At 60.1% G+C, this 57,671-nt stretch carries 50 protein-coding genes and 3 pseudogenes (1 of these 53 running past the window's edge); 24 read left to right on the top strand and 29 right to left on the bottom strand.

Annotated features, from left to right (window positions below):
* The 4 genes in view from FHW37_RS32175 to coxB are tightly spaced (at most 26 nt apart) and all read right to left on the bottom strand, a layout consistent with a single transcriptional unit that may run on beyond the window.
* Positions 1–149, bottom strand: partial view of a cytochrome c oxidase assembly protein gene (locus FHW37_RS32175; protein WP_246691044.1) — the start only. 466 nt of this gene lie to the left of the window's left edge; the window shows 149 of its 615 coding nt (coding positions 1–149); it begins with the start codon at positions 147–149; the stop codon falls past the left edge of the window.
* 26 nt (positions 150–175) lie between these two features.
* On the bottom strand, positions 176–559 hold the full coding sequence (locus tag FHW37_RS32170) for a hypothetical protein (protein ID WP_145643641.1): 384 nt from the start codon (positions 557–559) through the stop codon (positions 176–178).
* Positions 556–3,069 (bottom strand): cytochrome c oxidase subunit I, encoded by a 2,514-nt coding sequence (ctaD, locus tag FHW37_RS32165; protein WP_145643640.1) that lies wholly within the window; start codon positions 3,067–3,069, stop codon positions 556–558. Before ctaD ends, FHW37_RS32170 begins: the two co-directional genes overlap by 4 nt.
* The gene (gene coxB, locus FHW37_RS32160; protein ID WP_281407296.1) at positions 3,066–3,941 is read right to left on the bottom strand and encodes a cytochrome c oxidase subunit II; all 876 of its coding nucleotides are present in this window, start codon (positions 3,939–3,941) and stop codon (positions 3,066–3,068) included. Before coxB ends, ctaD begins: the two co-directional genes overlap by 4 nt.
* Positions 3,942–4,338: 397 nt before the next feature.
* Here coxB and FHW37_RS32155 point away from each other — a divergent pair, with 397 nt between their 5' ends.
* Together FHW37_RS32155 and FHW37_RS32150 are read left to right on the top strand one after the other, a co-directional pair.
* A complete protein-coding gene (locus FHW37_RS32155; RefSeq protein ID WP_145643638.1) occupies positions 4,339–5,511 on the top strand; it encodes an acetate/propionate family kinase in 1,173 nt (390 codons plus the stop codon).
* A 25-nt stretch (positions 5,512–5,536) separates the two neighbouring features.
* A complete protein-coding gene (locus FHW37_RS32150; RefSeq protein WP_145643637.1) occupies positions 5,537–7,912 on the top strand; it encodes a phosphoketolase family protein in 2,376 nt (791 codons plus the stop codon).
* A gap of 102 nt (positions 7,913–8,014) precedes the next feature.
* Here FHW37_RS32150 and FHW37_RS32145 read toward each other — a convergent pair whose 3' ends face one another.
* Positions 8,015–9,121, bottom strand: coding sequence for a Fic family protein (locus FHW37_RS32145; RefSeq protein WP_145643636.1), 1,107 nt, complete (start codon positions 9,119–9,121; stop codon positions 8,015–8,017).
* A 143-nt stretch (positions 9,122–9,264) separates the two neighbouring features.
* On the opposite strand from FHW37_RS32145, the pseudogene FHW37_RS34370 reads away from it, so the two are divergent.
* The 6 genes and pseudogenes from FHW37_RS34370 (at position 9,265) to FHW37_RS32120 (ending at position 17,773) form a co-directional block, all read left to right on the top strand.
* Positions 9,265–9,522: pseudogene (locus tag FHW37_RS34370) on the top strand (hypothetical protein).
* A 255-nt stretch (positions 9,523–9,777) separates the two neighbouring features.
* Positions 9,778–10,188: a response regulator gene (locus tag FHW37_RS32135; protein WP_210249360.1), complete on the top strand. Its 411-nt coding sequence runs from the start codon at positions 9,778–9,780 to the stop codon at positions 10,186–10,188.
* 336 nt (positions 10,189–10,524) lie between these two features.
* Positions 10,525–10,701, top strand: coding sequence for a hypothetical protein (locus FHW37_RS33870; protein WP_186458513.1), 177 nt, complete (start codon positions 10,525–10,527; stop codon positions 10,699–10,701).
* Between the two features lie 190 nt (positions 10,702–10,891).
* Entirely contained in the window at positions 10,892–11,860 is a 969-nt protein-coding gene (locus tag FHW37_RS32130; RefSeq protein WP_145643634.1) for a DUF3991 and TOPRIM domain-containing protein, read from the top strand.
* Between the two features lie 117 nt (positions 11,861–11,977).
* Entirely contained in the window at positions 11,978–12,580 is a 603-nt protein-coding gene (locus tag FHW37_RS32125) for a DUF1419 domain-containing protein (RefSeq protein ID WP_145643633.1), read from the top strand.
* 90 nt (positions 12,581–12,670) lie between these two features.
* Positions 12,671–17,773 (top strand): annotated as a pseudogene (locus FHW37_RS32120) (DEAD/DEAH box helicase family protein).
* Between the two features lie 158 nt (positions 17,774–17,931).
* Here the strand turns inward: FHW37_RS32120 and FHW37_RS32115 are convergent.
* Positions 17,932–18,192 (bottom strand): hypothetical protein, encoded by a 261-nt coding sequence (locus FHW37_RS32115; RefSeq protein WP_145643632.1) that lies wholly within the window; start codon positions 18,190–18,192, stop codon positions 17,932–17,934.
* Positions 18,193–18,484: 292 nt separating this feature from the next.
* Between FHW37_RS32115 and FHW37_RS32110 the strand changes: the two genes are divergently transcribed.
* Positions 18,485–18,802 (top strand): hypothetical protein, encoded by a 318-nt coding sequence (locus FHW37_RS32110; RefSeq protein ID WP_145643631.1) that lies wholly within the window; start codon positions 18,485–18,487, stop codon positions 18,800–18,802.
* 33 nt (positions 18,803–18,835) lie between these two features.
* Here the strand turns inward: FHW37_RS32110 and FHW37_RS32105 are convergent, their stop codons facing one another.
* Positions 18,836–20,305 carry a sensor domain-containing diguanylate cyclase gene (locus FHW37_RS32105; RefSeq protein ID WP_145643630.1) on the bottom strand — a complete coding sequence of 490 codons (1,470 nt, stop codon included), beginning with the start codon at positions 20,303–20,305 and terminating at the stop codon, positions 18,836–18,838.
* Positions 20,306–20,671: 366 nt separating this feature from the next.
* On the opposite strand from FHW37_RS32105, the gene FHW37_RS32100 reads away from it, so the two are divergent.
* From FHW37_RS32100 to FHW37_RS32075, 5 genes are all read left to right on the top strand, one after another.
* On the top strand, positions 20,672–22,441 hold the full coding sequence (locus FHW37_RS32100; protein ID WP_145643629.1) for a ParB N-terminal domain-containing protein: 1,770 nt from the start codon (positions 20,672–20,674) through the stop codon (positions 22,439–22,441).
* The gene (locus FHW37_RS32095) at positions 22,438–23,331 is read left to right on the top strand and encodes a DUF7007 domain-containing protein (protein ID WP_145643628.1); all 894 of its coding nucleotides are present in this window, start codon (positions 22,438–22,440) and stop codon (positions 23,329–23,331) included. Before FHW37_RS32100 ends, FHW37_RS32095 begins: the two co-directional genes overlap by 4 nt.
* A 681-nt stretch (positions 23,332–24,012) precedes the next feature.
* Positions 24,013–24,600, top strand: coding sequence for a hypothetical protein (locus tag FHW37_RS32090; protein ID WP_145643627.1), 588 nt, complete (start codon positions 24,013–24,015; stop codon positions 24,598–24,600).
* Between the two features lie 557 nt (positions 24,601–25,157).
* Positions 25,158–26,084 carry an ArdC family protein gene (locus FHW37_RS32085; RefSeq protein WP_145643646.1) on the top strand — a complete coding sequence of 309 codons (927 nt, stop codon included), beginning with the start codon at positions 25,158–25,160 and terminating at the stop codon, positions 26,082–26,084.
* Positions 26,085–26,736: 652 nt separating this feature from the next.
* Positions 26,737–27,045, top strand: coding sequence for a DUF736 domain-containing protein (locus FHW37_RS32075; RefSeq protein WP_145643626.1), 309 nt, complete (start codon positions 26,737–26,739; stop codon positions 27,043–27,045).
* A 65-nt stretch (positions 27,046–27,110) separates the two neighbouring features.
* On the opposite strand, the gene FHW37_RS32070 is transcribed toward FHW37_RS32075, so the two are convergent.
* Together FHW37_RS32070 and FHW37_RS32065 are read right to left on the bottom strand one after the other, a co-directional pair.
* On the bottom strand, positions 27,111–27,686 hold the full coding sequence (locus tag FHW37_RS32070) for a hypothetical protein (protein WP_145643625.1): 576 nt from the start codon (positions 27,684–27,686) through the stop codon (positions 27,111–27,113).
* A 160-nt stretch (positions 27,687–27,846) separates the two neighbouring features.
* On the bottom strand, positions 27,847–28,263 hold the full coding sequence (locus FHW37_RS32065) for a hypothetical protein (protein ID WP_145643624.1): 417 nt from the start codon (positions 28,261–28,263) through the stop codon (positions 27,847–27,849).
* 465 nt (positions 28,264–28,728) lie between these two features.
* Here FHW37_RS32065 and FHW37_RS32055 point away from each other — a divergent pair, with 465 nt between their 5' ends.
* On the top strand, positions 28,729–29,040 hold the full coding sequence (locus FHW37_RS32055) for a DUF736 domain-containing protein (RefSeq protein WP_145643623.1): 312 nt from the start codon (positions 28,729–28,731) through the stop codon (positions 29,038–29,040).
* A 319-nt stretch (positions 29,041–29,359) separates the two neighbouring features.
* On the top strand, positions 29,360–29,530 hold the full coding sequence (locus FHW37_RS33865) for a hypothetical protein (protein WP_186458512.1): 171 nt from the start codon (positions 29,360–29,362) through the stop codon (positions 29,528–29,530).
* A gap of 213 nt (positions 29,531–29,743) precedes the next feature.
* On the opposite strand, the gene FHW37_RS32045 is transcribed toward FHW37_RS33865, so the two are convergent.
* The 4 genes from FHW37_RS32045 to traC all read right to left on the bottom strand — a co-directional run bounded on the left by FHW37_RS32045 (position 29,744) and on the right by traC (position 32,627).
* Positions 29,744–30,022 carry a WGR domain-containing protein gene (locus FHW37_RS32045; RefSeq protein WP_145643622.1) on the bottom strand — a complete coding sequence of 93 codons (279 nt, stop codon included), beginning with the start codon at positions 30,020–30,022 and terminating at the stop codon, positions 29,744–29,746.
* A 200-nt stretch (positions 30,023–30,222) separates the two neighbouring features.
* Positions 30,223–32,148 (bottom strand): Ti-type conjugative transfer system protein TraG, encoded by a 1,926-nt coding sequence (gene traG, locus FHW37_RS32040; protein WP_145643621.1) that lies wholly within the window; start codon positions 32,146–32,148, stop codon positions 30,223–30,225.
* Positions 32,138–32,350 (bottom strand): type IV conjugative transfer system coupling protein TraD, encoded by a 213-nt coding sequence (gene traD / locus FHW37_RS32035; protein ID WP_145643620.1) that lies wholly within the window; start codon positions 32,348–32,350, stop codon positions 32,138–32,140. Before traD ends, traG begins: the two co-directional genes overlap by 11 nt.
* Before the next feature lie 4 nt (positions 32,351–32,354).
* Complete coding sequence (gene traC / locus FHW37_RS32030) at positions 32,355–32,627, bottom strand: conjugal transfer protein TraC (protein ID WP_145643619.1); 273 nt, start codon at positions 32,625–32,627, stop codon at positions 32,355–32,357.
* A gap of 250 nt (positions 32,628–32,877) precedes the next feature.
* On the opposite strand from traC, the pseudogene traA reads away from it, so the two are divergent.
* The 4 genes and pseudogenes from traA to FHW37_RS32010 all read left to right on the top strand — a co-directional run bounded on the left by traA (position 32,878) and on the right by FHW37_RS32010 (position 38,553).
* Positions 32,878–36,199, top strand: a pseudogene (gene traA / locus FHW37_RS32025) (Ti-type conjugative transfer relaxase TraA).
* Positions 36,196–36,762 carry a conjugative transfer signal peptidase TraF gene (gene traF, locus FHW37_RS32020; RefSeq protein WP_145643618.1) on the top strand — a complete coding sequence of 189 codons (567 nt, stop codon included), beginning with the start codon at positions 36,196–36,198 and terminating at the stop codon, positions 36,760–36,762. The pseudogene traA and the gene traF overlap by 4 nt, the downstream one beginning before the upstream one ends.
* Positions 36,752–37,918: a conjugal transfer protein TraB gene (locus tag FHW37_RS32015; protein ID WP_145643617.1), complete on the top strand. Its 1,167-nt coding sequence runs from the start codon at positions 36,752–36,754 to the stop codon at positions 37,916–37,918. The genes traF and FHW37_RS32015 overlap by 11 nt, the downstream gene beginning before the upstream one ends.
* Positions 37,919–37,932: 14 nt before the next feature.
* Complete coding sequence (locus FHW37_RS32010; protein WP_145643616.1) at positions 37,933–38,553, top strand: TraH family protein; 621 nt, start codon at positions 37,933–37,935, stop codon at positions 38,551–38,553.
* An 80-nt stretch (positions 38,554–38,633) separates the two neighbouring features.
* Here FHW37_RS32010 and FHW37_RS32005 read toward each other — a convergent pair whose 3' ends face one another.
* Positions 38,634–39,053: a hypothetical protein gene (locus tag FHW37_RS32005; RefSeq protein WP_145643615.1), complete on the bottom strand. Its 420-nt coding sequence runs from the start codon at positions 39,051–39,053 to the stop codon at positions 38,634–38,636.
* A gap of 243 nt (positions 39,054–39,296) precedes the next feature.
* Between FHW37_RS32005 and FHW37_RS32000 the strand changes: the two genes are divergently transcribed.
* Positions 39,297–40,205 (top strand): nucleotidyltransferase and HEPN domain-containing protein, encoded by a 909-nt coding sequence (locus FHW37_RS32000; protein WP_145643614.1) that lies wholly within the window; start codon positions 39,297–39,299, stop codon positions 40,203–40,205.
* Between the two features lie 106 nt (positions 40,206–40,311).
* On the opposite strand, the gene FHW37_RS31995 is transcribed toward FHW37_RS32000, so the two are convergent.
* The 4 genes from FHW37_RS31995 to FHW37_RS31980 all read right to left on the bottom strand — a co-directional run bounded on the left by FHW37_RS31995 (position 40,312) and on the right by FHW37_RS31980 (position 43,253).
* Positions 40,312–41,250: a hypothetical protein gene (locus FHW37_RS31995; RefSeq protein WP_145643613.1), complete on the bottom strand. Its 939-nt coding sequence runs from the start codon at positions 41,248–41,250 to the stop codon at positions 40,312–40,314.
* 275 nt (positions 41,251–41,525) lie between these two features.
* Positions 41,526–41,957: a type II toxin-antitoxin system VapC family toxin gene (locus tag FHW37_RS31990; protein WP_145643612.1), complete on the bottom strand. Its 432-nt coding sequence runs from the start codon at positions 41,955–41,957 to the stop codon at positions 41,526–41,528.
* The gene (locus FHW37_RS31985) at positions 41,954–42,208 is read right to left on the bottom strand and encodes a type II toxin-antitoxin system Phd/YefM family antitoxin (protein WP_145643611.1); all 255 of its coding nucleotides are present in this window, start codon (positions 42,206–42,208) and stop codon (positions 41,954–41,956) included. The genes FHW37_RS31990 and FHW37_RS31985 overlap by 4 nt, the downstream gene beginning before the upstream one ends.
* 73 nt (positions 42,209–42,281) lie before the next feature.
* Positions 42,282–43,253 carry a 3'-5' exonuclease gene (locus FHW37_RS31980; RefSeq protein WP_145643610.1) on the bottom strand — a complete coding sequence of 324 codons (972 nt, stop codon included), beginning with the start codon at positions 43,251–43,253 and terminating at the stop codon, positions 42,282–42,284.
* A 566-nt stretch (positions 43,254–43,819) separates the two neighbouring features.
* Here FHW37_RS31980 and traR point away from each other — a divergent pair.
* On the top strand, positions 43,820–44,524 hold the full coding sequence (traR, locus tag FHW37_RS31975; protein WP_145643645.1) for an autoinducer-binding transcriptional regulator TraR: 705 nt from the start codon (positions 43,820–43,822) through the stop codon (positions 44,522–44,524).
* Between the two features lie 12 nt (positions 44,525–44,536).
* Here traR and FHW37_RS31970 read toward each other — a convergent pair whose 3' ends face one another.
* Positions 44,537–44,836, bottom strand: coding sequence for a transcriptional repressor TraM (locus FHW37_RS31970; protein WP_145643609.1), 300 nt, complete (start codon positions 44,834–44,836; stop codon positions 44,537–44,539).
* A gap of 476 nt (positions 44,837–45,312) precedes the next feature.
* Entirely contained in the window at positions 45,313–46,017 is a 705-nt protein-coding gene (locus FHW37_RS31965) for an autoinducer binding domain-containing protein (protein ID WP_186458511.1), read from the bottom strand.
* Positions 46,018–46,334: 317 nt separating this feature from the next.
* On the opposite strand from FHW37_RS31965, the gene FHW37_RS31960 reads away from it, so the two are divergent.
* On the top strand, positions 46,335–47,042 hold the full coding sequence (locus FHW37_RS31960) for a GntR family transcriptional regulator (protein WP_145643607.1): 708 nt from the start codon (positions 46,335–46,337) through the stop codon (positions 47,040–47,042).
* A 274-nt stretch (positions 47,043–47,316) separates the two neighbouring features.
* Positions 47,317–48,708, top strand: coding sequence for an MmgE/PrpD family protein (locus FHW37_RS31955; protein WP_145643606.1), 1,392 nt, complete (start codon positions 47,317–47,319; stop codon positions 48,706–48,708).
* A gap of 10 nt (positions 48,709–48,718) precedes the next feature.
* Here the strand turns inward: FHW37_RS31955 and FHW37_RS31950 are convergent, their stop codons facing one another.
* From FHW37_RS31950 to FHW37_RS33975, 9 genes are all read right to left on the bottom strand, one after another.
* Positions 48,719–49,501, bottom strand: a complete 783-nt coding sequence (locus tag FHW37_RS31950) for an SDR family oxidoreductase (RefSeq protein WP_145643605.1) — start codon at positions 49,499–49,501, stop codon at positions 48,719–48,721.
* 54 nt (positions 49,502–49,555) lie between these two features.
* On the bottom strand, positions 49,556–50,101 hold the full coding sequence (locus tag FHW37_RS31945) for a GNAT family N-acetyltransferase (protein WP_186458510.1): 546 nt from the start codon (positions 50,099–50,101) through the stop codon (positions 49,556–49,558).
* The gene (locus FHW37_RS31940; protein ID WP_186458509.1) at positions 50,098–51,339 is read right to left on the bottom strand and encodes an MFS transporter; all 1,242 of its coding nucleotides are present in this window, start codon (positions 51,337–51,339) and stop codon (positions 50,098–50,100) included. The genes FHW37_RS31945 and FHW37_RS31940 overlap by 4 nt, the downstream gene beginning before the upstream one ends.
* 97 nt (positions 51,340–51,436) lie before the next feature.
* Positions 51,437–52,681 carry an aminotransferase class I/II-fold pyridoxal phosphate-dependent enzyme gene (locus FHW37_RS31935; protein ID WP_145643602.1) on the bottom strand — a complete coding sequence of 415 codons (1,245 nt, stop codon included), beginning with the start codon at positions 52,679–52,681 and terminating at the stop codon, positions 51,437–51,439.
* 382 nt (positions 52,682–53,063) lie between these two features.
* Entirely contained in the window at positions 53,064–54,533 is a 1,470-nt protein-coding gene (locus FHW37_RS31930; RefSeq protein ID WP_186458508.1) for an amidase, read from the bottom strand.
* 142 nt (positions 54,534–54,675) lie between these two features.
* The gene (locus FHW37_RS31925; protein WP_145643600.1) at positions 54,676–55,728 is read right to left on the bottom strand and encodes an ABC transporter substrate-binding protein; all 1,053 of its coding nucleotides are present in this window, start codon (positions 55,726–55,728) and stop codon (positions 54,676–54,678) included.
* A gap of 45 nt (positions 55,729–55,773) precedes the next feature.
* Positions 55,774–56,583, bottom strand: coding sequence for an ABC transporter permease (locus tag FHW37_RS31920; RefSeq protein WP_186458507.1), 810 nt, complete (start codon positions 56,581–56,583; stop codon positions 55,774–55,776).
* An 11-nt stretch (positions 56,584–56,594) separates the two neighbouring features.
* Positions 56,595–57,485 carry an ABC transporter permease gene (locus FHW37_RS31915; RefSeq protein ID WP_145643598.1) on the bottom strand — a complete coding sequence of 297 codons (891 nt, stop codon included), beginning with the start codon at positions 57,483–57,485 and terminating at the stop codon, positions 56,595–56,597.
* The coding region (locus tag FHW37_RS33975; RefSeq protein ID WP_210249359.1) for a hypothetical protein at positions 57,482–57,671 on the bottom strand (190 nt) is incomplete at its 5' end. The genes FHW37_RS33975 and FHW37_RS31915, both read right to left, overlap by 4 nt.

Here is a 57,671-nt window from a genome sequence, read left to right as displayed (position 1 = left end):
GCTGTAAAATCCAGCTGCGTTCCCGACAGGCCGAGCGCGATCAGCGGCGCGGCGCCTGCAACAACCCCCATATGCACGACCATGTGTACGGAGAAGGATCCGCGATCGGCAAATAGCAGGATGCCAAACCAGAGAACGGCAAGCATCATCACGCCGAGTATCGGAAAGGGTCGGTTCATGGCTGACACTCGGCAATGAAGATCAACGGGATCGCCGCATAAACCACGGCCATGAAGCTCAGGCCTGAAAGAAGCAGGGTCGCGAAGCCCTGAAACAGCGCTCTGGAATCCTTGGTCGGCTCGTCATGTGGCGGATCGTCCGCTCCGAACCCCCACTGCCGCCAGGCAAGCCAGGCCGCCAACACGATCATCGCCAGAGCGGCCAGCGTCACCACGAACAGCGCGATGCGCATTGTGTCGAAATCGAAAGAAGCCGGCAGCCGCTTGGCGCAGAAAATAGCAACCGCCGCGTAGCAGATGACGAAATGCAGCGCCCAGACAACCGGCGCGGTAAACAGCGTCCACAGGGTTTCGATTTCCCGCGGGATGAAGCTCTTCATGACGCCACCATCGGGAACAGGCCGATCACGGCGAAGGTGACGATGGCGGTAAAGGCCATAAAGTGCCAGTAGAGCGTGACGTTGCGGATATCCTGATCATATTCGCCCGTCATCCGTCCGGTGAGGCTGCGGGCGAGGCAATAGAGTTGCATGATGGCACCGACGGCTCCATGCACCACGGTCCAGATCGCCGCGATCCAGACGATCGCCGGATAGACATGCTGCGTTGGATCCAGGCCATAGACATAAGGTCCCGCAAGACCCGCGCATGATGCGGCGAGGGTGACGAGAATTGCGGCGACGAGCGCGATACGGCAGCCGGTCGGGCCTTTCTCGTTGAGTGCGCGGGCCGCGATCGTCAGCGCCCACGCAAAGAGATAGAGCCCCATTGCCACCATCGGCCAGAAAAGCCCCGGCCCGGCCGCAGTGACGAAATCGCTGTGAATTGTCCAGTAGAAGAAATAGCCGAACATCAGACTGGCAAAGGCGGTGCCATCGCCGACCATGGTGATGAACATTGCCCACCAGCCGACGGATGCCGGGCCGGAAACGTATATCGGGAGCTTCAATCCGAGCCCGACATCCTCTTCTCGGTGTTCCGGGATCTGCGCCGTGCCCGTCCACAGCCAGTAGATGACGGCGGCAAGAGTCATGACGGCGCAGACGAGCGTCGCAATCCACCAGTGGAAGGTGAGCGCGATGAATACGCCGCCAAGCGCCATCGCAGCGATGATCGTGACATAGGACACGCCACCGACCCGCAGGCACTGGATCGGTTCCGCGTCGAGCACCGATGTCACCAGCGTCTCGCGCCTGCCGGATTTCGCATCCGGCAGATAGTAGCGCCCCGCCTCGATATCCGCCTGCAGGTTCTTCTGCTCCCATAGTGGATAGCGGCTTGTGATGATCGGGACCGAACGCATACCCCAATCCTCCGACGGATCGTTGGTCCATTCGAGCGTGCCGGAATTCCATGGATTGAGATTGCGCTCCAATCGCTTCGGCTTGGGCCAAAAGATGTCGACGACGAAGGTGGCGACGCCGGCCGCAAAAATGAAGGCGCCGACGGTCGAGACGAGGTTAAACCAGTCCCAGCCAAAATCCTCCGGATAGGTATAGACGCGTCGCGGCATGCCGCGAAGCCCGGCGAAGTGCATCGGGAAAAAGGCGGTATTGAACCCGACGAACATCAGCCAGAAGGCAATCTTGCCCCAGGCATCCGACAGCCTCTTACCGGTCACGAAGGGGAAATAATAATAGATACCGGCAACGATCGGGAAGAACATGCCGCCGATCAGCACGTAATGCAGGTGCGCGACGACGAAATAAGTGTCATGCGCCTGCCAGTCAAAGGGCACGAGCGCTACCATGACGCCGGTGAGACCGCCAATAGTGAAGATCGCAAGCCCGCCTGCCCCGAACAGCATTGGCACGGAAAAGATTACCCGTCCCGCCAGCATGGTGGCGATGAAGACAAAGATCTGGACCCCGGTCGGGATCGCCACCGCTTCGGAGGCAGCCGAGAAGAAGGCAAGCGAGATCTGCGGCAACCCGGTCGTGAACATATGGTGCACCCACAGTCCGAAGCTGAGAAACCCGGTACCGACCGCCGCCAGCACGATCCACGAATAACCGACGATCGGCCGCTGCGAAAATGTCGGGACGATCATCGCCATCAGTGCAATCGCCGGCAGGAAGATGATGTAGACTTCCGGGTGGCCGAAGATCCAGAACAGATGCTGCCAGAGCAGAGGATCCCCGCCCTTCGAAGCATCGAAGAACGGCCAGCCGAACATCCGCTCCATCTCGAACAGGATGTCGCCGGCGATCAGCGGCGGGAAGGCAAACAGGATCATGCCGGCAACGATCAGCAGATACCACGCGAACATCGGCATCATGTTGATGCGCATGCCGGGGGCTCGGCATTTCATGATCCCGACGATGATCTCCACGGCGGCTGCGATTGACGCGACCTCGATGAAAGAAAGGCCGAGCAGCCAGATATCCGCCCCGATGCCGGAATAGTCCTTGTCGGTGGCAAGCGGCGGATACATGAACCAGCCGGCATTCGGCGCCGCGTTGAAGAAGATCGATCCGCAGACGAAGACGCCGCCCAGCAGAAAACTCCAGAAGCCGAAGGCGGAAAGCCTTGGGAACGGTAGTTCGCGCGCTCCGAGCATCGACGGCAGCAAAAAGATCGCCACCGCCTCGAAGATCGGTACGGCAAACAGGAACATCATCACCGTGCCATGCAGAGTGAAGGCCTGATTATAGAGTTCGGGCGAAATCAGGTCATTGTTGGGCGTGGCCAGCTGGGCGCGCATCAAGAGCCCGAGCAGGCCGGCGAACAGCATGAAGGTAAAAGCCGTGACGCCGTACCAGAGTCCGATTTCGCTGTTGTTGACCGATGTCCAGTAGCGCCATCCACCGGGCGTTGCCCAGACCTTGCGGAGCCGCTCTTCCTGCGCCGCGCGTTCTTCCGCCGAGAATTCCGGGAGTTCCACCGTCATTGTAGCCCCTTCAGATAGCCCGCGATGCGGTCGGTCTCTGCAACCGGGAGCATGGCATAATGGGGCATCAGCGCACCCGGCTTGACCTTGGCCGGCTCGCGGATGAAGCGGGCGATGTTGTCGGCAGTATTGCCAAGTGAGCCTGCCCCCACCGATCCACGCGTGCCGAAAGCCGTAAGATCAGGACCGATAACGCCATGCGCATCGGTGCCCGCAATCGTGTGACAGGCGGAACAGCCGTTTTTCATGAACAGCGCATGGCCTTCCGCATCCTGTCCGCCGGTCGACTGTCGCGTCGCCAGCCACGCGTCATAGGCCGGCGGATCCATCGCCTCGACGGTGAACGCCATCATCGTATGCGACGTACCGCAGAATTCGGCGCAGACGCCGCGATAGGTGCCGGGCTTTTCCGCCAGCAGCGACAGGCGGTTGGTGCGGCCGGGGATCATATCCATCTTGCCGCCCAAAACCGGGATCCAGAAAGAATGGATGACATCGGCCGTCGTCAGCGAGAAGGTCACACGCTCGCCGACGGGAAGCCGGATCTCGTTGGCGGTTTCGAACAGCGCCGCGCCATCCTGATCGAGATAGCGCACCCGCCACCAGAACTGCTCGCCCGTTACCTCGATACGGCGCAGGCCCGGATCATCCGTGCCGAACCAGGGTCGCACATTCGGCATCAGCCAAACGGCATAGGACAGAAGCGCCGCCAGCACGACGGCCGGAAACAGCGCGCCACCCCAGAGAATGACTTTTCCAGCGACCTGTTCGGAATACGTCCGCCTTTTTCGCGCCGCGTAAAACAGGAGGCCGACGACACCCGCCCAGATCAACGCCGCGCCGATGAGCATAATGAAGAACAGCGTCGCCACATCTGCTGCCTCGCGCCCCGCCGGATCAAGCGCGGACTGTGTGCCTGAACAGGCCGTCAGCAGTAAAGAAAGGGGCAAAGAAAACAGAATGCGCGTACTGGTAAGCGGCCTGCTAATAACCGCTAGATTTTGCCCGTGAGGCCGTTCCCACCATGGCACGCCTGTCAGATGGTGCCCTGTCATTCAGACGCATATCCCCCGTTTCGCGGACAGAATGCTCCACCACAGGTTTTGTTCCTGTCAAAGCATGTCAATTCCGCGTTATATTACGCGTATAAATTGTATCCAACGGTAAGAAGGAGACGCATCGGCGTAACTGTCATTGCCAGACCGAGGTATTCTTGCAAAGCTCTGCTCCTCCTCTAACTCCCGTTGCACGCGAAAACCGGGGCCAGCCATGTCCGAAGCCATCCTGCTGACATTCAACGCCGGCTCCTCGTCGCTCAAGCTCGGCCTGTTTTTCCGCCGAGACGGGCAGGCTCGCGCCCTGGGTTGCGGCAAGATCGACTTTGGAAACGGATCTCATGGACTCCGCTTGACGATCGGAGATCAACAACACGAAGCCGATATTCAAGCCAATCATGAGACCGAATTTCCCAGCTTGATCGCGCAAACGCTGGATTATCTGACGTCCCACCTCTCCGGCGATCTGGTGGCGGCCGCCCATCGCGTCGTGCATGGTGGCTTGGAGTTTCAAGCGCCCGTGCTGCTCGATGCAGGCACGATAGAGCGGATTGAAGGATTGGTCCCGCTCGCGCCGCTGCATCAGCCGCAAGCCTTGAAGGCGATCCATGCGCTGTCCGAGCTGCGCCCGCAGCTTGCGCAGACGGCGTCCTTCGATACGGCATTCCACACGACACAAGCCGACCTCGTGCGGCGCCTCGCAATCCCCCGGCACCTGCATAATGAAGGTATTCGCCGATACGGGTTTCACGGCCTATCCTATACGTTCATTGCCGGCAAGCTGCGCAAGATCGCGCCGGACGTCGCCGGCGGCAAAGTGGTCGCTGCGCATCTCGGCAGCGGCGCCAGCCTCTGCGCCATGAGCGCGGGCAAGAGCATCGACACCAGCATGGGCTTTTCGGCGCTCGACGGTATCCCGATGGCGGCCCGCCCGGGCTGGATTGATCCGGGCGCCTTGATCCACCTGATGCGCAACGGCATGGCCGACCCAGACCGGCTGGAGCGTTTCCTGTATCACGATTGCGGCCTGCTCGGCGTCTCGGGCATCAGCGGCGATACGCGCGACCTGCTGGAAAGCCAGGCCCCGGAAGCGGCCGAGGCGGTCGATCTCTTCTGCCTGCGTATCGCCGGTGAGACGGGCCGGCTGGCGGCGACGCTCGGCGGCTTGGAAGCATTCGTCTTCACCGGCGGCGTCGGGGAAAACCAGCCGCAAATTCGCGCACGCGTCGCGGGTCGCCTCGCCTGGCTCGGCGCTGAACTGGAGGCGACACTGAACGAGCGAAACGAAACCGTCATCAGCACGCCATCGAGCCGGATCAAGCTCTTGGTCGTTCCGACCGACGAAGAACAGGTGCTCGCCGACGAGGCCATGGCGATCCTCGCCTGACACGCCCACACATCAGGAGGCCATCATGGACGCTACACGCAGCCGGATTTCCGAAGAAGAGCTTTCGCTGATCGACCGTTACTGGCGCGCGGCGAACTACCTGTCGGTCGGACAGATTTATCTCATGGACAATCCGCTGCTGCGCAAGCCGCTGAGGCCGGAGCACATCAAACCGCGCCTGCTTGGCCATTGGGGCACGACGCCAGGCCTGAATTTCATCTACGCCCATCTGAACCGCATCATCAAGGCGCGCGATGTCGATGTGGTCTACATCTGCGGTCCAGGCCACGGTGGTCCGGGCATGGTCGCCAATACTTACTTGGAAGGCACTTACAGCGAGATCTACCCGGACGTGCCGGAAAACGCGGACGGGATGCGACGACTTTTCAAGCAGTTCTCATTTCCCGGCGGCATTCCAAGTCACGCCGCGCCGGAAACGCCCGGGTCGATCAATGAGGGTGGCGAGCTTGGCTATTCGCTGGTGCATGCCTTCGGCGCCATCTTCGACAATCCGGGGCTGGTCGCAGCCTGCGTCGTCGGCGACGGCGAGGCAGAAACCGGAGCGCTTGCCACCTCCTGGCATTCGATCAAGTTCCTCAATCCGGCGCGCGACGGCGCGGTACTGCCGATACTGCATCTGAATGGCTACAAGATCGCCAACCCGACCTTGCTTGCCCGAAGCTCCGACAACGATCTGCGCCATCTGTTTTCCGGTTACGGCTATGAGCCGATCTTCATCGAAGGCAGCGACCCGCATCTCATGCACCCGCAGATGGCGGCAATCCTCGATGAGGCCTTCGACAAAATTTCTGCTATCCAGGCCGCGGCCCGCGGCCGCTCTGTTCCTTCCGGCGTCCCGCGCTGGCCAATGATTGTGCTGCGCAGCCCCAAGGGCTGGACCGGGCCGAAGGAAGTGGATGGCAAGAAGGTTGAGGGCTTCTGGCGCGCGCATCAGGTGCCGGTCTCCAACTGCCGCACCGACGAAGGCCATCGCGGCATCCTCGAGGACTGGATGCGAAGCTACGATCCGGATGATCTCTTCGACGCGGATGGCCGGCTGAAGCAGGAGCTTCGCGCGCTGGCGCCTGCCGGCGACAGGCGGATGGGTGCAACGCCTTTCGCCAATGGCGGTCGACTGCGCCAAGAACTCGTCGTTCCGCCTATCGCCGATTTCGCCGTCGAGATCGGCGAGCGCGGTTCGCAGCAGATCGGCTCTACCAGCGTGCTCGGAAACTATCTTGCCGAGGTCGTCAAGCTGAACGCCGAGGCAAGCAACTTCCGGATCTTCGGACCAGACGAGACCGACTCCAACCGGCTGGGCGCGGTCTTCGAACAGACCGATCGCGTCTGGATGCAGGGCATCGAGGCCTACGACGTCCATCTCGCCCATGATGGCCGGGTGATGGAGGTCCTGTCGGAGCATCTCTGCCAGGGCTGGCTGGAAGGCTATTTGCTGACCGGCCGGCACGGACTGCTCTCCTGCTACGAGGCCTTTATCCATATCGTCGATTCGATGTTCAATCAGCATGCCAAATGGCTGAAGGTGAGCCGGGAGCTAGAATGGCGCCAGTCGATTTCCTCGCTCAACTACCTCCTGACCTCGCATGTGTGGCGGCAGGACCATAACGGCTTTTCGCATCAGGATCCGGGCTTCGTCGATCTCGTCGCCAACAAGAAGGCCGATATCGTCCGCATCTACCTGCCGCCCGATGCCAATAGCTTGCTATGGGTCGGCGATCATTGCCTGAAGACCTATGATCGCATCAACGTCATCGTCGCCGGCAAGCAGCCGGAATCGCAATATTTGTCGATCGAGGAAGCGGTCGCCCATTGCGAGGCCGGCATTGGCATCTGGGACTGGGCAAGTTTCGAGGATGACACGATCGCGCCTGACCTCGTGATGGCCTGCGCCGGCGACGTGCCGACCATGGAGACACTGGCGGCCGTCATGATCCTGCATGAGGCGATCCCGAGCCTCAAGATCAGAACCGTCAACATCGTTGATCTCTTGGCACTGCAGGACCCCGACCAGCATCCGCATGGGTTGGACGATGCCGAGTTCGATCGCATCTTCACGCCCGACAAGCCCGTGATCTTCGCGTATCACGGCTATCCCTATCTCATTCACAGGTTGACCTACCGCCGCAGCAACCACGACAACATCCATGTCCGCGGCTTCATCGAGGAGGGCACGACGACCACTCCTTTCGACATGACGGTGATCAACGAACTCGACCGCTATCATTTGGCGCTGGAAGCGATTGCCCGCGTCAAGGGACTGGCCGAACAGGAGCCCGACCTCATCGAGCGGTTACGATCGAAGCTGGACGAGCATGCCGCCTATGTTCGCGAACATGGCGAGGACCTACCAGGCGTGCGCGACTGGCGCTGGATGCGATAGGGCTGCTGCGCGTCTAGATGATAAGCTTAAGGTCTTGAAAGGATCTGAACAGACGTTTACCTAAATATTGACTTTGATGAAGTTCATCAGAAAGGCATCAATTTATCTATACAATGACAGCGAGTAGCGGGTATGCCGTCGTTCACCAGTACGCGTGAGTGCACCGATCTCCACGAGCTGCTGAAGGTCGCGTGTCGCTGTCGCGCGGGATGTGTGTGTGATCGAGATGTAGTTTTCTGCACTGAGGCCGCCCTTGAAGCCAGCTGTGCCTTCCTTGAAGATGCGGGCGACCACCTTTTCCTGCCGCTCGTTCATCCGGTCTCGAAACCGGTCGTAGAATTTCGCTTTCTGAATGAAGAAATCCACGCGCTCAAGCGTTGCTCGTTGAGCTTCCAGGATTGTCTCTGAAAAGAAAAAGATCCAGTCGGTGATATCAAGCGTGCGCTGGTGGCGCTCAAGCTCGGAATAGTAGGCCTTCCGGTTCTTCTCGATCATGAAGGCGAGTGAAATGAGGCTTGGTTGCCCTATGTTTTGCGCCAGGGACTTCTCGGCGAGCGCACGCCCAATTCGCCCGTTACCATCCTCAAATGGATGAATGCTTTCAAAATAAAGATGACCGACTGCCGCGCGCGTTAGAGCTGGAAGCGACGTTTGGCCATCAGGCCCGGATTGATTGAACCATGTGATGAAGGTCTCCATCTCAGCTTTAACCTGGCAAGATGGGGGAGCCTCGAAATGGACTATAGGCTTATCCAAGCGACCTGACACGATCTGCATGGCGTCTTCATGCTTGCGATAATCACCGATCGTCTCAATGTATCGATTTCCGGCCATCAGCATTGAATGCCAATGGAACAATCCTTCAGGATCCAGGGGCGCATGCCAGCTTCGATAGGCATCCGCCATCATCTCCGCGATCCCGCGCTCCTGGTGGCGGATCTGCCCATCGTCAGTGCTGAGCCCGAACTGCCGGCGGAGTGATGACTGGACACTTACGCGGTCCAGAAATTCCCCCTCGATCTCTGAGGTCTTAACCGCTTCGTCGCTTAGCAACTCAATGCGAAGTTGGTTGCTGTCATCCTCGTTGAAATGCCGAACGGCACCAATGACCTCGCCGGCGGATTGCAGGAATTTCTGCTCCAACGGTATCACGCTTGCCGCGTCATACCTGAAATTTGGCCAATCGACATTCTGCCAGTTCCATTTCATGAGCTATAGCCAGCCTTTCTATAGCTCATGATTATTGCCAGGAATGAGCTATTACAAGCCTATCTATCGCTCAGAACCACCGTGTGTAGTTATCGATCCAAGCAGCGGCGGTCAAAAGACCGCCGACCTATCTTGAACATATTTTGTTAAAGCTCGCCTCGTACTTCCGCTCTCCACATCGGCACTCGCGTGACCGTGGTGACTTCGGGCATTGGGCCATCGAGGTGGCCAAGCCGATTGTGGCCGATTAGGGTTTCGAACTTACCCGAGCGGCCCGCGATGGCACTTAGGATGATGTGTGTGCGGCGGGAAATGCGCTCGGCCAGGCCATTACCAACGCAATGATGGAGGTCTTCCGCGGCTTGATGGAAGATGTTTCCGACGATCAGGCGGTAACCTGAAACGGGACGCCTCCGTCGGACGCAGTCGGTCCCGGCTTCCGCTGAGCGGCGCTATGCTAAGCCTCCTGCGGCTGCGCTCTCTCCGCCGGCTGCGTGTCGAGAATTCCCGAAACCCCGGCCGAGTGGCCGTCGCTATGCTGGTTTCTCCGATGCTCTTCACCGTTTTCCTCAAGATCCCGGCGCGGCGCCGGTTGATCCGAATGGATTATTCTGTCCGAGGCGCCGTTTTCCCGGGGAAATTGCAGGGAAGCATCAATGGGTAGTCGGATCATGATAGTAGACGATCAGTTGCTTCTATCCATGTCGTTAGAGGACGCCGCTACCTCTCTCGCACATGACGTGGTCGGCGTTGCAGCAAGCTGTGAGGAAGCCGAAAGCATCGAGGTCCCCGTAGATATCGGTCTTGTGGACGTCAATTTGCTTGATGGAGCGACCAGGCCAGAAATCGGTCGCCTTCTGGCCTCGCGCGGATGTCCCGCTCTTTTCCTGACGGCCAATCCGGAGATGGTCGTTGATGGCGTCGAGGGTACGCCCGGCATACTGTCCAAACCGGTCCAAGGTGACGCGCTGGCTGGCGTGATCGAATTTGCCGTCACGCATACAAAGGGGATCTCTGGTGATGCGCCAGGGTCCCTGCGGCATTTTCAACCCGCCTCCGTTCAATAGACGTCAGGCCCGGCGAGACGTCTGCTGATCTCAGCATTTCCACCACTGTGAAGACCATTCGGGACTATGCCGAATCCCTGCCATGGGGGCGGCCGAAGGGCCGGTTTCGATCTAAGTTCGGCTGCGGCTGACCGACACCATTCGGAAGCACGCCAATCCCGCTCTCATGCGATGGCGCCCTGGCCCAAGTCCGGATCTTCCACAATCAACCCGCAAGGGGGCCGCTAGCAAGCTGCGGCCGCTCGGGCTGGACCCTCACGGTGATCGCGCCCGTACCTGGGCCTTTCGATGAGCCATCGAGCGGGAATTGGCCCGCTCCCGAATGAAGCCTCGCCTATGTCGCACGATCTTTCCCTCGCCCAGTCCCATGCCTTCCACCTCTGCAACGATCTGATGGTTCCGGTCACCCTCTTCAAATCCGGAGGCGAATTCGGCGTCCTTCCGTCCGACGAACTCGATGACAAAGACGATCTGGAGATCGTGCACGAATTCTTCCCCTGGCCGGCTCATTGAGCCGGCATTTGCCGTTCCGGGTGCCGCTGGCGTCCTGTCGGCGGCAAGGGAAGCTTCGCCGCGGGCGGTGCAGATTTGCACCTTGCCTCCCGCGCCCTTGCCCCCTCTGTTCTTCGCGGCGGCCGGAAGTTGTCCCGCCGATGATGCGGGGAGTTAAATTGAGGGACGATCGCAGGCGATCGGAAAAATCATGAAAAGAGAAGAAATCGAGAAACTGCGCGAGACGGTGAGTTGTACTGGCGTCCTCGAACAGGCCGGATTCGCGGTCGACACGAAGGAAAGCACGCGCCGGGCGGTAAAATTCCGTAGAGGCGCGGAAATCATCATCGTAACCCATGACGGTCGTGGCTGGTTCGACCCGTTGAGCGACGACAAAGGCGACGTTTTTGCCCTCGTCTGCCAGCTTGAGCATCTGGGTTTTTCAGAGGCAGTCGGCCGTGTTGGCGATCTCATCGGATACAAGGCTGCACCCATTCTCTGGAAGAAGCCACCATCCAAGGTCGAGCCCGCAGATATTATGGCGCGATGGCAAGGTCGCCGTCTTCCGGCCACCGGGTCCGGCGCCTGGCGGTATCTTTGCTGGTCGCGTGCCGTCCCGATCTCCATTCTGCGCTTTGCAATTGTTCAAGGGATCGTCCGGGAAGGCCCGTTCGGCAGCATGTGGGCTGCGCACACCGATAGCGCTGGTCTGGTGGTCGGGTGGGAAGAGCGCGGCCCCGACTGGCGCGGTTTCTCGACGGGCGGCAGTAAAGTCCTCTTCCGGCTGGGTGCGCAAGACGCTGTCCGTCTCTGCGTGACGGAGGCCGCTATCGACGCGATGAGCCTCGCTTCGGTCGAAGACCTGCGGGACGACAGCCTTTACCTCAGTACAGGGGGTGGATGGTCGCCCAAAACCGAAGCGGCGCTGGTCGCCCTTCTCGCTCGCCCTGGCGCTGAGCTCGTATGCGCCACCGATGCCAATGACCAGGGCGATGTCTTCGCTCGTCGTCTTCAGGTTCTGGCGGTGCACCTCAATCGCCCTTGGCTGCGCCTGCGGCCGCCGGCTGACGATTGGAATGAGGTTTTGCTGGTGAGGAAAAAGGGGAAGATGAAGGCGGTTGAGGAAGGGCGGCGTGCCGCATCTCCGTCGACCGCATCAAGGGAGGCTGCGCCCGGCTGAAGCCGGCCCTTGACCCGGCCGAGCGGGATGCCGGCGGCCAAGAGGGTGTCATGAGGGACTTAAAGAAAGGTGGTGGAGCTTCCATCGCCAGGTCCCGAAACCTTGAGGGAGCCTCAGATGAACACCCCTGCCCGTACCGCCAAGATCTTCGAAGGCGTCGCAACCCGCCCGCAAATGTTCCAGCTTTTCGATCGCCATAACCAGCGCCCTGATCGATGGCAGATCGATGTTGCGCCGCTTTATAGCGGCGAATGGTTCGAGATTGACGAGACACTTTACGACTACATGCTGAATATCCTGCCGCCATTGTGGATGCGCGGTCCGATCTTCGCGCTGCGCGAATTCCTGACGGGTTCAGTCACCAGCATCTTCTCTGCGCTTCGGATCGATGGAAGGATCCGGTACTTCCACGGCTATTGCGATCTGTCTGATCCCGCCTCAGTCGAGACGACGCGGGTGGCAATACTCGAACGGGAAACGCAGCCCGTTCGCGCCATGACCCGGGAAGAGCGCCTCGAACATATCTGGAGCAGCACCGCCGACGCCTATCGAGGTTATGCCGGCAATCGCTTTCCGCCGGCGATGCAGGGCAAGCGCACCGTCATGCTGTGGAGCGGCACGAATGGCACGATCCTGAAACTGCTGGACGATCTCACCGACAACGAGATCGCCGCCAAACTGCCGGTTCACATGCGGCATCTGCCCGAGACCGCGGCCTGAACGCCGCCAAATCCCCACACCATTTCCAGCGCCGTCGACCCGCTTCTCGCGATGTTCAGCGATAGCGCATATCCGAAAAGGAATATTCCGATGAGCAATGACCCATTCACGTTCGATATGTTCGGCAGATCCGCGCTGTCGTCCGGCCTCGGGCTTGGCGTTACCGCGTTTGGGGGCTTCGAACCCATGGCGGCCAATGATGATGAGCCCGACCCCACACCGCCGCCCCTCGCCCCGGCCTTGCCGGTCGCGGTTACGCCTCCAGGCCGGAATGGCCGGCGCCAGAACTTCTACGTCGACGGCGACCGTGGCCTTGGCGCTTCCTGGAAGGATCGCGCCCGCGCCAACGTCGCAGCGATCCTCGTCGCCGACGGCATTGCCAGGCAGGAGCGGCCGGCAACACCCGAGGAGCAGGCGCGGCTGATCCGCTTCACCGGCTTCGGCGCCGGCGAGTTGGCCAATGGCATGTTCCGCCGGCCGGGCGAAATCGATTTCCGCGACGGCTGGGACGTACTCGGTTCCTCGCTCGAAACAGCAGTCTCGGAGGCCGACTATGCCTCGCTGGCCCGCTGCACCCAGTACGCCCACTTCACGCCCGAATTCATCATCCGAGCGATCTGGTCTGCGATCGAAAAGCTCGGCTGGCGTGGTGGCCGGGTGCTCGAACCCGGTATCGGCACAGGCCTTTTCCCTGCCCTGATACCGGAAATCTATCGCGGCGCCGCCTGTGTCACCGGGATCGAGCTTGATCCAGTCACGGCCCGTATCGTCGCCCTGCTGCAACCAAAGGCCCGGATCATAAATGGCGACTTCGCCCGCACCGATCTGGCGCCGATCTACGATCTCGCGATCGGGAACCCGCCCTTCTCCGATCGCACCGTCCGCTCGGACCGCGCCTACCGGGCGCTCGGCCTTCGCCTGCACGACTATTTCATCGCAAGGTCGATCGACTTGCTGAAGCCCGGTGCGCTCGCCGCCTTCGTCACCTCACACGGGACGATGGACAAGGTCGATACGACGGCGCGGGAGCATATTGCCAAATCCGCCGACCTGATCGCCGCGATACGGCTGCCCGAGGGCAGCTTTTGGCGGGACGCCGGCACGGATGTCGTCGTCGACATTCTCTTCTTCCGCAAGCGCAAGGAAGGAGAACCGAAAGGAGATCAGATGTGGCTCGATGTCGATGACGTCAGGCCGGCCGCCGACGATGAAGGTGCGATCCGTGTCAACAGGTGGTTCGCCCGGCACCCGGATTTCGTGCTCGGCACCCACGCCCTGACCTCGGGGCCGTTCGGCGAGACCTATACTTGCCGTCCCCGCGGCGGAGACGATCTCGAAACTGCTCTCGCCGCTGCTATCGATCTCCTGCCTGTCGATCTCTACGATGGCGAGCCCACGCCCATCGACATCGATCTGGAAGACGAACTCGCGGAGATCGTTGATCTCAGGCCCACGGATAGCCCGATACGCGAAGGCAGTTTTTTCATCGACCGCGCCAAGGGCCTGATGCAGATGCTGGATGGTGTGGCGGTGCCCGTGAATGTCCGGAAAGGACTTACCGGCGACGGGATTTCGGAAAAACACGCCCGGATCATTTCGAAGCTGATCCCGATCCGGGATGCCGTCCGCGAGGTGCTGAAGGCGCAGGAGACCGACCGGCCCTGGCGCGAACTTCAGGTGAGGCTGCGCATCGCCTGGTCGAGTTTTGTCCGCGATTTCGGGCCGGTCAACCACACGACCGTCTCGATCCAGGAAGACGCTGAGACCGGCGAGATCAAGGAGACCCATCGCCAGCCGAACCTTGCCTCGTTCCGGGATGACCCGGATTGCTGGCTGGTGGCGTCGATCGAGGATTACGATCTGGAGACCGACACGGCAAAGCCCGGTCCGATCTTTTCCGAACGCGTGATCGCGCCGCCGGCGGCGCCGACCATCACCTCGCCGGCCGATGCGCTCGCCGTTGTGCTGAACGAACGCGGCCATGTCGATATCGACCATATCGCCGAGCTGCTCCATAGCGATCCCGCTGATGTGGTCGACGAGCTTGCCGAGGCGATCTTCCGTGACCCGGCCGATGGATCGTGGCAGACAGCTGACGGATATCTCTCGGGTGCAGTCCGCACCAAGCTCGCCGCCGCGCAGGCGGCGGCCGACCTTGATCCGGCTTTTGAGCGCAATGTTCGCGCCCTTCAGGATGTACAGCCGGCCGATCTTCGTCCCTCCGACATTACCGCGCGTCTCGGCGCGCCATGGATACCGGCGGCCGTCGTTGTCGCCTTCGTGAAGGAGAAGATGGACGCGGATATCCGCATCCACCATATGCCGGAGCTCGGCTCCTGGACGGTGGAGGCCCGTCAACTCGGCTATAGCGCTGCCGGCACATCCGAATGGGGCACCAGTCGCCGCCATGCCGGCGATCTGCTCGCCGATGCGCTCAACAGCCGGGTCCCGCAGATCTTCGACGTGCTCAAAGACGTCGATGGTGAACGTCGCGTCTTGAACGTCGTCGATACTGAGGCGGCGCGCGACAAGCTGCAGAGGATCAAGCAGTCCTTCCAGGACTGGGTCTGGACCGATCCCGATCGCACCGACCGGCTGGCCCGCGATTACAATGACCGCTTCAACAATATCGCGCCGCGAAAATTCGACGGCTCCCATCTCAAACTTCCCGGCGCCTCTGGCGCCTTTGTTCTTTATGGGCACCAGAAACGTGGCATCTGGCGGATCATCGCCGATGGCTCGACCTATCTCGCCCATGCCGTCGGCGCCGGCAAGACGATGACGATGGCCGCCGCCATCATGGAACAGCGCCGGCTCGGCCTGATCGCCAAGGCGATGCTGGTCGTACCCGGCCATTGCCTCGCACAGGCCGCTCGCGAGTTCCTGGCGCTTTATCCAAACGCCCGCATTCTCGTCGCCGACGAGACCAATTTTACCAAGGACAAGCGTGCTCGCTTCCTCAGTCGTGCGGCGACCGCGACCTGGGATGCAATCATCATCACGCATTCAGCGTTTCGCTTCATCGCCGTGCCGTCTGCCTTCGAACAGGAGATGATCCAGGACGAGTTGCAGCTTTACGAGGACCTGCTGACCAAGGTCGACAGCGAAGATCGCGTCTCGCGCAAGCGCCTCGAGCGGCTCAAGGAAGGATTGCAGGAAAGGCTCGAAGGTCTCGCCACTCGCAAGGACGATCTTCTCACCATTTCGGAGATCGGCGTAGACCAGATCGTCGTCGACGAGGCGCAGGAATTCCGCAAGCTGTCCTTCGCAACAAACATGTCGACGCTGAAGGGCATCGATCCCAACGGTTCGCAGCGCGCGTGGGATCTCTACGTCAAATCCCGTTATATCGAAACGAAGAACCCCGGCCGGGCGCTGGTTCTCGCTTCGGGAACGCCGATCACGAACACACTCGGCGAGATGTTCTCGATCCAGCGGCTGCTCGGCCATGCCGCACTTGCTGAACGCGGGCTGCACGAGTTCGATGCCTGGGCATCCTGCTTCGGAGATACAACGACCGAACTGGAGATCCAGCCGTCCGGAAAATACAAGCCGGTGAGCCGCTTCGCCTCCTTCGTCAACGTGCCAGAGCTGATCGCCATGTTCCGGTCGTTCGCCGATGTCGTTATGCCGGACGATCTCCGGCAATATGTGAAGGTGCCGAACATCTCGACCGGGCGCCGACAGATCCTGGCGGCCAAGCCGACGGCGCTGTTCAAGACTTATCAGCAGATGCTCGACGGCCGGATCAAGGCGATCGAGAAGCGCGAGGGGCCTGCCAAGCCCGGCGACGACATCCTGCTCTCGGTCATCACCGATGGCCGCCATGCGGCGATCGACCTGCGCTTCGTTATGCCGGCAGCCGAGAACGAGGCGGATAACAAGCTCAATCTACTCGTCCGCAACGCCCATCGCATCTAGATGGAAACCGGTGAGCAGATTTATCGCCGCCCCGATGGCAAAGATTTTGATCTGCCGGGTGCCGCCCAGATGATCTTTTCCGATCTCGGCACGGTTAACGTCGAGAAGACCCGCGGCTTCTCGGCCTATCGCTTCATTCGCGATGAACTGATCCGGCTCGGCGTGCCGGCGTCACAGATTGCCTTCATGCAGGATTTTAAGAAGACCGAGGCCAAGCAGCGCCTGTTCGGTGATGTCCGCGCCGGCAAGGTCCGCTTCCTGATCGGCTCGTCCGAGACAATGGGCACCGGCGTCAATGCCCAGCTTCGGCTCAAAGCTCTCCATCATCTCGACGTTCCATGGCTGCCGTCGCAGATCGAGCAGCGCGAGGGCCGGATCGTCCGCCAGGGCAACCAGCACGACGAGGTCGATATCTTCGCCTATGCGACCGAAGGCTCGCTTGACGCCTCGATGTGGCAGAACAACGAGCGCAAGGCCCGGTTCATCGCGGCAGCGCTGTCTGGCGACACTTCGATCCGGCGGCTTGAGGACGTTGGTGAAGGTGCGGCCAACCAGTTCGCCATGGCCAAGGCTATCGCATCCGGCGATGAGAGGCTCATGCAGAAGGCAGGTCTCGAGGGCGATATCGCCCGTCTTGAGCGCCTGCGCGCTGCCCATGAAGATGACCAACATGCCGTTCGCCGGCAGATGCGCGATGCGGAACGAGAGATCGAAGTCTCGACCCGGCGCATCGGTGAAATCGGCCAAGACATCGCGCGGCTTCAGCCGACGACTGGCGATGCCTTCACGATGGTGGTGCTTGGTATGGTGCACACGGAGCGCAAGGATGCCGGTCGCGCGCTGATGAAGGAGATCCTGACGCTGCTGCAGCTGCAGCACGAGGGCGAAGTGCATCTGGCAACGATCCGCGGCTTCGATCTGGTCTTCGAGGGTGTGCGCTTTGGCAATGGTGATGGCTATGACTTCGAGACCTTGCTCCAACGCACCGGAGCGGAATACGAGATCGAGTTGGCGATCACCGTCACGCCACTCGGTGCGATCTCGCGGCTGGAGCATGGGCTCGGCGGCTTCGACGAGGAGCAGCGACAGTATCGCCGGCGGCTGGAGGAAGCCGAGCGTCGGCTGGCGTCTTATCAAACCCGCACCGGTGGCCTGTTCCAGTTTGCCACAGAACTCGATGCCAAGCGGAAGCAACTGCGTGAGGTCGAGGATGATCTGGCTGCCGAAGCGGTCGCAGAGGCCGAGGAACTGAAAGCTGCGCCTGCCGCATAGCTGCACTGCACAATAAATGGATGCGGCGTGATCAAAAAAGGATCATAACGCACTCAGCTGATGCACATGGCGACTCCCAGTCGCGCAGCAGCTGTTCCCCTCTGGAGGTTTCAGATCTCCACACTTCATGGGCCGCGGTATCCGCTGGCCCATTTTTTTTATTTTTCCGTTGGCTCATCCGGTGAGCCCGACCGGGCTCTGCCGATCTGGCTCTTCCAGCGTCCGCGCCGCTCGGCGGCCTGGAGCGCCAAAAGGTCCAGATATCGCGTGCGCATTTCCTTGAATTCGATATCCCCGTAGGTCCATTCGTCCAGCAAGGCGACGAAGGCGGGATCCTGATCGATCGGTGCGCCGCGGGCTACTGCCCGATCAATTGCGCGCTGCGCGATTGCTTTCCGGATCTCGTGATCAACGGCCATATCAGCCTCGGCTGCCGTTTGGCATAGGCCGCGACCTCTAGCAGGCACTTCCACGTGGTGCGACTTGAAATCCTTTATCCTCAACAATATCTGAGGATCAGTTCCCGATGAAACGATGTCCTGCTCGCTGCAATCGCCGCGGCGTTCGACCTTGTGCCGGGATGCAGAAAAAGGCGCTCCCCGTACGGGTTGAGCGCCTTTTTGTCTTGACGGAGACGGTCAGTTGAACGCTGCATCTTGACCGGAGCAGCAACGCCGATGAGATTTGCGCATAAAAGCATTATGGGAACACATGCCATTTTATCTTGTAACGCATACATTGCTGGTCGAAGCCGAAAACGAACATGACGCTGCTGAGACGGGAGCCGCCCAGCTCCGCTCCGGTGCGAAAATCACCGTTTCCGTGAAGTCCGATGAGACCACGATCACGCATATCACTGTCGCCGCGACGGTCGCTGAACCGCCGCCTGTCTCGTGCCCGATTGCGGAAGCCGATGATCAAGCACACGCCGTCCAACCGGAAGCTGTCGTCGCAACGCCAACTGATAGGAAGCTCATTTTGCGGCGCATGATGGCGGATGCTGTCATGCTTTTCAGGCCTCGAACTTAGTCCACTCTTTCAATCGCGGCACTTGCTGTCATCCTAGCGTATTCGAGTGTCAGCACCTCGTCCACCAGTGCTGCCGGTAGCTGCGGCGTAATGTGCCTTCTTATGTTCATACATCAGCACATCGGCACGCCTCACGACGGATTCCATCGCTTCTCCGGTCTTGCTGGTCGCGACCCCGTAAGACATGCTGAGCGGCGCGGTGGAGTAGAACTGATTATTGATGTTCAGTAGCTCCATGATCGTTTCCACCATCGCCCCAGCGGCTTTTGCGTCGGCACCTGGCAAGAGGACCGCAAACTCGTCGCCGCCAATGCGGCAGGCATGGTTCGGCGCCGATACCGCGCCGTTGAGGATTTCGCCGAAGCGGCGCAGCAGACCGTCGCCGGCATCGTGGCCGAGTTGATCATTGGCATCCTTCAAGCCGTTGAGATCGATGACGATCGCCGAAACCGGGCGTAGCGACTTCCGCTCAAGCCGGTTCATCTCATCCGCATAGAAGGCACGGTTATAGAGCTTGGTCAGAACATCGTGCTTGCCGAGATATTCGAGATAGGCTTCGGCTTTCTTGCGCGCAGTGATGTCGGCGAGTGCCACCTGAACCCGCGACCAGTCGCGCTCGTGACCGGGAAACACGGAAAAATGCAGCAGAATATGCCGCTGGGAGCCATCGAGCGCATAATTGATTACCTCACGATGGTGGAAAAGGTTGCCATTCCACAGCTCCATCAGCTGCTCGCGGAATGGCTTTTCCATATCGTCACGGAATACTTCACCGAGGCGCTGCAGGAGATCGGACCGGTCTTTTGCGCAGAACAGGTCGAGCGTCGCCTGATTGACGTCGATCACCCTGATCTCACTCATGCACTGGCGCACGAATTCCGGATGGACGTCCATGAATGTGCGGAAATCGGTGATACCGCGATCACGAATATCCTCAATCAGCACGCGGATGCGGCTGAAATCCTCGATCCACAGTGACACGGGTGAATGCTCGAAGACGCCCTCTGCCTGGCGACGTTGCTCGGCTTCGGCGCGGCGGGCATCCTCGCGGTCGGTAATGTCTTCGGTCGTCAAAAGCAGCCGGCCGAGGGTCCGTTCATGACCGGGCAGCACGGCGCCGCGCAGCTGGATATCCAGCCTCCGCCCAGCGATCGTGTAATTCACCGTCGTGCTCGAAAAGCTCTGGTCGCCATCGAACAATGCTGCAAGCTCGTTGATATGGGTGTCCAGCATGTCGTCGCGGAAGACGGAGGCAATATTGGCTGTCAGATGATCGAGGCTTTCAGCCTCGAACAATTCCAGTGTCTTGGAATTGACGTCAAGAATGCGGATGCGGGTTGAGCAGGCGATGACCCGCTCGCGATCCTCGCGCAGAAAGGCCCTGATATCGGTAACGCCATCTGCGTGCCAGACATCGAACAACGCTTTCACCCCGCTGAAATCCTCGATCCACATGGCAATCGGCGCAAGGTTGAAAAGGTCGGAATCGAAAGCTGTGATCATCAAAAACGCCTGAAGAGGAAGCTGAGCCTGCCGGAGCAACGCGGTCCGGAGAAGGTGACCTTATGTGCAAGAGGTAAACCGCTGCTTGCCGATCCGCTTTTTAAGTCAGGTGTGAAGGAGAAGGAAGAAAGAACCCGATCGCCGATCGGTCCTCCTGCCGACGCCAAAGCTCAATCGCCGCCTGCGCTATCCCGGCCGCTCGCCCTTCGCAGGGCATATGCCCCGCTCATCTGGCGCAGCAGGGATGCTCGGCCGCAGTTGCGGCAGTCTGGCCGATCGCCGGTCCGGGAGGTGTCTTCGAGAAAAATGAAGACAGGAAGGGCTGGCAAGGCGCCGGTCCGGAACTCTCCCGAAAGGATAGAACCAATGCAGATCATGAAGGTTGACCCGCGCGCTCTGAAGGAAAACCCCGACCGGATGCGTCAGTCGAAGTCGTCGCCGCAGGCAGACGCGCTGATGCTGGCAACGATCAAGGCCGTCGGTATTGTCCAGCCGCCTGTCGTCGCGCCGGAAACCGATGGTGGTAACGGCTATATCATCGATGCCGGCCATCGCCGCGTCCGGCTCGCGATTGCCGCCGGCCTCGAAGAGATCGAGATCCTTGTGGCAGACGCTGCCAACGACAATCCAGCCTCTTGGGGCGCCATGCGGTCAATGGTCGAGAACTCTGCTCGCGAACCGCTCAATCCCGTCGACCAGTGGCGCGGCATCGAACGGCTCGTTGCTCTCGGATGGACCGAGGAAGCGATCGCGGTTGCTCTCGCCCTTCCCGTCCGCCAGATCCGTAAATTACGCCTGCTCGCCAATGTCCTGCCGGCCATGCTCGAACAGATGGCGCACGGTGACATGCCGGCTGAGCAACAGCTGCGCATCATTGCGGCCGCCGGCCAGGTCGACCAAAAGGAGGTCTGGAAGGCACATAAACCGAAGAAGGGCGACACCGCGCCATGGTGGCAAATCGCAAATGCACTGACCAAGAAGCGCATGTATGCCAGGGATGCGAGCTTTGGCGACGATCTCGCTCAGGCCTATGGCATCGAATGGGTCGAGGATCTCTTCGCACCGGCTGACCAGGATGGCCGCTACACCACGAATGTCGAGGGTTTTCTGGGCGCTCAGCATGAATGGATGACCAGCAACCTGCCGAAGCGCGGCGGGATCGTCGAGGTCAACAGCTGGGGCCAGCCGGAGCTGCCGAAGAAGGCGAGCCAGGTCTATGGCAAGCCGTCGAAGTCCGACCTCACGGCGATCTATCTGGATCGCGACGGCAAGGTGCAGACAGTGCATTACCGCATGCCGGAGGCGACGAAGCCCAAGGGGATTGCTGGCGACGGACAGGTTACTGGCGGCGATGACGCCGATGCGATCGCCACGCCCAGGGCTCGGCCGGATGTGACCCAGAAGGGTCATGGCATGATCGGTGATTTCCGCACGGACGCGCTCCATGATGCGCTCGGCCGCGCGCCGATCGAGGACGACATGCTGATGGCGTTGATGGTGCTGGCCTTTGCCGGACAAAATGTCCGCGTCGACTCCGGTGCGGACGGGACGTTCTACGGCGGCAAGCGTTTCTCGCGCCATGCAGTCGGCCTGTTCGACGAGCATGGCAAGTTCGCCTTCGATCAGGATCAGCTTCGGGTCGCCGTCCGCTCCGTGCTGATCGACGTTCTCTCGTGCCGCCGCGGCATGTCGAACAGCGGCATGATCTCGCGCATCGCCGGCGATGCGATCGGCGCTGACGAATTCCTGCCGAATATGGGTTCGGAGGACTTCCTCTTGTGCCTGTCGCGTCAGGCACTGGAGGCGTCCTGCGCCGAGGCATCGGTTCAGCCGAGGCAGAAGGTTCGTGAAACCCGCGCAGCGCTCGTCGAGCACTTCGGAAACGAGCACTTTGTCCATCCCGCCGGCCGCTTCGCGCCGCCCGCCGACGAGCTGTTGGACTGGATCAGAAAAGGGGCTGTCACGGATGTTATCAACACCGGCGGGGACGAGGATAACGACGGCCACGGTGAGGACATTGTCGGGGAGCAAGAAGAGCATGCCGACGAAGACGAACATCACGACCATCCGAAGGATCGCGATGTCGATTCCGCAGACGAGCACGCTCCGGATTTCAACCGGAGGTCGGCCGCATGATCCCCGCCTTTCAATCGAATATGGCAGCACCCACCCCCGATCTTTCGGGGGTGGAGTTTTCCACCAGTGCCGATGGCTTGCCCGTCGCCCGCATCGATGACCTCGTCCTGGCCATGGTCACGTCGCCCAGCGGCTTCGCGTTTCTTGCGAGCTCCGTCTTTGTCCGTCGACCGCTCGCCGAGCTGACGCGTGCTGATTTCATCGGGCATGACGGTCGGGTCGCCGATGAGGCCGAATTCCGGGCGCGTGTTGCCGAAACGGCCGGTCACAAACGGGATCTCGCTGCGCTGAACCGCAAGCAGGCGCGCATATCGGCGAGTACGCCCTGGGGCGGATCCCAGATGGCGGTCATCTATGCCGATGGCGTCGTCTCCCATAGCTCGGCGGGCCACGGCGGCTTTCATCTCTCTGCCGATCGCAATGCCAAAATTCATCCGCTGCTAAGGAAGGATACGCCATGGTACGAGGAAGACAGCGAATGGGCGATCGTGGCGATCAGCTTTCCGGACCTGTTCACGGCTCACGAGCGCTCGACGGCGGAAAAGACCATCCGCAATACCTGGCCGGATGTCTGGGAGGCGATCCACGGCTGCGAGCTCGCCGAGGGCGAAAGCTGGGCCAGGGACCGGCAGGCGTTCGATCAGCGTCACGCGGCGGACCATATCGTCATGTCGGCGATCTTCTCCGATCAGAACCCCGGCATGACCGAGGTCGTGGCCGTTCGCGGCGGTCACCGAAGATCCGAAGACGATGAGTGCCGGTTCCTGGTGCCGAGCGACGAGTATACCAGCCGCGGTCGGTTCGGCTTCGTTATCGATCCCGCCCGACACGCTGAGTATCATGGGCCTTCCTCTTTCATCGGCTGGCGAAGCCGGGGCAATGGGTCATGACCGAGGTCTTGGCTTCAAAACCGCTGGCGCAGGCAACCGGCGCCCGGCGCGAGACCCTCGTCCCGGGCATCTCGATTGTCTGACGCGGCAGATTGTGGCGCGGGTCGGACGGCTGGCGATCACGGTGAATGTCCGGTCCCCATTTCCATCATCGGGAGCTTGCCGACCACCTGCACTTCGAACGGTAGGGCGAAGTCGACACGCTCACATGCAGGCTGGTCACGAAGGAGTCGATCATCCGTGAGATCGAGCATTCTGCAGATGCATCCGTTCTGCCTCGCGTGGGATAGGTCGGACCGGATCTTCTGCCGGATGGCTCATGATCACGACGCAGGCCACCGCCTCTGTCGGCGTGGGTGCTTGGCCATGTCGTCCCCTCGCTGGGTTTATACCTAACATCGGACCGGTGCTGGACCGCCCTTCTTGTTGTTGCGGTCTGAACCGGCGACCGGTCGTTTCAAGGCCGCTATCGCGCCGCGGGGCGGCCGCTCCAACCTCGCTGCGCAAGGACAGGCCCGCGGTCTCACCAGGTTAAAACCTGCTGGCCCGCAAACCTGCCCTGCTGGCTCAGTCGGATCGGACCTGTGAAGCCGCCCGTCCTTTGCCGGTTCTGGTTGTCCGCATCGAAGGGCAGACCGGCATTCGGCCGGAACCGCTTCGGCAGCCACGGAAGGACCAGACATGGCCAAGCCCACCACCCTTAATCGTTCCCACGGCAGACTGGCGCAATCGCGCCGCGGCACGACCCTCGAAATGGTCCGCCTCTCCTGCCCCGATGCCATCCAGGCGATGAAGATTGCCGAAAGCTTCGGCATCACGGTCGTCGACAGCGACGGCATCCGCAGCCTGCATGAGCGGCTGATCGTTGAGACCGCCGATAGCCTCTCCGAAGGCCTGGGGAACAAGGCCATGCAGATCCATCTGCAGAGGATCGTTGGAGCCTTCGTCGGATCGGCGCATGGCGCCGGGCAGTTCTACTCCCGCGCCGTCACCGAGGCCCGCGACGCAACGGCCAAGGCATCGAACGATGCCCGCGATGAGGATCTCGATGGACCCGTCGGCTACGATAGCGCCGCCCAGCGCAAGCGGGAATTCGCAGCCGACATGGGTGTCCAGTCCCACGCTCTGCGCATGGCGGCCGAGGGCGCGGTGGCGGCGTACCAACAGGTTGTTGGCGAGACCTGGAAGCCTTTCGACCGGCCGGTAGAGAACCCGGGTGCATCGCTCGACCGCAAGGCGGCCGAGGCTCAGATGGCCGCCTTCGGCTGATCGGTTCGCGGGGCGAGAGCCCCGCAAATCACTCTTCAACACAACGGCTTTTATCCGGAGCAAGCTTACCGAAGAAATGCGATATGTCTGTTTCCATCCAGCTCATTTGAATAGCGATCTCGCTCATCTTCGTCGGCACCATGTCGGTCGGCCATCTCCGAGACCTCGCTTTCCTGAAATATCGCGAAAGGATCGTGCGCGACGCAATGGTCGTCTTTACCTTCTTGATGAGCGTGTTGATCGCGATCATAAAGCCTTACCAAAACCGCCCAGCCGCCAAGGCGGCCTGGCAATTCCTGAAAGCGCTGACTGCAAAGGCTGACACCCACCGGGTCGGCCTTTTGTCGTTTCAGGTCCGATGGAGAGAGGACGGGCAGCGCCGTATTGCGGCCCGCCCCGGTCAGCGGCCTTGCCGGAGCCGGGATGCCGATTCAACGGCTTTGCCGTCCTCCACGCTGTTACGGCCGTTCCGGTGCATCAGCATCCGATCGGCCCCGGTTCTAAGCCTCCGTGACGGACCGCGAGTGGCGCAGGTCCTAAAAACGGAGAAAAGAGAAATGAGCAGGAAAGCGGAAGCGGATCGCCCCGATATCTACGCGCGGATTACCGACCGGATCGTCAAAGATCTCGAACACGGCGTGCGCCCCTGGTTGAAGCCGTGGAGTGCCGCCAGCACAAGCGGTCGCATCACCCGGCCCTTGCGCCATAATGGCCTTCCCTATTCGGGTATGAACGTGCTGCTCCTCTGGTCTGAACAGATGTCGCGTGGCTTTGCCTCGCCGACGTGGATGACCTTCAGACAGTCCCTCGAACTGGGCGCGGCTGTGCGCAAGGGCGAGACCGGCTCGACGGTGGTCTTCGCCAGCCGTTTCACCAGGTCTGAGGTGGACGGGAATGGCGGCGAGATCGATCGAGAAATTCCCTTCCTGAAAGCGTACTCTGTCTTTAACGTCGAGCAAATCGACGGATTGCCGGAGAGCTATTATGCACCGGTGGCGGAAGTGATCGATCCGGTCGAGCGGATCGAAAATGCCGATCGGTTCTTCCGAAATACCGGCGCTACGATCCGACATGGTGGCAACCAGGCCTATTATTCGCCTGTTACGGATCACATCCAGATGCCGCCCTTCAAAGCATTTCGTGATGCTGCCGGATACGCGGCCGTGCTCGCGCACGAGACAACCCACTGGACAGCCCGTGAAGACCGCGTCGGTCGGGATCTGTCCCGCTATGCGAAGGATCGTACCGATCGCGCCCGTGAAGAACTGATCGCCGAGCTCGGCAGTTGCTTCCTGTGCGCTGATCTCGGCATCGCCCCTGAACTGGAGCCGCGGCCGGATCACGCATCCTACCTGCAGTCCTGGCTATCGGTGCTTTCAGACGACCGGCGAGCGATCTTCCATGCGGCGGCGCATGCGCAGCGCGCGGTGGCGTTCCTGCATTCCCTGCAGCCGGAGGCGGATGAACTCAAGCGGGTGGCATGAGCCGGCGCGAGCAGGTTTGATCAGGTGCGGTCGTCACCGCCGGCGGCGGCCGGTCGATCAGTATTATCCTGGTCCTTGAGACCTTGGGAGATGTCGGCACCAAGTCTTCCCCAGATCGAAGGCTTTGTGGCGTCTGGCCTCGGCTTGCGGGATGGCTTTCGTTCGACGACGAATGGCTTTATCGGTTGGCGCATGCGGCTTCTGTTGTCCTCCTGGCGACGAATCGCAACCCGACGATACCGCACGAAATATTCGTGGCAATGGCCCTATCCGCGGGTATCGACAGGGATATTCCGAGCTGGACAGTTCCATGCATGGTTCAGGTTGATGCCAGTGAGCACCGGGTTCATTTGTCTGGGCCGATGCCGGCCATTGCCGTGATCCTTCAAACGAGTCCTGGAGCACCATCTGCGGGCTCGATGGGGCATGTCTGACCGGGAGGCAGCTTCGCCTCGTTCGTCTTCCCGCAACGGCAGGTGTAGGATTTCTTACCCCGTGCGGCAAGCCACCCTCCTCTCCCTCCAAGAAATCCGACCCTTGCCGCCTTCCACTTCGTTTCAGCCCTTTGGGTGCGGTCCGATCGCTCCCGGATCTTGTCGACAGCCATCGAGGCCGCAATGAAGCGGCCCGAGACAGCGAAAGGAACACGACAATGGCTATTATCGGCACCTTCACTTCCGAAAAGAACGGCTTCAGCGGCTCGATCCGCACCCTCGCTCTCAACGTCAAGGCTCACATCACGCGCGTCGATAATCCTTCCGAAAAGGGGCCGCAGTTCCGCGTCTTCGCGGGACAGGTCGAGCTTGGCGCCGCCTGGCAGAAAACCTCGGGTGAAGGCCGCGACTACATCTCGGTCAAGCTCGACGATCCGAGCTTCCCGGCTCCGATCTACGCAATGCTCACCGAGGTCGAGGGCGAAAAGGGCCTGCAGCTCATCTGGTCCCGCCCGAACCGGGACTAAGGCGGAACGGGGTCTCACCGCTGGCGAGGCCTCGATCTTTTTTGAAAAAACGTGCCGACCTGCGGTCAGTATCTCTCGAAGCGGGCAAGCATCTTGCGCAATTGCGCATTTTGCTCTCTCAGTTTTCCGGCAAGCGCGTACCGCAGCGCTGCGATCTCAATGTCAAGCCCGACCATTTCCTCGACAAGCGTCGTCGGGCTGGCGACAACCGCAGGCACCTCTTCGAATGTTGATATGACACCCGGCTCTTTCACCGCGGCGGCAGGCGGCTTCCTCTGCGCTTTCGCCGGCTTCTCAGCTGCGACCTTGCTCGCACCGCTTAGGATGGCGGCGGGGGCGGCGCCGTTGGTCGAGATTTCCTCGGGGGAGAATGATGTACCCTGGGCGGCGGTGTTGATATCGATCTCGGCCTTCGCAGTGTCTATCGTTTCTGCCTGCGGTTTCGGGCTCGCGACCGGTGCCGGAGATTCAATCTCCTCCCTTGGCTCGAGCGACGTTGTTTGCTCGGGGAGGCGTGCCTCTTCTTCGCGGGCAGGCTCATCATCGGCAGGATGATATTCGAGTGCCACAATGTGGGCGGTATCCGGACCGTCCACATCGGATATGGTTGCTTTCGGCTTACGCGACACCAGGTCAACCACAAATCTCCATGGTGTTCTCATCGCATCTTAACCTCAAGCCTGGCTGCAGCATGACACGGCAGCAAATCACACTGGCCGGGCCCGCGGCAGGGCCCGGCAATATTCACATCGTCAATTGGCGTCACCACCGCCGATGGCAACGGTATCTCGACATTTGCCCTCAGGCTTCGCCGAGGCGCTTGCGCAGATCGGCGTTTTCTGCGCGCAGCTTTTCAGAAAGCTTTTTGCGGAGCTTCTGGTTTTCTTCTTCAAGCTTGATCAGATCGGCGATGTCATCGGTGAATTCGACGGCTGCGACCGGTGCTGCTGCAACCACCTTTACGCCGGCGCTGCGCGTGGCGGCCTTTTTCGGCGTAGCGGTGCTCTTCTCGGTCTTGGCGGCGATCTGCTTGGAGCCACGCTTCGCGCGCGTTTTCTTGACCGGCGTTTCCGTCGCGACAGCAGTCACGTCGCCAGAAACGGCTTCCGGTGCAGCTTTCGGACGGCGCGGCGCACGGGTCTTCTTCGGCGCAGGGGCATTTGCCGGATTTGCGTTTGCCGCGTCGGCGGGGGTCTCGGTCATGGTTTCGTCGGCCATCAGTGTTCTCCTCTGTCAGGCGCAAGAGCATGTGTTTCGCCATTACGCGAAGTCAATCGCCACGAACAGCCATTTCCCCGGCTGGATTCGCGAAATAGCGCCATAGGGGCGTTCTTTTACGGAAAACTGTACTGAACCACTCCATGCGCGGGCTCGATGGGGCAGGTCTGGCCGAAGAGCGGCTGCGCCTCGCTCGTCTTCCCGCAACGGCGCGTCGAAACTTTCATCCCCTGCCGGAACCCACCCCGCTCGACAAGTCGAGCGGGGACCCCGGGTTGCCGTCATTCCTCGCGCAGCAGGAAAGTGTCTCCACACCGCCCTCCACATGCGTTACGGCCCAAACGCTACCCCAGGGCGCAAGCGCGATGGGGACCCCAGCTGGGTGCGGTCCGATCGTCTCCGGCCTTTGAGACTGCCATCGAGGCCGCAATGGAGCGGCCCGAGACAGCGAAAAGGAACTCAGACATGGCTACCATCGGCACTTTCACCTCCACGGAAAATGGCTTCACCGGCTCGATCCGTACCCTCGCCCTCAACGTCAAGGCCCGCATTGACCGTATCGAAAACCCTTCCGAAAAAGGTCCGAAGTTCCGCATCATGGCGGGTGCCGTCGAACTCGGCGCTGCCTGGCAGAAGCGCTCGGAACAGACTGAAAGGGACTATCTCTCGGTCAAGCTCGACGATCCGAGCTTCCCGGCTCCGATCTACGCGACGCTTTCGGAAGCCGAGGGCGAAAATGGCTATCAGCTGATCTGGTCTCGCCCGACCCGGGACTGACACATATCCGGCCCCACCCGAAAAGGATGGGGCCATCATCAAGGCGAACACCAAAGCCGGATCGGGCTTCGAGCCCGACCCGGCTTTTCTGGTGCCAAACGACAGGGAGAGGTGCTGCTCAGGAGAGCGCATTGTGCCGGTCGCGCATGCCGACCTCAAGGATGAGCGGTCCCCCCAATTTTCTCCAGACGCCTGCGGCGATTTCCGAAAATCGGCTCCCCCACTCCCCGGCGCTGCCGGTCGCATCCGCGATCCCTGACCTCGTCATCCCCTCCCGGCCGCGCTCATCGTCTTTCACACGCTTAGAGGAGATCAGGCGATGACGATCAACATTGAAATCCAGATCGAGGAACTGCGGGCCGAGCTGCGCAACGCATCTGACGCAGGAGAACGCCGTCAGATCCAGGCCGAGCTCGAACGTGCACGAACGGAGCTTGAAGCGGTGATTGCCAGGCAGGTCGAAAACACGGCTCAGGAGGCCCCGAGCTGATCGGGACCAGCCGCCGCGTGCCGATCGGCACAAGGGTCATCCTGTGCGCCGTTATGGTCAGGGAGGCAAAAGGATCCTTGCCGACGTTTTGCCGGTTCGCCAAAGACAGGTATATGCGCGCCCGCCACTTCCTCCTTCCCCTTCCCTGGTAGCGACCACCGCGGAAGCGTTTCCTCCTGAGAGAAACTTCAGGAGGCAATGAGCCTTATTGCATCAGAGCGACGAGCGATCAGCCTGGCTGCCACTGGCTGGCCATGCCCGGTAACCGCGCGCGCGCTTCTCCCGGACCAGCTCCAGGAAAAGGGCAACAGCATGCTGCTCCCGCTCGAAGTGATGGATCATCACCTGGCCCTTCGCGCCGATCCGTCCCCACCGCCGCGTCAGGCATGGCTCGCCGAACAGGTTGGGCTCGATGGACAGGCAATAGAAGCGCGCCATGTTTCGTGCGCGGTCCTGCCGCTCGAGATAGAGATGATATAGCTGCGTGATCATGGCCGAGATTCGCGCGATCGCGATCTGCCGTCCAACGAGATTTATGAATCGGTCTTCGGCGATCGATTCATTCTGGTGAACTCTTGAACGAGCATTTAGGCAAGCCGCTCTCTCGCGCGGCTCCCGTTGCCGCATCAACCGATATCCATGCCGCGGTCGTTATCCCAAGGGAACCGGCTCCGGCAGATCGATGCGGGCGGTCAAAGCTGCGGACCGGTTGCGTCGGAGTAACCTCCTGCGACAAGGCTCGTCATGTCATCGCGACGAAACCAGATGGCGCGCCCGCATCGCAATGGGGGTTTTCCCGCAGTGAAGACGATCTGTTCGTCGGTGCGCATGCGCAAAACCTCGTAGGGCTGGATAAGCGGACGCGCGGCGAGGTGTTTCGATCGTGTTCGGGACGATCCCTGTGACTGGAAACTGCGGCTTACCTGGTCGACCTCGACAGTTGTCGTGCCGCAGCGGCGCGATATGTAATCAGCTGTTTCGGGATCGTTGATGGCTGCAAACGAAATCCAGCTGGCACTTTCGAACCATTTGCTGGAAGCGTCGCGGCCGCCATAGGTCTCGCGCATCTGGCCGATCGACTGGAAGATCATGATGAGCGTGATACCGTATCTGCGGCCGGCGTCTCGTGCAGTCTCAAGGACCCGCATGTAGCCAAGTCTCGCAACCTCATCGAGAAGAAACAAGACCCGACCCTGCCCATTGCCGTTGCGATTGTAGATCGCGTTGAGGAAGGAGCCGATGATGACACGCGCCAGGCCGGCATGTGTTTCGAGCGTCTTCAGATCGATATTGATGAACACATCGACCGTGCCATCTGCGAGCGCTTCGGTTGCGAAATCCGACCCGGAGACCAGCGCACCATAGTTGTCATAGCTCAGCCAATGGGTTTCCTTGATGGCATTGGCATAGACCCCCGAAAATGTTTCCGGTGTCATGTTGACGAAAGCGGCAACGTTCTCGCGCACGAATTCGGAGGCAGAGTTGCTGTAGATTTCCTGCAGCCGGGCACGCAGCTTTGGCTCCGGTTCCGCAAGGTTGGCGCGGACCTGGCGCAAGGTCTGGACCTTCTCCAGAGTGTGACCGGAAAGGCAGACGTCGGCGATCATCGCGGTTAGAAGCTGAAGGCCGGAAGCGCGAAAGAAGTCATCACGCACCCCGGTCGCGCGGCCGCTGTCGCTGACGATCCAGGATGCAACCGCAGCAATGTCCTCCTCTTTCGTGCCGCCATGACGGCCGATCCAGTCGAGCACGTTGAAGCCGAGGTGGGGCGTTTTGGGGTCAAGCACGATGACCCTCCGCCCTGCTTTGCGACGCTGCTCCATGACGAGATGCGCCACCTCGTTCGAGGGATCGAGCACGACAAGGGAACCACCCCATTTAAGGGCCGTCGGCACGGTTACCGAAGTCGTCTTGAAGCCGCCCGAGCCGGCAAACGCAATCCCGTGCGATGACCCGAAGGATCCATCGAAACACAGGAGCGGCGCTGAACCGCCCTTGCCCCAGCTGGTTTTGTCTGTGGTACCAAACGACATGGTCGCCGGGCTGTCGCGATCGACCCGGTATCGCTCGCCGATGACAATGCCGCCTGTCTCTGGAAACAGCGCCGCCGCATCCCGCATCGCCATCCAGTCGGCCTCGCCATATAGGGCGCGCTTTCCGAAAGCGCGCTTCGGATCGCTTCCGGCAAAGGCGGCATTTCCCAAGACGGCCACGCGCAAGGCGAAAACGGTCGCAAGCGCCGCTGCGGATGCTCCGGCAATGGTCGACGGGTCGGCATAGGAGAAAAGCGTGCGACCTGCCGGCAGCTGATCCTCGAAGGACAGAAGTCGCGATCCCTCCCGAAAAACTCCGATAGCGATGATGCCGATGCCGCCTGCCACGGTACTCCATCCAGCGGCCTTGATACGGGGCGACCCTTTTGTTGCGAACAGGAATAGCGTGCCGCATGCCGATGCAAGCAGATAAGGCAGTGCCAGACCGGCGCGACCAAGCGCGAGCCTTGCACGTTCTGTCGTGCCGAAATGTGCAAGCCAGTGCTCGATGCCTGGTGTGATGAGGACAACCGTCGTCATCACGAGGGCTGGCAGGCAGATGAGGGCGATTTTCCTAATTGCCACCGACGAATGCCTTCGTGCCAATCGCAATCAGGCGGGATCGCTCCAGGTCGTCTGCCTTGATCCGTTGGCTGCCATCGATCAGTAGTCCCAGAAGCAGTGCCCTCTTCTCGTAACGAAGACCAGCCTTGACGATCAGGCCGCCGAGCGAAATCTTTTCGCGCGTGTCCTTCTTGCGCGCCTCGCTGACCGACATCTTCTGCATCCGCTCAAGCCTCCGCAGATTGGCCCGAAGCCTCCCCAGCGCCGTTCGGCGGCGTGGTCGAAGGCGAGCGGCCGTGGGCAAGCTTCGGTTCTTGGCGAAACCGGGCCGCGATATCTTCAAAGGCTGTCAGAAGGTCGGCCTCCTCGACCGCGATCTCCCCGAGACCAGCACGCAGCGCAATGCGACCGATCCGTTCAGCCTCGCGTGTTTCCGCTTGCCTGAGTTGCTCCTGCAGCCGCGCGATTTCGTCGCGAATTCTTGCCGTTGGCTTTTTCATAGACGTGATTTCCCGTTGCTGATGGCTGACGGGATCTGACATTGCCGCAGCTCTTCTCCCGCTGGAAAGGTGCAATCTTGCACCTCGCCAAGGCGTCAGCATTGGCGAATGATCCCGTCGTTCCGAAGAAGCGGATCGGAAGGGCGCAATTATACGTCGCTGACGCGACGCCCTGCTCAAGGCCCCGGTGCGACCGGCCGCTCTCGACGAACGCATTGAATTCGTTCGATCTCAGGAGCTTGTTTTCGTCGTGGCCATTCCTCATTTCTCCGTCAGCATCGTCACACGCGGTTCCGGCCGCAGTGTTGTGCTGTCTGCGGCCTACCGGCACTGCGCCAGGATGGAGTTCGAGCGGGAAGCGAGAATAATCGACTATAGCCGCAAGCACGGTCTGCTCCACGAGGAGTTCGCCATACCGGAAGACGCACCCGACTGGCTGCGGACAATGATTGCAGATCGATCCGTCTCCGGCGCTTCGGAAGCCTTCTGGAACAGGGTTGAAGCCTTCGAAAAGCGAAGCGACGCGCAGCTCGCCAAGGATGTGACCATCGCCCTGCCCGTCGAGCTTGCCCCTGATCAGAACATCGCACTCGTTCGAGATTTCGTGACGCGTCACATCACGTCCAGGGGCATGGTCGCCGACTGGGTGTTTCATGATGCTCCGGGCAATCCGCATATTCATCTGATGACGACCTTGCGGCCCATGACGGATGACGGATTCGGTGCCAAGAAGGTTGCGGCCTCGGGGCCTGACGGCAATCCGCTTCGCAATGATGCGGGCAAGAAGGTCTACCAGCTTTGGGCGGGAAGTGCTGATGATTTCAACGCCTTTCGCGAGGGCTGGTTCGCCGCCCAGAACCGGCATCTTGCGCTCGCCGGCCTCGACATCCAGATCGATGGACGCTCCTACGAGAAGCAGGGTATCGCGCTGACGCCAACCATTCATCTCGGCGTCGGGACGAAAGCGATGACGAGGAAGGAGGCTGGCCAAAATCATGGAGCAGAGGAGAAACTCGCGCTTGCACGACTGAACCTGCAGGAAGAGCGTCGCGCCGAGAACGCCCGTCGGATACAGCGCCGCCCGGAGATCGTCCTCGACCTGATCATGCGCGAGAGAAGCGTGTTCGACGAACGCGATATCGCCAAGATCCTCTATCGCCATATCGACGATGCAGCTCTCTTCCAGTCCCTCCTGGCGCGGATTCTGCAAAGCCCGCAGACGGTCCGGCTCGATCGCGAGCGGATGGATCTGGTGACGGGCAAGCGGGTGCCCGCGAAATATACCACGCGGGAGATGATCCAGCTCGAAGCCGGGATGGCCAACCGGGCGATCTGGCTTTCCGGGCTCAGATCGCATGGCGTCCGGGATGCTGTGGTGACAACTGTCTTTGCGAGGCACAAGCGCCTTTCGGACGAACAGAGGACGGCGATCGAACACGTTACCGGGCCGGGGCGGATCGCAGCCGTGATCGGCCGCGCCGGGGCCGGGAAGACGACCATGATGAAGGCGGCGCGCGAAGTCTGGGAGGCGGCCGGTTATCGTGTCGTCGGCGGCGCGCTTGCCGGAAAGGCCTCCGAAGGCCTCGAGAAGGAAGCCGGCATAACTTCGCGCACACTTTCGTCATGGGAGTTGCAATGGAACAAGGGCCGTCATCAGCTCAATGACAGATGCATATTCGTGCTCGACGAGGCCGGTATGGTCTCGTCTCGGCAGATGGCGCTCCTCGTCAAAGCGGTGACCACGCAAGGTGCCAAGCTCGTATTGATCGGCGATCCGCAACAGCTGCAGCCGATCGAGGCCGGAGCAGCCTTCCGCGCAATTTCCGATCGCATAGGCTATGCAGAACTGGAGACGATCTATCGCCAGCGCGCGCAATGGATGCGCGATGCATCGCTCGATTTGGCCCGCGGCAGGATCGACGAGGCGCTGACCGCCTATCGCGCGAAGGGCCGGCTGATGGGCTCCAAGTTCAAGGACGGCGCCATCACCAATCTGATCGCCGACTGGAACCGTGATTACGATCAGACCAGAACCTCTCTCATTCTCGCACATCTTCGCCGCGATGTTCGCAGGCTCAACGAACTTGCCCGCGAAAAGCTGGTTGAACGCAAGATCGTCGAGCCAGGGCACGCGTTCAGGACGGAAGACGGCGTCAGGATGTTTGCTGCCGGTGACCAGATTGTTTTCCTGAAGAACGAAGGCGCGCTCGGCGTCAAGAACGGCATGCTGGCAAGGGTCGTGGCAGCGTCGCCCGGCCGGCTGCTGGCCGAGGTCGGCGAGGATCATCATCGTCGTCGGGTGGATGTCGAGCAGCGCTTCTACAACAATATCGATCATGGCTATGCGACAACGGTGCACAAGAGCCAGGGGGCGACCGTCGACCGGGTCAAGGTGCTTGCATCGCTCTCGCTCGACCGGCACCTCACCTATGTGGCGATGACGCGTCACCGCGAGGATCTGACCCTCTATTACGGCTGCCGATCCTTCGAAAAAGCCGGTGGTCTGATCCCGGTCCTGTCGCGCGCCAATGCGAAGGAAACCACGCTCGATTATACCGGCGGACGCTTTTATGCACAGGCGCTTCGTTTCGCCGAGGCCCGTGGTCAACCTGGTCAACGTCGCCCGCACGATCTCGCAGGACCGGCTCCAATGGACCGTCCGCCAGGCGTCGAAACTTGCCGCGCTCGGCATGCGCCTTGGCGCGATTGCGCGCAGGCTCGGACTTGGCGGGGCGACATCGAGCCCTTTGAAAACATCTGCGCTCAAGGAGGCAAAGCCCATGGTCTCAGGCACCACAACTTTCCTCAGTTCGATCGATCAGGTGGTCGAGGACATGCTTTCGGCAGATCCTGGGTTGAAGGCCAGCTGGCAAGCGCTTTCCACGCGCTTCCATCATGTCTATGCGGATCCGCAGGCCGCCTTCAAGGCTATCGACCTCGATGCCATGCTCTTGGACGAGGCGGTCACAACGGCAAGGATCGCGATGATCGCGGAGCGCCCTGAAAGCTTCGGCGCGTTGAAGGGGAAGACCGGGCTGTTCGCCGGCAGCGCCGAGAAGCAAGCGCGCGATACTGCACTTGTCAACGCGCCGGCCCTTGCCCGCGATCTGCAGGGTTTCATTGCGGGGCGCGCGGAAGCGGCTAGCCGCTATGAGGACGAGGAACGCGCGGTCCGCACCAAGCTCTCGCTCGATATACCCGCGCTCTCCGCATCGGCAATGCAGGTGCTCGGGCGCGTGCGCGACGCGATCGATCGAAACGATATCCCGGCCGGTCTCGAATCTGCCTTGGCGGACAGACAGGTGAAGGCTGAGCTCGAAGGTTTTGCCAAGGTCGTGTCTGAACGCTTCGGAGAAAGGACCTTCCTGCCGCCTGCGGCAAAGACCGCGGAGGGGAAGGCATTCGAGGCAGCGTCCGCGGGCATGCAGCCGGCGCAGAGACAACAGCTGCGGTCGGCTTGGGACGTGATCCGGACGGCTCAGCAATTGGCCGCGCATGAACAGACAGCTGTGGCGCTGAAACGGGCGGAAGCCATGCGGCAGAACCAGATGAAAGGCCTGTCGCTGAAATGAGGTCCCATATCTTCTCCACTCCTGCCGTTGCACGCCAAAGACGCCCGGCTCTCGCCCTTATCGCAACCTCGACCGGCGCTGCCCTGGTGGTGATCATCAGCGGTACTATTGGCGGCCTGCGGATCAACACCACACCCAGCGAACCGCTCGGACTGTGGCGTGTCGCGCCCCTCGACCGTCCGGTTCAGGTCGGCGATCTGGTGTTCGTCTGCCCGCCACAGACCGATGCCATTTCGGAAGGGGTCAAGCGAGGCTACCTGCGTTCGGGACTTTGCCCGGGCGGCTTTGGTCCCCTGATCAAGACGGCGGCGGCGGTTGCCGGTCAGCGCATCGATGTCGCCGACGCCATTGCGATCGATGGGCGCCAGATAGCGAACTCCGACCTCGTGGCTCAGGACGGCCTGGGGCGGCGGCTGCGCCCTTATTCAGGAGGAACGATTCCCGCCGGCTTCCTGTTCCTCCACTCGCCATTTCCCGGATCCTGGGACTCGCGATACTTCGGGCCGGTCCCTGCCTCCGGTGTCCTCGGCCTTGCAAAGCAGGTGCTCACCTATGCGCCTTGATTGGCTCCAACCCTTTTCCCTCACTCTGGCGTCTGCGGCGACGGGCTACATCGCTTGGATCGGACATGTGCTGACGCTTCCCGCAGCAATCGCATTTCCCGCGCTCTGGTCGCTCGCGCGCAGTCGCCGCACCGCTGGTCTCGTTTCGGCGGTCTATTTTCTGGCGGCGTCGCGGGGTCTCCCGCAAGGCGTGGCTGCCTTCTATCGATCGGACATCTGGCCGGGTCTGATCTTGTGGATCGTCGCGTCAAGCGGCCTCGTTATTATCCACGCCGTCCTGTGGTCGCGCGGTTCAGGGGGGTGGAAAGCCCTGCGATATACGATCGCGATGATCCTCATGGCGGTCCCACCTTTTGGCATTGTCGGCTGGGCGCATCCGGTCACGGCGGCTGGCGTAGTTTTCCCTGGATGGGGTTGGGCCGGACTGGCGGCAGTGACAGCCGGTCTCGCGATCTTGACGACACGATACCGACCGGCTGCTGCCGTGACCCTCGCGGGTTTCTGGCTCTGGTCCGCCGCATTCTGGACAGGTCCGCAAATAGGGTGGCAGTGGCAGGGCGTCGATCTGCAACTCGGAGATAGTTTGGGTCGCGATACCAGTCTTTCCCGGCATAGTGATCTTGTTGCAACATTGCGGTCGGAGCGTCGTCCCGACACCGCCTACATGCTCCTGCCTGAAAGCGCTCTCGGTTTTTGGACGCAATCGGTCGAACGGTTTTGGCAGCGGCAACTCGCCGGTGGTGATCTGAGCGTCATCGCCGGGGCGGCTGTCGTTGATCAGGATGGATATGACAACGTTCTGGTTCGTGTCTCGGCCAGCGATAGTGAGATCCTATATCGGGAGCGCATGCCAGTGCCCGGCTCGATGTGGCAGCCATGGTTGCCTTTGCTTGGAAGGAGCGGAGGTGCGGCGGCGCACTTCTTCGCCAATCCGATCGTATCCGTCGGGAACCAGCGCCTGGCGCCGCTCATCTGCTACGAGCAGTTGATCGTCTGGCCGGTCCTGCAATCGCTTTTTTACGATCCCGATCTCATCGTCGCAGTCGGTAACGGCTGGTGGACAAAAGAAACCACTATCGTCGAGGTTCAGCGTGTGAGCACGCAGGCCTGGGCGCGGCTATTCGGTAAACCGCTCGTCATGTCCTTCAACATCTGACCTGGAGAAATGCCATGGATGCTGCCCTGATTGCGAAATGTGCAGATCCGGATCTTGGGCCGGCTATTGTCAAACAATTCCTTGCGGCGGCCGGATCCGACGATCCGCTTGCAATCACCGTGAAGCAGGCCGGCCGGTTGGTGCTCGTCCCCCATAGTCGAGCCCCTCGCGAGGCAATCGATGTGGTTCGATCGCATGTCGGCCGCGCCGTGGTTCGGGTAGGCCTGACCCAGTTTCCGGTCGGTATTGGTGTCTCCGATGCGTCCCGGCTGCAGGCAACGATGTTTGACCCTTGCGAGAATTTGCGAACCGGTACCGCCATGTTCGCGAAAGTCGCGCGGATCGTCACCCGATGGTATGGAAGTCCGACAGATCGTGACCTGTTGCCACAAATGCTTGAGGACGCAATCCGTGCCTGGAAGTCGGGATACTTCGAAACGACCAATATATTCCGCGCCGAAGATCCCGGTGGGCCGACCTTCATTGCGGCAAGACCGGACGAACCAGAACAGGCCGGAGCCCCACCATCTCATGCGGCGAACGAGGGTGGCGGCACCGGCGAGGTAAAGGATCCGGTCAAGCCCGATGAGGGAGGCATCCGCATCGATCTTTCGCGTATAGATGGCCGGAAATGACGGAGGTCGGCGGTCAGGAAGGCCAATCCGATGCTTCGCCGAACAGGGAAGCGCTGCGGGCCAAAATGAAAGCCTCTGAATCACCGGCTTGATTGTGGCCGGGTTTTTTCGAACCGGTCGAACAGCTCTTCATCTGTTCTCGCCAGCTGGTTTTCAGCTTCTGTGATAAAATTCGTTTTCAGATCCCGGTGGAAAGGCAAAGCCCAGAAGAGCCGGCCGACAAACACACCCGGGCCGCGCCCTTCGTCGAGGAATGACAGTACGATGGCGGGAATAAGGAAGAACGAAAGCAGGGTCAGCGTTCCGCCTATACCGCCAATGCGCGCGATGATCGACGATCCGATCATTCCCCAGAAAAGAACCTGTATCACGATCAGGCCGGTGATGATCGGCCAGACGATACGCGCGCCGTAAAACTTTTGGGCGAGGCGCTGCACCGTCCAATTATCACGCTTGCGCCTCTTGTATTTTTCAAATCGTGGGGTCGCCGCAATCGACATTGTGCCTGTCCTCGTTTACGCGCCGAAGCCTGCATACCGGGTACGAAACCATATCACGGTTTGGCCCTGCGGCCAGCACGAAGCCTGTCATAATTGAACTTTTCGATGCAAATCCGATGGCGATACATGGTGTACGACCTGCGCCATTTACTCTCGTCCCGGCTTTGTGCCCTGCCTAATCTCCTGGCCGGGTATCAGAACTGGGAGTAGACGGGACGATCTCTTTTGCCTACCGATGGAGCCATGAAGTCGTCACTCGATCATATCCCGCCGCAGAAACAGCGCGAGCTTTCCCGCGCGCTGCATATCCTGCATGAGGAGTTCGAGGATGCGCTGAAGGAAGGATCGGCCGAGTTCAAGAAGCGTGGCCGGATCCTGAAGGTCATCCTGTTCGGCTCCTATGCCAAGGGCGGCTGGGTCGACGAGCCCTTCACCATGAAGGGCTATCGTTCGGACTTCGATCTCCTGATCATCGTCAACAACCGCAAGCTCTGCGACTTTGCAGAATATTGGTACAAGGCGGCCGACCGGCTGATCCGCGATCCGGCCATCCAGACGCCGGTCAGCTTCATCGTGCATTCGCGGCGGGAGGTGAACGGGTTCCTCAAGGAGGGGCAGTATTTCTTCTCCGACATCCGCAAGGAAGGCATCGTTCTCTATGAGCTCGACGACGAGCCCCTGCCCGAACCGGAACCCCTCACCCCTGCCGACCGACTGCGCGTGGCGAATAATTACTTCGAGGAGCGCTTTTCTCTCGCGCAGTCGTTTTTGAAGGTCGCCAAGTTTTGTATCCAAGAGCGGGATCTTAAGGTTGCTGCCTTTGAACTTCACCAAGCTTTAGAGCAGGCTTATTCCTGCGTTCTCCTGACGCTGACGAACTATTCTCCTCCGGCCCATAACATCAAATTCCTGCGCTCGCTTGCCGAGGAACAGGATCGCCGGCTGGCGGACGCCTTTCCGCGCGACCAGCATCAGGACCGTGCCTGGTTCAACACGCTGAACGAGGCCTATGTGAAGGCGCGCTATTCACGGCATTACGAAATCGGCGAGGAAGCACTGGTCTGGCTCGGCGATCGCACGGCAGCCCTGCTCGACATCGTCAGGGCGGTCTGTGGTGAACATCTCGAAGCGTTGGATGAAGCTGCACGATAGAGTTGGCTAGAGCGCGCCGCGCTGTGGCAGATATGGCGACAACGCCAATTGCGGTCGTGAATACAAGGTTTTGCCGATCGGTTCCTTTGCGGCAATGCGCGGCTCGCTAGTTTGGAGCCTGAGTTGACCTGATTTTGTCACGACGCTCCGTAGCAATCGATGCCTTTATACTAAGCGCTTTTGCGAGCAGGTCGGTGGCGCTGTGGGTGCCTCCCATTGCTGGGACGGAGAACACTCGCAGTAGTCCGAACTCACAGCGAGATTTATTGTCGCCGGGTCCTCGAAAGCACCCTCCAAAGGGCAGAGGAAACCAACTCAGCGGGGTGGCATCCGCATAAAGCAGGTTCGTAGTCAGGCCAGTCGTAGAAGTCACTGTGATCGTTTGCTTATTGGTCATAAGCAGGAAGCTGTCGTCAACGACAGGAGGATTTGCTGTCACGGTGACCATCCTGCCCTGTGGTGACTGTGGTTGCTGGTATGTACACATGTTCTGGACCAAAGGACTGTGCTTTCGGCTATGGTCCAGGTAGCCGAAGATGCGGCGATTTCCTTTCCCAGCCGCCTGATCTCGCCATAACTGTTTGCATAATGGATCAACGCCGACACGTAACGCGGTGATTTGCTTTTCACGGGTGGAGAGGTCTTGGGTGAAGACAACTGGAATGTCGTAGTTCGCCACGAGGGACCGTGGGGCCGGAGCAATATTTGCCTGCGTTTTGATGAGTAGCGAATCTGTAGCCGGGGAAAAGGGAATTAATTTCGTTGCGTTGTATTGCTCAACCGCTTGTTCAAATTGAGAAAGCTGCAGATTGCTGATGCCTGCAATAACAATATTACCACCAAAATAGAGCACTACTGGCAGTAACCACCCCATGCTAACCCGGCCTGTTAAGGCCTCCACAGCCATAAAAACAAACCCGGCATTGATGGTGACGAGCGGCCACATTGACGCAAGCAAAATCATCAGGACGCCGTCAGGGCCAGGTATATTTTGGAGCCCGTAAACAACGGCCGTAAACACAAATAGCCAAAGCGATTGAGGCATTTCATCCTCCCTTAAGTCGGCACAACATCTCCTATTCCAGTGATTGATGCGTTAAAATCCTGCGGCGAATTGCCCGGGTAGACCGTCGCGTGGGTCGTCTGGAAGCTGATGAAGGCGCGACCTGAATTTGAAGGCACGAGGCTTAATGGCGGCTTAGGGCCGAAGGCCGTCTTCCGCATCGCGCCACAAGCGGTCATCGCGGAGATTTGGCAAACATCTTTTCCAAGTTTGTTTTGAAGGAGCCGCCGCTCTTTGGCGCCGAACGCGAGCAAGCTTCAAAGCTGATCCACACGCCATGGGTCTATCAGGATGACTCCAGCTCCCTGGAAGTCCTGAATATTGCGCGTCACGACCGTCAGCCCATGCACCAGCGCAGTGGCCGCGATGATGGCATCGGCCTCATTCCGGCGATCCGGTATGTGTAAATGCGCGCACCGCGTGGCGATCGCATCATCGATGGAGATTATCCGCTCAGCAAATTCCGGGCGAAGATGGCCATCCATCCACGTGCGCAAGCGCGCTCCCTGCGCAACGTCACGACGCTGAATGCTCAGTATCCCGCGCTCAAGCTCCAAAATCGTAATGGCGGACAAAAAAAGGTCACGGGAATCCCGCGCTCCAATCCAGGCCGTCACATTCGGATCGGCTTTACCGTCACCAACTTTGCGCAACTCGGAAATGACGTTTGTGTCGAGCAGGTACTTCAAGAAAGATCGACCTCTCGCGTCGAAATCACCGATCGAGGTGGATCAAAATCGATGCCGGACAATCCAGGCATAGAAAGGGCTTCGATCAGGTTGCGGCGTTTGCCGGTCAGGCGCTCAAACTGCTCGTATGTCATCAATACATGAGACGGACGGCCGCGATCTGTAATGACGACAGGTCCGTCCTCAGCGGCTTTTTTTGCCTTGCTGACATCGTGGTTCAATTCACGACTTGTCAGGCTGGTCATGCCCATAGGCGCCTCCATGTAGGAACGTACCTACATATAGCGCTTGACGCCTTGCATGACAATCTCTCGCCGTTAAGCATCAAGCTCTGAAACGATCGAAGGCCGTCAGAACCTTGGTCGGCGGATCCGCCTCCGGATACCGATAGATTTCGCAGCGAAGATAATGCAACTCGGCATGAAGGTGAGTCTCGTCCACTTCGATCCACCAGGATTTCGGCCGGCCTTCGCTTCCATCCGACCAACGGTAGCCGCGCGCCTTCAGGTGGTCCTTGAGGTCATAGGGACTGTTTTCGGCGAAGATCCGAACTCGATTGCGTGTGCTTGCCCGATAGAGTTCACAGAACGGGCTGTCGAGCTCGGCGCCACCCTCCCGGTCGAGCACTTCAAGCAGGGCAAAGCAGTCGTCGACGGCACGGTGACCATCATGAAAAAAACCTGCCTGGCCAATGAGATATCCGAGCTTGGTTCCTTCAAAGCCGCGAGATGACCAATCGACTTCCGAATTGGAACAGGCCCAGGCTTTGTCCGAAAACATTGGCGAAAGCATCTCGCAGAACGGGCGGTCGAAGCCCGCATTGTGGGCGATGATCAGATCGGCCGGTCCGACCAGCGACCGCAACGCCCTCATATCGATCACCTGACCAGCCACCATCTCGTTGGTAATGCCCGTCAGCTTGGTGATCTCCTCGGGGATTGCGGTCTCCGGTTGCTGCAAGCCAGCATAGACCGCAGTGATATCTCCGATCTTGCCCGCCTCGCTGAATGTGAACGCGATCGCCCCGATCTCTATGATCTCGTGCTTGCGATAGTGCAGACCCGTCGTCTCCGTATCGAGAATAACTCCGCGCAGCTGAAACTCGGGGCGAATAACAGAGGCAACGTCTCGACGTTCCAGCTTGCGAAGGATCCGGTATCGTCCGGTGGCGGCCAACCAGGCCGCCATATCGTCCTCGCTCAAGGATGTTGCAGGCTTGGCCGGACGCTGTAAAGGCACGGATTTCGTCGCCGCCGGCGATATGCCATTCGAGAACATATCGAACTGTGCGGCCATGCCTGGGTTTTTGGAATGCGTCATAGTTGGGACGTAGCACGTGCCGAGGTTGTCGTCATGAGCAATTCAGCGTGCTGCCCTGAGCCGATTTCCTTCCCACGAAGGGCGTTGGATCTGCGATCGGGCGGTCGGCCCTGGACGATCCTGATCAACAATTTTTCTAAAAGTTTGGCGGTCCTTGCGTTGGGTGCAGCGGACTAGCGTCTGCGCGGAGGGGGATCACCGGAGCACGCAAACGGCGTATCAAAGCTGCGGCTTGAAACTGCTCCACAACAGGCAATCTGCCCTATACCCAAGCTCTCTGCGCTGAAGTGATCAATGACGGAAGACCGCAAGCGCCAGTCTGTTCCGGGAGTGCAAGATTTCGCCCTGTGGTCGTGAAGATTGGTGGTATGCAATTTAGTTTATTGACGGTACAAGTGGCTCTCGGTTTTGGATATGTCGCTTTAGATTGCAATTTTTAAGGCTCGTGTTGCTGCTGCGGGCGATCCTCTGTTCCGCAGGCCTATTTTCAGATTTGCCAGTTAGCGCGCCGGCCGCAGCCGGATTTGTATCGTGAGGTCATGATGCAGAAATTGGTCGAGAAACTTCTGGATATCAGCGCGATCACCCATAATGAGGTGGCGCTGAAATCAGCTCTCGCGGATCTGGCGGGGCGGTTTGATTTCGACGGCTATGGTTATGCCAATCTCAGGCCAGGCGAATTTTACGCCGTCTCCAATTTGAATGCCGAATGGCAGCAGCGCTATGCGAATATCGACCTGAGACGTCGCGACCCCAGGGTGCAGCAGGCCCGAAGGTCGGGACAGGCATTCGCATGGGCTGCCGAAAGCGGTCAGGATGCGCGCTCCCGGGACGGGCGAAAATTCTATGCCGAAGCTGCGGAGTTCGGGATCCGGTCCGGCATCACCGTTCCGGTCGCCATCTCCAATGGCGCGATCTCCATGCTCACCTTCGCATCATCCAGGTCGTCGCTGAAGCGGGAATGGAAGATCGATGCAGTTGCAGCCGCCTCCGCGGTAGGGCAGTTGCATGCCCATATCGAGCATCTGCGTGTGAAGCCGTCCGTCGAGGCGCTTGCCTACCTGACCCCAAAAGAGGCGACCTATGCGCGATGGCTGGCGCTCGGCAAAACCGTCGAGGATGCCGCCGACATCGAACAGGTGAAATATAACACGGTCCGTATCGCGCTTGCCGAGGTCAGGCGGCGCTATGATCTTTGCAACAATACGCAGCTCGTCGCGTTTGCAATCCGACGGGGCATGATCTGAGCCGTCTTCAGGTCATACGCTGGGCGTCCGCCCGAGAATCTTCAGAAGCGTCGTCAATGCAGACATCTGCGCGTGCATGTCGATGGTCGCCTTCAGATAGGCAAGATGGTCTTCTCCGGCCGCCTGCCTTCCCATTTTTACATCGTCGGGAAGATCATTGAACAGAGTTTCGGCCCTCTCGACCAGGTCGCGATGTTTTCTGACCGCATCCGAGGCAAGGCGCTCTATGACCGGTTCGGACACGCCGTTCAGAAGTCCGATCAGTGGTCGGAGGTCGACATGTATCCCCTCGCCATTTCCCACCTGGGTCATGGATATTTCTCCCCAAACGCGCGGCGAGCCACGCCAGTTCTTTCTCCCGGAAGGCCGGGAGGCGACAAGACGAACAAGTCATCGGACATAGACCATTTTGATGACGGAACCTAGACATGTGCGGACACTACCTCAATCCATGGTCGAACCGGTCGCGCTCACCTCTACAAAGGTCGATACAGACGATGTGGTACACCAACGCCGGCAATTACTCATGGTCGTGTGATGATCGAGCTCGGCGATCTGCCTTCAAGGGATGCCACAATCCTTGTCGAACTACTGCGAATATTGCATCACGGCCGCGTTTATATTTCTAAGCTTCCAAATAACACGAATCTCGCTCGTTTCAGGAAGAAACCCATTCTGCGCGCCAACCACCCACTGCGCCTGATCGAGGGAAATCTGATGCGCCGTTGATGCGGGAGGCTTGCGCACTCCAAAACCTTATGCTCGTCGAGGGCTAGTCCCGGGCACGACTAGAGAAGATTGTGCTTTGCGGCGATCGTCGACGCCTGAATCAGGTTGACCGCATCCAGTCTTGTCCTTGCCTCATCCAGATGAAAACGCACCGACAGGGTCGAAATATCGAGGATCTCGGCGATTTCATCCATCGTCTTTCCCTCCGAGGACCATTTCAGGCACAGGGCCTGCCGCGGTGTCAGTTTCGGGATCGCCGTCATGGTCGGGGTCGCACGCACGAAGGCAAATTGGGCGTGAACCAGGGCGGCCGCAGCGGATGCACGAACGGGATCGCTTGTGTCCACATCGACCGCCGGCTGACCGGAGGCGAAGGTCAGAAGGGCGATCTTTCCATAACCTGCCGGGACCGGGATGGAGACGCCGGATGTTATGCCAAAACTCATGGCTTCGTGGAGAAACTGTGCCTTCGGCCGCGACGCATTTTTTTCAAGCTCGGGAAGAGACCAGGTATAGAGCCGGCTTTTCGTCCTTGCGTGCTTGATGACCGGATCGATCTGGAAATAGGACCGCCTGAGATAGAGATCCTGCCACTCTTTCGGGTATGAGGACACGGCATAGCTTCGCGTGCCGGCCAAAAGAAGATAGACGAAATGGTCAAAACCCCAGCTTCTCGCTGTCTTTTTCAGGATGTTCTGAAGATCGGTTTCAGCCGTTGTCACCGAGACCGCCTCGATCAGGCCGTTCAATCTTTTCGATTTCATCGCCCAAGTCCTCCACAGTGTCCGGATCCAGCTCCCGATGGAATGGCGGCACCTTATGCTCGGCATATGTGATAATCTATCGGTTAAATTGAGGGTTTTTTGCAATGTGGGACGGTAAGCGGCGGATGCGGGCGTGATATCCGTCCGATGGTTAGGCGGCTTGTCGGGAGAGGCCAGCTACGGTATCGATTTGACACAGTGTCATATCTGGCACTTCTAAATTCGCGCGATGGTTGCTATAGCAAAACTTGTCAGCGTGGTTCTGTGGCCTGCACTGGCGGAAAATTCATTCGGACGGCCGTGACGGATTTCGCGCGATGGATATCATCCCTGACAAGGCAGCTGAAACCTATGCGCGTCTGAAGGCCGCCCTTCTGCGCGCCAATGTTCCATCCGGCACATTCCTCAATATCAAGACGATCGCGGGTCAGATGAAGGTTAGCCCAACCCCGGTACGCGAGGCCTTGATCCGATTGGCGGATGACGAACTCATCGGTTTTGCCGCAAACCGCGGTTATTATATCAAGCATGTGCATCTGGATGATCTGAAGGCCGAATATGAAATGGCCTATATGGTCACCCGTTATGCGGTCGAAAAAAGTTCGACGGACTTCGGCAATATTCGACAGGGCTCGAAAACCGGCATGCCGGGTTCCGGTGATCGCGGCTTGAACATGCCCGGCAGCGAGGCCGAGATTGAGACAATGGCTGCCTATCTGGAAGATCTCTATCAGCAGCTCGCCATGCTTTCGGGAAACGCAAGAATGGTCCGGGCTGTCCGTCTGTTTATCGACCGGACTGCGCAAATCCGGCGGCTCGGTCTGATGATCGAACCGAAATTTATCACCTACCTTTTGCAGATGAAGGTTCTGGAAACGCGCCTTCTGGCCGGCGATCGCGAGGAAGCCCTTCGCCTTCTGGAAGACCAATATCATGCCAAGGAAATCGTTTTGGGCAATGTCGTTCGCGAGCTGGGGATCCGAAGCCGCGTGACGGAGGCCGATCTCTCAGGCCTTTTCGGCTGACAATACAGCTGGCCCATCGCGCTGGTGTCGACGGCGCCATGTCGACACCAGACAGACTGGCATTCCTTTGCCGCTGACGATCTCAAGATGGGATTGATTGTGCCGGGTCGTCTGGCGGAGGCAATATAGAGTCTGGATAAACAAGATATAAAATCGAATTCTTGCCTTTTCGCTGTGGCGGCGCTGAAACTGGAGTGCCGCCCATACCCATGTGCCAATCGGAATGGGCGGCTGAAAGCTTCTTTTCTCGCAAATCTGCTGCAGGGTGCGTGTCATGGATATCAGGTCGCCTGTGATCCCGGATGTGACTGGTCGGTTGGCGGACTATGTCTGCGCGATCGACGGCAAGGCGCTTCCGGCTCCGGTCAGGGATGCGGTCAAGCTTCTGTTGCTCGACAATGTCGGATGTGCGATTGCCGGCGCGCGGACAAAACCGGCAATCGCATTTCGAAACTGCCTTGCTCAATTCGCATCGGATGGTTCGCGAGGCTCGACAGTGCTCGGGCATGGCAGGCTTGCCCCCGCGCCGGCCGCAGGCGCAAACGCCTATGCTGCCTCCGTCTTGAGTTTTGACGACAGCATCGTGCGCCTCGGGCATCCGGGGACGGCAACGATCCCGGCAGCACTGGCCGCGGCCGAGGCCATGGATTGCGATGGACGTGATCTGATCGCGGCTCTCGTTGCCGGCTATGAGGTCATGCTGCGGATCGGAGAGGCAATCCGTCCCTCCCCGGCGAGCGCGCAACAGGTCCAGGGCCTTGCGACCTGGCAGATATTCGGGGCCGCATCGGCACTGGGACGCCTTTATGGGTTTGAGCCGGCGCAGGTTGCAAATCTCTTCGGTATCACCGCCCAGATGGCACCGGTTCCGTTCCTGGGAAAGTTTTATGATGGGCCGAAGGCATGGCTGAAAAACAATTATGGATGGTCGGCGATCGGCGCGGTTCTCGCTGCCGACCTGAACGCCGGTGGTTTTGTCGGCAATCGCGACATATTCGACGGCGATAACGGCTTCTGGGCCATGGCAGGGTCGGATCGGCAAGATGCCAATGCAATGACGGCGGGTCTGGGCGAGGACTATCGCCTGCTGCAGGTTGGTTTCAAGCCCTATGGCTGCTGCCGGTGGGTCCATTCCGCGCTCGACATCGTCAGGGACTTGCGGTCGCAGAACGCCGGCAAAGAGCCGACCTGCATCGAGATCGAGACGATCAGTGCAGTCGTCGAGGATTTCGCCGGTCCGCTGCCCCAGTCGATCTTCGATGCGCAGTTTCACCTGCCATATCTCGTCGCACTGGAGATGCACGGCAAGTCGTCGGCCTTCGGATTGCGGGACGAGGATCTCGAGGATGGCGTGCTCCATGACTGCGCATCGCGGGTCTCTTTGAGTGTGCTGGCCGGAGCCGATGAAAAATTTCTCGGACAGTCTCTGCTGCCGGCGCGGCTCACCTTGAGCTTTGCTGACGGCGAATCCGTTTCCGCCTATGCAGAAGTGCCGAAGGGGGCGCCCGGCGGTCCGCAATTCGGCTCTTTCGAAATCATCGACAAGTTCATGCACCTTTGCGAGCCGTCGATCGGAAAGGGGGCTGCAGGACGGCTTCGCGACGCCATCCTGGATATCGAGGAAAGACCCGTCGCCAAGGTCCTGGCGGACGCCATCGCCGTTTGAAAACGAGAGGTTAACCGAGCCGACCGCCGCCGACACGAAGATTGGCGCCGGCGACATAACTTGCCTTGTCGGACAGCAGCCATTCGATAGCTTCGGCTATTTCGGAAGGGTCGGCGCCGCGCCCGATCGGGATCGTATCTGCAATCGCTGCCATCCGATCCGTGTCCGCCATCCCGGTGAAGGTCGCGCCGGGGCTGACGGCATTGACGCGAATGCCGTCAGCGGCGATCTCCTGCGCCAGCGCCATCGTGAAACTGTTGATGGCGCCTTTCGAGGCGGCATAGGCGACCTGGCTGCTGCGACGGCCGTTCTCATCGCAATTCAATGCGAATGGCGTCAACGCGCCCCCCGTGTTCGAGAGCCCCGATGACAGATTGACGATCGCTCCGCCTTCACCACCATGAAAGGTCGACATCCGCCGTATTGCTTCGCGCGAGCACAAAAACGTGCCAATCACATTCACCCTGAAGACCTCTTCGACTCCAGCAGGATCGAGGGTCTCGAACCGCGCTCGCGGCCCGGCAATCCCGGCGCTGTTCACCAGCCCTGAAACGGGTCCAAGGCAAGCGTCGATCGTTTCGAACATCCGCAGCACATCGGTGCGGTCGGAGACATCGGCCTCTACGGCGACCGCGCGGCCCCCCTCCTGCCTGATCTTGGCAACCAGTCGCTCCGCCATGTCCATACCGGTGCGATAATGAACGGCAACAGACCAGCCGCGCTGTGCCAGCAGCCGACATGTCGCCGCACCGATCCCAGAGCTTCCTCCCGTGACCAAGGCGATCTTCGCCATGGTATTTTCCTCCCGTTCAATCCTGGCCGCCGTCATCCGGATGCGGCCGGTCCTTCAACGCGTATGTGTTTCGTTGCCGAACGTGGCGCCTAAATACCGTTCGAAGAAGAGCTTGCGCTCTCCGCCATGATCCCTTTCGTCGACGAACTGAAATCCGAGTTTCAGGATCGCGCGAATGCCCGGCGCATTCTTCGGCATCACGACGGCGACAAGCTTCGATAGGCGAAGGACATCAAAGGCGTGGCGGATAATCGTGTGACCGGCCTCGACAGCGATCCCGCGTCCCGACATGGTCGACAGGACACAATGTCCGAATTCGATATCCTGGCCATTGTTAAACCGACGCAAGCCAGCCCTGCCGGCGAGGACCAGGCCTTCGGGCTTTCGCTCGAAGACCATCCAGAAGCCGAAACCATCCCGGCGCCAGCCTTCAAGATAGGTGTCGAGCCTGTCCCTGGTGTCTTTGATCGATGGTGGGCAATCTCTGAAAAGGCTTGAGACAATCCGCGGGTCGGTATGCAGTCTGTGGAGGTCGCTCTCATGCTCCCGGTTGATGGGGATCAGGTCCAGCCGGGCTGAGCTGAGCGAAGTGAAACTCATCTCGTTTCCTCCTGAGGCACGCTGGCATGGGGGAGCAACCGGATTGTCGTGAAGGCTCCAATCAGAAGCAGGATCGCGCCCGTGACGATTGCCGTTCGTTGGCCGAACTGTTCCGCGATACTGCCCCATCCGCTCCCGCCGACGGTCATGCCAAGGGAGAAGGCGACGAGATAGACCGTGACGGCCTGTGCCCTGTCGGCGGAAGGCGCGATTTGGCGCGCGACGATGCCAAAGATCGTCACGCCGATGAACCAGCAACTGCCGATCCAGAGACAGGCAAGGCATGCAGGCGCAACCGTGCTTGCCTGGTCGAGCAAAAGGCCGCCCACGGACAGCCCGACCAGTGCTGATCGCAGCAGGCTGCGCGCGTGAAAATGGCGAAGCAGGGCGGGAATGAAATGTGCGATCAGCAGCGACCCAAGGCCAAGCGAGCTCGTCAGCAGGCCGAAGGTGATCGGCATTCCGTCAAGTCTCGTGCGGGAGATCGTCGGCAGGAGCGCCCAGATCACCGAGCCGAGACATGCATAAAGGAGACTGCAAAGCGAGAGCAGTTGCAGATTGCGCGATTGCAGGATGTATGAAGCCGCCTCGCGAAAGGCCTGGACGGTTCGCCGACCAGGTGTCCACGTTTCCGCCGGACGGGGAAGTTTGACGAGAAGAATTGCTGTCAAGGCAAACAGACCAGCGACCAGTGACAAGGTTGCAATCGGGCCTGCTGCCATCATGACGAGGCCGCCAATGGCCGGTCCGCAAAGGCGAGACAGATTGTAGATCGTCAGAAACAGTGTCACGGCCTGGCCCGTATGTCGCGTATGCGCAAGGTCAGGCGCAAAAACCTGCCAAACGCTCGCCGTGGATGCGGCATTCGCCCCAAACAGGAAGATCAGGGTGATGACGACACCCGTTTCTCTTTGATCGCTCTGGCAGAAGAGCAGAAAAGTCACCAGCAGAACGAGGTAGGAGAGGTGCATAGCGAGCAGCAGCCCGCGCCTGTCATAGGCCCTGGAAAGAACGCCGCAGGGAATTGCAAGCACCATCAGGCAGGCATAGGCCGCCGATTGTGCCAGGGCAATCAGGTCGGCCCTGGCGGTCAGCGTCGTGAGCACCCAGATTGCTGAAAATTCGACAATGAAGCTTCCCGTAAACGACAGGCAGGCGACAATGGCCGCGAGACGAAACAGGGGAGAGGAAAGCGGAGCCCAGAGGCTTGCGTTTCCGGCAAGGGAAGTCGGTTCCACGTCCTGCATCCGCCAGTTCCTCTCTAGAATTCCTTTGGCGCGCGTTTCTCGGGCCCGCGTGGTCGCCGACTGGTCGGGATCCTCCTGCCACGCTTCGTTACTTGCGTATTTTTGACCTGATCGGCGCGAAGGCATTCGCCAGTGCTTCGATTTCTGCGCGGCTATGTGTGGCGGTCGGGCAGATGCGCAGAGCCGCCCGTCCCTGAGCGACGGTCGGGAAGAACACGGCCGAGGTGTAGAAGCCGGCCTCAAGCAAGGTTCGCGCGGCCTCTATTGCGGTTTGCTCGTCGCCCATTTCGATCGTGCGAATTGGAAATGGCTGGCCGGCGTAAGAAGTCGGAAACAGCCGGTCGACCTCTTCGGTGCGTTCCCGAAGCGCCGATTGCAGGTTCTGAAGTTCGGGTGTCCTGTGCAATTTCGCCGAAGCGAGTGCTGCTCCGACGCCTGCGAGATTGACCGGAACCGAAAATGCCTGGGCGAGACTAAAACGCCGCAGAAGCCTCTCCTGGGCCTCGTTTCCTACCATCAGCAATCCACCTGATGCCCCGAAACCCTTGCCGAGTGAGGCGGCAATGATCGTCCTGTCGCCAAGAGGCTGTCCTATATGCGAGCGCGCGTAGCCCTCACCGTTCTTCCCGAAGAGCGAGACGCCATGTGCGTCGTCGATATAAAGAAACAGGCCGTGGCGCTCCTGCAGTTGAAGCAGAGCCGTCATGGGGGCAGCACCTCCCATGGAATAGAGGCCGTCGCAGATGTAGACGACGCTCCGGTTGCTTCGGCAAATGTCCTCAAGTGCGGCGACGTCGTTATGCGCGATCGTTGCAACCGCGGTCTCGGCTGCAAGGGTCGCTTTGTGCGCGGCAAGGGTAGCATGCGCGAACCGGTCGAACACGACCAAAGGTTTTTCACCGCCGGTGAGATGGCCGGATGCCAGAAGCGGTAGCGCGCTCATATTGGCTGCAAGGACAGTGGAATAGGTGACGACACGGCTGGCGAAAAGATCAGAGAGTTCTTCTTCGAGTTCGCCCAGCAATGCAAAATTCAGGCGTGTGCGGGCGCAAGACCAGTGGAGTGATCCGTAGCTGCTCAGTGCCTCGATGGCGCCGGCGATCAGATGTGGATGATTGTCGAGGCCAAGATAGGAACATCGGACGAAATCGACGACTTTCCTCGAGCCGGCCCCGTCGACAATTTCGACGAGCCGGCGTTCCAGTGAGCGCGCGCTCAGGCCCATGATGCCGGCGCGGAAGCTCAGATCGAAGTTCGGCGCAGCACGCTCGATCATTGCTTTCGTGTTGCGGTGATGTCCCGTTTTTTGCGTCGTAGCCGCTGCTATTTCCATCTCGGCCTCCGCTTGGTGGATGGCCGTGATATAGCATCGATTTTTTCAATCGGCGGTTATATTTAATTTATACTTATGCTTTATAAATATAAATATAGAATAAATATTTTACTCATGGAATTCGGCGGGGGATCTGTTGAAATCCAAATTTCGGATTCCCGTTTTCTGCGACGATCTGTAGCCGGTGGCACAGGAGCCTGGCGGCGGCCCGGATCCCGCGCCTCCGTGATGCGGGATCGGCCTCACGCTCGATCACAGCCGGCCCGATCTGAGCTCCGGCCGGCTGTGTTCTCCGCAATATCAGCCAGCCTTGGCGGGCCCATGCAGCGGCCCCTTACTTGCCCCCCGCGCGACCGCCCTTCCCCCTGATGGACGCGCGCACTCAGGCAGATTGCGCAAAGGCTGGCCTTGCCGTGGACGTCTCTTCTTTCGGAAGTGCCAGCTTCAGGCCCTGAAAGGATAGCGAGTTTTCGACGGCCCGGGCCACGATCAGGGCCAGATGATCGGCCTTGTGTCGCGTGACGATCTGCAGGCCGACGGGCAGGCCGCGGCCGTCGAGGCCGCATGGCACGGTGACGGCAGGATGATGGGTGTAGTTGAACGGGTAAAGGAACCCATTGAAGAGGCAGTAGACCCGGTCTTCCAGCTCATGGGCGTCCTCGCATGTGCGGGGATTGTTGCTCTCCGCCTCAAATGGCGAGACCGGCGAGGTCGGCGTGACGAGAATGTCAAAGGACTGGAAGAATTCGGCCATCTGTTCAATCCATGATGCGCGCGCGTATCCGGCGCGAAGAAGATCGTAGGCGCTCAGACCCTCGCCCCGATGCGCATTGGCGACAAGCGTCGCATCCATCAAGTCGAGCTCGTCCTCCCCACGACCATGTATCTTCGGGACCTGATAGGCGGAATTCAGCGTCTTATAGGCCTCGAACGTGTCGCGAATGGGTGACGAAACGTGTTTCACCAGGGCCCCCGCATCGGCGAGGCGGTTGACCGCCGATCTCACCGTTGCCTCGATGTCCTTGTCGACGGGAAAGCTGTCGCCCAGCGTGTCACAATAGCCGATCCGCATTCCTTTGACGCCCGCATTAAGGCCCTGGAGATAGTCTCTGTCATCAAACGGAAGCGCGGTGACGTCCCGGTGGTCAGGCCGAGTTATCACGTTCATGACCAGTGCCGTTTCGGCGACGCTTCGTGTCAGTGGCCCGAAATGTGCGCAGGCGATCAGTGATTCCTGCGGATAGCGGGGAACACGGCCATAGGTCGCCTTCATTCCGACCAGGCCGCAAAACGACGCGGGAAGACGGATGGAGCCGCCTCCGTCTCCTCCCATATTGATCGTGCCCATGCCTGCGGCAGCAGCGATCGCGGCACCACCGCTGCTGCCGCCAGGCGTAAGGTCCGGGTTCCAGGGATTGCGGCTGATGCCGGTCAGCGGACTGTCCGTCACGCATTTCCACCCCTGTTCGCACAGGTTGGTCTTGCCGAGAAAAACCGCGCCATGGTCGCGAAGCCGGGCGACATGCGGCGAGTCCAGGGGTTCGATATCGGCTGTACGGGTCAGGCGCGATCCGTGCAGCGTCGACCAGCCTTTCACGTGATGACTGTCCTTGATCGAGGTCGGGACGCCGTCCAGCAACCCGAGCGGCTGCGCTCGCATCCATCGGGCTTCCGACGATCGGGCCGCCTGCAGCGCGCCCTCATGGTCGACCATCCTGTAGGCGTTGTATCGGGGATTGAACATATCGATACGCTGCAGGACGGATTGAACCACCTCGACGGGCGACACCGTCTTCAAGCGATAAAGCCGGGTGAGTTCATGGGCGGGCATATAGGCGAGCTCTTGTGTCATGACCAAGTCCATTGGATTTTGAAGGAAACTCTGTCTTGCCGATATCTTGCGTCGGCAAGGCCGACGATCGAGGGTGATCGCGGTCCGCCCGACACGCCAGATTTGAAGCGCAGGTTTGAAAGGCGGAGACTGTAGGAGGCCGCTACTGCGTGAGGAACCGCGCATAACGCAGCTGGATGTCCTTGAGGTTCGCGCCCACCCAGGCGGAATCGACGGTGATCTGCCCGGGCAGGTTCTGCGCCGAGGCGTAATATTCCTGCTGGTCTTCCGGCGTGAGCAGCGTGATGAGGTCCTTGTTCGCTGTCCCGTAAAAAAACGCCTTGTAGAAGTCGAGATGCGCGTCCGGACGGGTCATCCAGAAATCCAGAAACGTGTAGGCCGCTTGTGGATGCGGTGCGTTCTTGGCCAGACCCCAGCCGACGGGAGAAACCAGCGCCTGATTCCAGACGACCTTTACAGGCGATCCTTCCGCACTCAGTGCCTGCGCCCTGCCATTGCTCATGATGCTCATGACGCATTCCCCATCGCGCAGCAATTGCTGGCTTTGCGAATAGCTCGTCCAGTAGGCTGCGACATGGGGTTTAAGCTCTTCCAGCTTCCTGATCGCACGATCATAGTCGATCGGATAGAGATCTGCCGGTTTGACGCCATCCGCAAGCAGGGCTGCAAGCAGCGGGATGTGGTTGTCGGTCGTGCCACCGATCAGGCACCGGTCGCCGGGGAAACGTTTGACGTCCCAGAAGTCGACCCAGCTTTTGGGACCTCCCGAGGGAAACGCCTGCGCATCATAGGCGATGAGATTTGCCCCGATCGTACGCAGCAGGCTCTTGTCACTGCAGGCGCCGGGAACGCCGAACGTGCCGGCGTTCGGGATCTTGGTGCAGTCGATCGCCTGATAGACGTCGGCATCGCCAATCGAGGAATCGCCCGTCGTGGTCAGGATGTCGTATTCGACATTGCCGGCGCTCAGCATTGCCCGCATCTTGCCGTTCATCTCGAGCGTCGTCGCTTCGACGAACTTGATGTTTATTCCGGTCTTTGCGGTGAACGGGTCGAAAAAGTCCCGCTTCAGAGCCTGATAGAAAGCGCCGCCGGTTGCCGCGATCACCAGATCCTCCGCCTGCGCGGTGGCGGAAAACAGAAGAGTGGTCATGGTCGTGCAGATAAGGAATGCATGTCTGATGCCATAGTTCATGGTCGTTCCCTTCTTGGAGATTGTATCTTGTCTGTCGGGTGCACATCACCGACCGGGCAATGCGCCCTGGCCCTTGCGAAGCAGGGTGGTTAGGCCCAGCACGCCAAGCGAAAGCATCATGAGGATCGTCGAAATCGCCGCCACATTCGGCTCCACGCTGGTGGCGATGTTTTGGAACATCACGCGCGGCAGGGTCGATTGGCTGACGCTGGACAGGAAATAGCTGATGACGGGTTCGTCGAAGGAGATAATGAAGGAAAAGATTGCTCCGCTCGCAATGCCCGGCCTGATAATCGGCAGGGTTACCCGGAGAAATGCCGTCCACCGGCTGGCGCCAAGGTTCATCGCCGCCAGTTCGAGGCCGGGATCGAACCTGTTGAGCGATGCAGAGACCGTCAGCAGGACGAAGGGAATGCATAGAAGCGAATGGGAAAGCACGAAGGCTACTCTTGTGCCGATCATCCCGAAGCGGCTGAACGTGAAATAAAGTGCGATCGCAAGGACGATGTTCGGGGCGATGATCGGCGAGATGATCAGCGTCCTGACGATCTTTTTGCCTCTGAAGCTTCCGCGAACGATTGCAATCGCCGTCGAAGTCCCGACCACCGTCGACACAAGTGCCGTCATGACCGCGATCTGTGCGCTCAGAAGGGTTGGTTCCGTCCAGGTGTCGTCGGTCATCACCTGCAGATACCATTTGAAGGTGAAGCCCTGTGGTGGAAACGAGAGGTAGCTGCTGTCCGAGAAGCTCATCGGGACGACGAGGACGATTGGAACCACAAGGAAGGCCACGATCAGCCAGGCGAATGCTGAAAATGCGATTGTCATGACCATGTTCGGGGCCAAGCGGGGCATGCGGTATCCGGTCATCGGGAGCCTCCTTCGCCATTTTCCGACAGGAAACGGCCACCGAGCAAAAGAACGACCAGGGCTGCAAGGAAAAGCACCACCGACATCGCTGCCGCCAGCCCCCAGTTGCCGCCATAGGAAACCTGCTGTCCGATCAGCATCGCCGCTGTGATGGAGCGCGGTCCGCCAACCAGTTGTGGCGTGATGTAAAAGCCCAAAGCCATGACGAAGACCAGGACGGCGCCGGAGAATGCGCCGGGCAGGCTCAGTGGAAAGGTAATCCGGCGGAACGCCGTGATCCGCCCGGCGCCCAGGCTCTCCGCCGCGCTCGCCAGTTCCTTCGGGATGGCGTTGAGGCTGGCACAAAGCGGGAGAATCATCAGCGGCAGCAGGACATGGGTCGTCGCCAGGATGACGGCCCCATCCGTGAACATCAGTCGCGTCGAAGGCCCGATCAGGCCGATCTCGCGCAGTGCCGTCGTGACGATGCCGTTGCGCGACAAAAGCACGACCCATGCATAGCTGCGCACAAGAACACTGATCCAGAGCGGAAGAAGGACGCAAATCGACAGGATTGCAAGCCAGAGGCCGCGGGCCTTGGCCATCATCATCGCAATCGGGTAACCGAGGACAAGCGTCAATCCGGTCACCAGCGCGCTTGTCCAGACGGTTCGCCAGATGATCTTGAGATAGAGGTCTTCGCCGAATAGCGTCGCATAGTGCCTAAGGCTGAATTGCGGGTCGAAAAGGCTGAGTTTCGCCAGCCCGAGAACGGGAGCCAGGAATAGGCATAGCAGCAGCAACAGCGCCGGGGCGAGCAGAAGCCAGCTCAGTCCGGGTGACAGGTCGCGTTCCGTCGCATCGAGCTGAAGCTTTTCGCGGACGCGGTCAAACAAGGTCGTTGTCATCGTGCCGATCCCCGCATTTCGGCCGAATTGAAGATCAGGGCGTCGTCGGGCGACCACGAGAGTGCAACGGTTTCGCCGACAAGAAACGGAGTGTTGATTTCCACTGAGAGCTGACCCGGCGTTTCCACCGAGAAGTGACCCGCCTTTAGGTATCGTTTGTGCTGGTCGTAGTGGTCAAGGTCCTGC

Source organism: Neorhizobium alkalisoli (assembly GCF_007829835.1).
Taxonomy (GTDB): domain Bacteria; phylum Pseudomonadota; class Alphaproteobacteria; order Rhizobiales; family Rhizobiaceae; genus Neorhizobium.
Note: the sequence above shows the minus strand (reverse complement) of the source record. Positions and strands in the feature narration are given on the sequence as shown.

Excerpts from the sequence above, each read along its gene's own strand:
- FHW37_RS31985 (WP_145643611.1), bottom strand. The coding sequence starts at position 42,208 with ATGGGCATGACCAGCCTGACAAGTCGTGAATTGAACCACGATGTCAGC.
- FHW37_RS31915 (WP_145643598.1), bottom strand. The coding sequence starts at position 57,485 with ATGACAACGACCTTGTTTGACCGCGTCCGCGAAAAGCTTCAGCTCGAT.
- FHW37_RS32130 (WP_145643634.1), top strand. The coding sequence starts at position 10,892 with ATGAAAAGAGAAGAAATCGAGAAACTGCGCGAGACGGTGAGTTGTACT.
- FHW37_RS32135 (WP_210249360.1), top strand. The coding sequence starts at position 9,778 with ATGGGTAGTCGGATCATGATAGTAGACGATCAGTTGCTTCTATCCATG.
- FHW37_RS31980 (WP_145643610.1), bottom strand. The coding sequence starts at position 43,253 with ATGGCCGCACAGTTCGATATGTTCTCGAATGGCATATCGCCGGCGGCG.
- FHW37_RS31955 (WP_145643606.1), top strand. The coding sequence starts at position 47,317 with ATGGATATCAGGTCGCCTGTGATCCCGGATGTGACTGGTCGGTTGGCG.
- FHW37_RS31925 (WP_145643600.1), bottom strand. The coding sequence starts at position 55,728 with ATGAACTATGGCATCAGACATGCATTCCTTATCTGCACGACCATGACC.
- FHW37_RS32090 (WP_145643627.1), top strand. The coding sequence starts at position 24,013 with ATGGCCAAGCCCACCACCCTTAATCGTTCCCACGGCAGACTGGCGCAA.
- FHW37_RS31970 (WP_145643609.1), bottom strand. The coding sequence starts at position 44,836 with ATGACCCAGGTGGGAAATGGCGAGGGGATACATGTCGACCTCCGACCA.
- FHW37_RS31945 (WP_186458510.1), bottom strand. The coding sequence starts at position 50,101 with ATGAGTTTCACTTCGCTCAGCTCAGCCCGGCTGGACCTGATCCCCATC.
- FHW37_RS32150 (WP_145643637.1), top strand. The coding sequence starts at position 5,537 with ATGGACGCTACACGCAGCCGGATTTCCGAAGAAGAGCTTTCGCTGATC.
- FHW37_RS31950 (WP_145643605.1), bottom strand. The coding sequence starts at position 49,501 with ATGGCGAAGATCGCCTTGGTCACGGGAGGAAGCTCTGGGATCGGTGCG.
- ctaD (WP_145643640.1), bottom strand. The coding sequence starts at position 3,069 with ATGACGGTGGAACTCCCGGAATTCTCGGCGGAAGAACGCGCGGCGCAG.
- FHW37_RS31935 (WP_145643602.1), bottom strand. The coding sequence starts at position 52,681 with ATGGAAATAGCAGCGGCTACGACGCAAAAAACGGGACATCACCGCAAC.
- FHW37_RS31995 (WP_145643613.1), bottom strand. The coding sequence starts at position 41,250 with ATGCCTCAATCGCTTTGGCTATTTGTGTTTACGGCCGTTGTTTACGGG.
- FHW37_RS32115 (WP_145643632.1), bottom strand. The coding sequence starts at position 18,192 with ATGGCCGTTGATCACGAGATCCGGAAAGCAATCGCGCAGCGCGCAATT.
- traC (WP_145643619.1), bottom strand. The coding sequence starts at position 32,627 with ATGAAAAAGCCAACGGCAAGAATTCGCGACGAAATCGCGCGGCTGCAG.
- FHW37_RS32005 (WP_145643615.1), bottom strand. The coding sequence starts at position 39,053 with ATGTCGATTGCGGCGACCCCACGATTTGAAAAATACAAGAGGCGCAAG.
- FHW37_RS32125 (WP_145643633.1), top strand. The coding sequence starts at position 11,978 with ATGAACACCCCTGCCCGTACCGCCAAGATCTTCGAAGGCGTCGCAACC.
- FHW37_RS32065 (WP_145643624.1), bottom strand. The coding sequence starts at position 28,263 with ATGGCCGACGAAACCATGACCGAGACCCCCGCCGACGCGGCAAACGCA.
- FHW37_RS33865 (WP_186458512.1), top strand. The coding sequence starts at position 29,360 with ATGACGATCAACATTGAAATCCAGATCGAGGAACTGCGGGCCGAGCTG.
- FHW37_RS31920 (WP_186458507.1), bottom strand. The coding sequence starts at position 56,583 with ATGCCCCGCTTGGCCCCGAACATGGTCATGACAATCGCATTTTCAGCA.
- FHW37_RS32110 (WP_145643631.1), top strand. The coding sequence starts at position 18,485 with ATGCCATTTTATCTTGTAACGCATACATTGCTGGTCGAAGCCGAAAAC.
- FHW37_RS32000 (WP_145643614.1), top strand. The coding sequence starts at position 39,297 with ATGAAGTCGTCACTCGATCATATCCCGCCGCAGAAACAGCGCGAGCTT.
- FHW37_RS32045 (WP_145643622.1), bottom strand. The coding sequence starts at position 30,022 with ATGATCACGCAGCTATATCATCTCTATCTCGAGCGGCAGGACCGCGCA.
- FHW37_RS32100 (WP_145643629.1), top strand. The coding sequence starts at position 20,672 with ATGCAGATCATGAAGGTTGACCCGCGCGCTCTGAAGGAAAACCCCGAC.
- FHW37_RS32010 (WP_145643616.1), top strand. The coding sequence starts at position 37,933 with ATGGATGCTGCCCTGATTGCGAAATGTGCAGATCCGGATCTTGGGCCG.
- FHW37_RS32105 (WP_145643630.1), bottom strand. The coding sequence starts at position 20,305 with ATGATCACAGCTTTCGATTCCGACCTTTTCAACCTTGCGCCGATTGCC.
- traF (WP_145643618.1), top strand. The coding sequence starts at position 36,196 with ATGAGGTCCCATATCTTCTCCACTCCTGCCGTTGCACGCCAAAGACGC.
- FHW37_RS32085 (WP_145643646.1), top strand. The coding sequence starts at position 25,158 with ATGAGCAGGAAAGCGGAAGCGGATCGCCCCGATATCTACGCGCGGATT.
- traD (WP_145643620.1), bottom strand. The coding sequence starts at position 32,350 with ATGCAGAAGATGTCGGTCAGCGAGGCGCGCAAGAAGGACACGCGCGAA.
- FHW37_RS32155 (WP_145643638.1), top strand. The coding sequence starts at position 4,339 with ATGTCCGAAGCCATCCTGCTGACATTCAACGCCGGCTCCTCGTCGCTC.
- FHW37_RS32015 (WP_145643617.1), top strand. The coding sequence starts at position 36,752 with ATGCGCCTTGATTGGCTCCAACCCTTTTCCCTCACTCTGGCGTCTGCG.
- FHW37_RS32170 (WP_145643641.1), bottom strand. The coding sequence starts at position 559 with ATGAAGAGCTTCATCCCGCGGGAAATCGAAACCCTGTGGACGCTGTTT.
- FHW37_RS31930 (WP_186458508.1), bottom strand. The coding sequence starts at position 54,533 with ATGACACAAGAGCTCGCCTATATGCCCGCCCATGAACTCACCCGGCTT.
- FHW37_RS32055 (WP_145643623.1), top strand. The coding sequence starts at position 28,729 with ATGGCTACCATCGGCACTTTCACCTCCACGGAAAATGGCTTCACCGGC.
- FHW37_RS32095 (WP_145643628.1), top strand. The coding sequence starts at position 22,438 with ATGATCCCCGCCTTTCAATCGAATATGGCAGCACCCACCCCCGATCTT.
- FHW37_RS32145 (WP_145643636.1), bottom strand. The coding sequence starts at position 9,121 with ATGAAATGGAACTGGCAGAATGTCGATTGGCCAAATTTCAGGTATGAC.
- FHW37_RS33870 (WP_186458513.1), top strand. The coding sequence starts at position 10,525 with ATGTCGCACGATCTTTCCCTCGCCCAGTCCCATGCCTTCCACCTCTGC.
- traR (WP_145643645.1), top strand. The coding sequence starts at position 43,820 with ATGCAGAAATTGGTCGAGAAACTTCTGGATATCAGCGCGATCACCCAT.
- FHW37_RS31965 (WP_186458511.1), bottom strand. The coding sequence starts at position 46,017 with ATGAAATCGAAAAGATTGAACGGCCTGATCGAGGCGGTCTCGGTGACA.
- FHW37_RS32075 (WP_145643626.1), top strand. The coding sequence starts at position 26,737 with ATGGCTATTATCGGCACCTTCACTTCCGAAAAGAACGGCTTCAGCGGC.
- FHW37_RS31960 (WP_145643607.1), top strand. The coding sequence starts at position 46,335 with ATGGATATCATCCCTGACAAGGCAGCTGAAACCTATGCGCGTCTGAAG.